Source organism: Actinoplanes sandaracinus (assembly GCF_030009775.1).
Classification (GTDB): Bacteria; Actinomycetota; Actinomycetes; order Mycobacteriales; family Micromonosporaceae; genus Actinoplanes; species Actinoplanes sandaracinus.
Genome location: NZ_JASCTH010000022.1, coordinates 55,465 through 112,695, shown reverse-complemented (window position 1 = coordinate 112,695; position 57,231 = coordinate 55,465). Strand labels below are relative to the sequence as shown.

General features: G+C 70.0%; 45 protein-coding genes, 1 tRNA gene and 1 pseudogene (2 of these 47 cut by a window edge). 23 read left to right on the top strand and 24 right to left on the bottom strand.

Features of this window, described 5'->3' with window-relative positions:
• On the top strand, positions 1–923 hold the 3' portion of the coding sequence (locus QLQ12_RS30275; RefSeq protein WP_282758985.1) for a hemolysin family protein. The gene continues 118 nt to the left of window position 1, outside the view; only the last 923 of its 1,041 coding nucleotides appear in the window; its start codon lies off the left edge, out of view; the stop codon is at positions 921–923.
• A 111-nt stretch (positions 924–1,034) separates the two neighbouring features.
• On the top strand, positions 1,035–2,057 hold the full coding sequence (locus tag QLQ12_RS30270) for a LamG domain-containing protein (RefSeq protein ID WP_282758983.1): 1,023 nt from the start codon (positions 1,035–1,037) through the stop codon (positions 2,055–2,057).
• Positions 2,058–2,119: 62 nt separating this feature from the next.
• Here QLQ12_RS30270 and QLQ12_RS30265 read toward each other — a convergent pair whose 3' ends face one another.
• A complete protein-coding gene (locus QLQ12_RS30265) occupies positions 2,120–3,325 on the bottom strand; it encodes a helix-turn-helix domain-containing protein (RefSeq protein ID WP_282758981.1) in 1,206 nt (401 codons plus the stop codon).
• Positions 3,326–3,488: 163 nt separating this feature from the next.
• Between QLQ12_RS30265 and QLQ12_RS30260 the strand changes: the two genes are divergently transcribed.
• Both QLQ12_RS30260 and QLQ12_RS30255 read left to right on the top strand, forming a co-directional pair.
• Entirely contained in the window at positions 3,489–4,385 is an 897-nt protein-coding gene (locus QLQ12_RS30260) for a hypothetical protein (RefSeq protein ID WP_282758980.1), read from the top strand.
• The gene (locus QLQ12_RS30255) at positions 4,345–5,820 is read left to right on the top strand and encodes a M4 family metallopeptidase (RefSeq protein ID WP_282758979.1); all 1,476 of its coding nucleotides are present in this window, start codon (positions 4,345–4,347) and stop codon (positions 5,818–5,820) included. Before QLQ12_RS30260 ends, QLQ12_RS30255 begins: the two co-directional genes overlap by 41 nt.
• Positions 5,821–7,711: 1,891 nt before the next feature.
• Here the strand turns inward: QLQ12_RS30255 and QLQ12_RS30250 are convergent.
• Positions 7,712–7,785, bottom strand: a tRNA-Gly gene (locus tag QLQ12_RS30250).
• Positions 7,786–7,901: 116 nt separating this feature from the next.
• Positions 7,902–8,405: a pyridoxamine 5'-phosphate oxidase family protein gene (locus QLQ12_RS30245; RefSeq protein ID WP_282758978.1), complete on the bottom strand. Its 504-nt coding sequence runs from the start codon at positions 8,403–8,405 to the stop codon at positions 7,902–7,904.
• A gap of 75 nt (positions 8,406–8,480) precedes the next feature.
• Here QLQ12_RS30245 and dcd point away from each other — a divergent pair, with 75 nt between their 5' ends.
• Positions 8,481–9,059, top strand: a complete 579-nt coding sequence (dcd, locus tag QLQ12_RS30240) for a dCTP deaminase (protein WP_282758976.1) — start codon at positions 8,481–8,483, stop codon at positions 9,057–9,059.
• Between the two features lie 53 nt (positions 9,060–9,112).
• On the opposite strand, the gene QLQ12_RS30235 is transcribed toward dcd, so the two are convergent.
• A complete protein-coding gene (locus QLQ12_RS30235) occupies positions 9,113–9,595 on the bottom strand; it encodes a YcxB family protein (protein WP_282758974.1) in 483 nt (160 codons plus the stop codon).
• Positions 9,596–9,694: 99 nt separating this feature from the next.
• Between QLQ12_RS30235 and QLQ12_RS30230 the strand changes: the two genes are divergently transcribed.
• Positions 9,695–9,976: a YciI family protein gene (locus tag QLQ12_RS30230; RefSeq protein ID WP_282759384.1), complete on the top strand. Its 282-nt coding sequence runs from the start codon at positions 9,695–9,697 to the stop codon at positions 9,974–9,976.
• A gap of 108 nt (positions 9,977–10,084) precedes the next feature.
• On the opposite strand, the gene QLQ12_RS30225 is transcribed toward QLQ12_RS30230, so the two are convergent.
• Positions 10,085–10,627, bottom strand: a complete 543-nt coding sequence (locus QLQ12_RS30225) for a phosphoribosyltransferase (RefSeq protein WP_282758972.1) — start codon at positions 10,625–10,627, stop codon at positions 10,085–10,087.
• A gap of 124 nt (positions 10,628–10,751) precedes the next feature.
• On the opposite strand from QLQ12_RS30225, the gene QLQ12_RS30220 reads away from it, so the two are divergent.
• The 3 genes from QLQ12_RS30220 (at position 10,752) to QLQ12_RS30210 (ending at position 16,812) form a co-directional block, all read left to right on the top strand.
• Complete coding sequence (locus QLQ12_RS30220) at positions 10,752–11,882, top strand: PP2C family protein-serine/threonine phosphatase (protein WP_282758970.1); 1,131 nt, start codon at positions 10,752–10,754, stop codon at positions 11,880–11,882.
• Between the two features lie 424 nt (positions 11,883–12,306).
• Positions 12,307–14,163, top strand: a complete 1,857-nt coding sequence (locus QLQ12_RS30215) for an acyl-CoA dehydrogenase (protein ID WP_282758969.1) — start codon at positions 12,307–12,309, stop codon at positions 14,161–14,163.
• A gap of 162 nt (positions 14,164–14,325) precedes the next feature.
• Positions 14,326–16,812: a S8 family serine peptidase gene (locus QLQ12_RS30210; protein ID WP_282758967.1), complete on the top strand. Its 2,487-nt coding sequence runs from the start codon at positions 14,326–14,328 to the stop codon at positions 16,810–16,812.
• Positions 16,813–16,818: 6 nt separating this feature from the next.
• Here QLQ12_RS30210 and QLQ12_RS30205 read toward each other — a convergent pair whose 3' ends face one another.
• Entirely contained in the window at positions 16,819–17,337 is a 519-nt protein-coding gene (locus tag QLQ12_RS30205) for a SixA phosphatase family protein (protein WP_282758966.1), read from the bottom strand.
• A 114-nt stretch (positions 17,338–17,451) separates the two neighbouring features.
• On the opposite strand from QLQ12_RS30205, the gene QLQ12_RS30200 reads away from it, so the two are divergent.
• Positions 17,452–17,724: a DUF6458 family protein gene (locus QLQ12_RS30200; protein ID WP_282758965.1), complete on the top strand. Its 273-nt coding sequence runs from the start codon at positions 17,452–17,454 to the stop codon at positions 17,722–17,724.
• 55 nt (positions 17,725–17,779) lie between these two features.
• On the opposite strand, the gene trhA is transcribed toward QLQ12_RS30200, so the two are convergent.
• A complete protein-coding gene (gene trhA, locus QLQ12_RS30195; protein WP_282758963.1) occupies positions 17,780–18,457 on the bottom strand; it encodes a PAQR family membrane homeostasis protein TrhA in 678 nt (225 codons plus the stop codon).
• 257 nt (positions 18,458–18,714) lie between these two features.
• Here trhA and QLQ12_RS30190 point away from each other — a divergent pair, with 257 nt between their 5' ends.
• A complete protein-coding gene (locus tag QLQ12_RS30190) occupies positions 18,715–19,458 on the top strand; it encodes a LamB/YcsF family protein (protein WP_282763985.1) in 744 nt (247 codons plus the stop codon).
• 1 nt (position 19,459) lies between these two features.
• On the opposite strand, the gene QLQ12_RS30185 is transcribed toward QLQ12_RS30190, so the two are convergent.
• From QLQ12_RS30185 to pdhA, 6 genes are all read right to left on the bottom strand, one after another.
• Positions 19,460–21,253, bottom strand: a complete 1,794-nt coding sequence (locus tag QLQ12_RS30185) for an NHL domain-containing thioredoxin family protein (RefSeq protein WP_282763974.1) — start codon at positions 21,251–21,253, stop codon at positions 19,460–19,462.
• 283 nt (positions 21,254–21,536) lie between these two features.
• Positions 21,537–25,214, bottom strand: a complete 3,678-nt coding sequence (locus QLQ12_RS30180; protein ID WP_282763972.1) for an LppU/SCO3897 family protein — start codon at positions 25,212–25,214, stop codon at positions 21,537–21,539.
• A gap of 499 nt (positions 25,215–25,713) precedes the next feature.
• Positions 25,714–25,854: a hypothetical protein gene (locus tag QLQ12_RS30175; protein WP_282763971.1), complete on the bottom strand. Its 141-nt coding sequence runs from the start codon at positions 25,852–25,854 to the stop codon at positions 25,714–25,716.
• Between the two features lie 199 nt (positions 25,855–26,053).
• The gene (locus tag QLQ12_RS30170; protein WP_282763984.1) at positions 26,054–27,556 is read right to left on the bottom strand and encodes a dihydrolipoamide acetyltransferase family protein; all 1,503 of its coding nucleotides are present in this window, start codon (positions 27,554–27,556) and stop codon (positions 26,054–26,056) included.
• Positions 27,557–27,561: 5 nt separating this feature from the next.
• Positions 27,562–28,548, bottom strand: a complete 987-nt coding sequence (locus QLQ12_RS30165) for an alpha-ketoacid dehydrogenase subunit beta (RefSeq protein WP_407651630.1) — start codon at positions 28,546–28,548, stop codon at positions 27,562–27,564.
• A complete protein-coding gene (gene pdhA / locus QLQ12_RS30160) occupies positions 28,548–29,687 on the bottom strand; it encodes a pyruvate dehydrogenase (acetyl-transferring) E1 component subunit alpha (protein WP_282763970.1) in 1,140 nt (379 codons plus the stop codon). The genes QLQ12_RS30165 and pdhA overlap by 1 nt, the downstream gene beginning before the upstream one ends.
• A gap of 1,355 nt (positions 29,688–31,042) precedes the next feature.
• On the opposite strand from pdhA, the gene QLQ12_RS30155 reads away from it, so the two are divergent.
• Entirely contained in the window at positions 31,043–31,306 is a 264-nt protein-coding gene (locus QLQ12_RS30155) for a hypothetical protein (protein ID WP_282763969.1), read from the top strand.
• 11 nt (positions 31,307–31,317) lie between these two features.
• Here the strand turns inward: QLQ12_RS30155 and QLQ12_RS30150 are convergent, their stop codons facing one another.
• From QLQ12_RS30150 to QLQ12_RS30140, 3 genes are read right to left on the bottom strand one after another with little or no spacing between them, the layout of a single operon-like run.
• A complete protein-coding gene (locus QLQ12_RS30150) occupies positions 31,318–32,520 on the bottom strand; it encodes a hypothetical protein (RefSeq protein WP_282763968.1) in 1,203 nt (400 codons plus the stop codon).
• Between the two features lie 33 nt (positions 32,521–32,553).
• Entirely contained in the window at positions 32,554–34,218 is a 1,665-nt protein-coding gene (locus QLQ12_RS30145; RefSeq protein WP_282763967.1) for a GTPase, read from the bottom strand.
• A complete protein-coding gene (locus QLQ12_RS30140; protein WP_407651629.1) occupies positions 34,215–36,098 on the bottom strand; it encodes an ABC transporter in 1,884 nt (627 codons plus the stop codon). The genes QLQ12_RS30145 and QLQ12_RS30140 overlap by 4 nt, the downstream gene beginning before the upstream one ends.
• Before the next feature lie 208 nt (positions 36,099–36,306).
• Here QLQ12_RS30140 and dnaK point away from each other — a divergent pair, with 208 nt between their 5' ends.
• From dnaK to QLQ12_RS30120, 4 genes are all read left to right on the top strand, one after another.
• Positions 36,307–38,160, top strand: coding sequence for a molecular chaperone DnaK (gene dnaK, locus QLQ12_RS30135; protein WP_282763965.1), 1,854 nt, complete (start codon positions 36,307–36,309; stop codon positions 38,158–38,160).
• Positions 38,157–38,774, top strand: a complete 618-nt coding sequence (gene grpE, locus QLQ12_RS30130) for a nucleotide exchange factor GrpE (protein ID WP_282763964.1) — start codon at positions 38,157–38,159, stop codon at positions 38,772–38,774. The genes dnaK and grpE overlap by 4 nt, the downstream gene beginning before the upstream one ends.
• A gap of 72 nt (positions 38,775–38,846) precedes the next feature.
• A complete protein-coding gene (gene dnaJ / locus QLQ12_RS30125) occupies positions 38,847–40,046 on the top strand; it encodes a molecular chaperone DnaJ (protein ID WP_282763963.1) in 1,200 nt (399 codons plus the stop codon).
• A 20-nt stretch (positions 40,047–40,066) separates the two neighbouring features.
• A complete protein-coding gene (locus QLQ12_RS30120) occupies positions 40,067–40,510 on the top strand; it encodes a heat shock protein transcriptional repressor HspR (RefSeq protein WP_282763962.1) in 444 nt (147 codons plus the stop codon).
• Positions 40,511–40,576: 66 nt separating this feature from the next.
• On the opposite strand, the gene QLQ12_RS30115 is transcribed toward QLQ12_RS30120, so the two are convergent.
• The 3 genes from QLQ12_RS30115 to QLQ12_RS30105 all read right to left on the bottom strand — a co-directional run bounded on the left by QLQ12_RS30115 (position 40,577) and on the right by QLQ12_RS30105 (position 42,922).
• Positions 40,577–41,023 (bottom strand): hypothetical protein, encoded by a 447-nt coding sequence (locus tag QLQ12_RS30115; RefSeq protein ID WP_282763961.1) that lies wholly within the window; start codon positions 41,021–41,023, stop codon positions 40,577–40,579.
• Between the two features lie 184 nt (positions 41,024–41,207).
• Positions 41,208–42,359 (bottom strand): cation:proton antiporter, encoded by a 1,152-nt coding sequence (locus QLQ12_RS30110; RefSeq protein ID WP_407651631.1) that lies wholly within the window; start codon positions 42,357–42,359, stop codon positions 41,208–41,210.
• A 65-nt stretch (positions 42,360–42,424) separates the two neighbouring features.
• Positions 42,425–42,922 (bottom strand): cation:proton antiporter regulatory subunit, encoded by a 498-nt coding sequence (locus tag QLQ12_RS30105; protein ID WP_282763959.1) that lies wholly within the window; start codon positions 42,920–42,922, stop codon positions 42,425–42,427.
• A gap of 181 nt (positions 42,923–43,103) precedes the next feature.
• Here QLQ12_RS30105 and clpB point away from each other — a divergent pair, with 181 nt between their 5' ends.
• The gene (gene clpB, locus QLQ12_RS30100) at positions 43,104–45,692 is read left to right on the top strand and encodes an ATP-dependent chaperone ClpB (RefSeq protein ID WP_282763958.1); all 2,589 of its coding nucleotides are present in this window, start codon (positions 43,104–43,106) and stop codon (positions 45,690–45,692) included.
• Positions 45,693–45,745: 53 nt separating this feature from the next.
• Here the strand turns inward: clpB and QLQ12_RS30095 are convergent, their stop codons facing one another.
• Entirely contained in the window at positions 45,746–45,922 is a 177-nt protein-coding gene (locus QLQ12_RS30095; RefSeq protein WP_282763956.1) for a hypothetical protein, read from the bottom strand.
• A gap of 348 nt (positions 45,923–46,270) precedes the next feature.
• Here QLQ12_RS30095 and QLQ12_RS30090 point away from each other — a divergent pair, with 348 nt between their 5' ends.
• From QLQ12_RS30090 to QLQ12_RS30075, 4 genes are all read left to right on the top strand, one after another.
• The gene (locus tag QLQ12_RS30090) at positions 46,271–47,395 is read left to right on the top strand and encodes a hypothetical protein (protein ID WP_282763955.1); all 1,125 of its coding nucleotides are present in this window, start codon (positions 46,271–46,273) and stop codon (positions 47,393–47,395) included.
• Between the two features lie 99 nt (positions 47,396–47,494).
• Positions 47,495–48,238, top strand: coding sequence for a hypothetical protein (locus QLQ12_RS30085; RefSeq protein ID WP_282763954.1), 744 nt, complete (start codon positions 47,495–47,497; stop codon positions 48,236–48,238).
• A 796-nt stretch (positions 48,239–49,034) separates the two neighbouring features.
• Positions 49,035–49,412 (top strand): ArsR/SmtB family transcription factor, encoded by a 378-nt coding sequence (locus QLQ12_RS30080; RefSeq protein WP_092549981.1) that lies wholly within the window; start codon positions 49,035–49,037, stop codon positions 49,410–49,412.
• 141 nt (positions 49,413–49,553) lie between these two features.
• Positions 49,554–50,228, top strand: coding sequence for a class II aldolase/adducin family protein (locus QLQ12_RS30075; RefSeq protein WP_282763953.1), 675 nt, complete (start codon positions 49,554–49,556; stop codon positions 50,226–50,228).
• A 287-nt stretch (positions 50,229–50,515) separates the two neighbouring features.
• Here the strand turns inward: QLQ12_RS30075 and QLQ12_RS30070 are convergent.
• The 4 genes and pseudogenes from QLQ12_RS30070 to QLQ12_RS30055 form a co-directional block, all read right to left on the bottom strand.
• Positions 50,516–51,298 (bottom strand): annotated as a pseudogene (locus tag QLQ12_RS30070) (DedA family protein); the annotation flags it as partial.
• A gap of 75 nt (positions 51,299–51,373) precedes the next feature.
• On the bottom strand, positions 51,374–53,872 hold the full coding sequence (locus QLQ12_RS30065; protein ID WP_282763950.1) for a polynucleotide kinase-phosphatase: 2,499 nt from the start codon (positions 53,870–53,872) through the stop codon (positions 51,374–51,376).
• On the bottom strand, positions 53,869–55,233 hold the full coding sequence (locus tag QLQ12_RS30060; RefSeq protein ID WP_282763949.1) for a 3' terminal RNA ribose 2'-O-methyltransferase Hen1: 1,365 nt from the start codon (positions 55,231–55,233) through the stop codon (positions 53,869–53,871). Before QLQ12_RS30060 ends, QLQ12_RS30065 begins: the two co-directional genes overlap by 4 nt.
• Before the next feature lie 50 nt (positions 55,234–55,283).
• A complete protein-coding gene (locus QLQ12_RS30055) occupies positions 55,284–55,439 on the bottom strand; it encodes a hypothetical protein (RefSeq protein ID WP_282763948.1) in 156 nt (51 codons plus the stop codon).
• Positions 55,440–55,666: 227 nt separating this feature from the next.
• Here QLQ12_RS30055 and fbaA point away from each other — a divergent pair, with 227 nt between their 5' ends.
• Together fbaA and QLQ12_RS30045 are read left to right on the top strand one after the other, a co-directional pair.
• Entirely contained in the window at positions 55,667–56,692 is a 1,026-nt protein-coding gene (gene fbaA / locus QLQ12_RS30050; protein WP_282763946.1) for a class II fructose-bisphosphate aldolase, read from the top strand.
• Positions 56,693–56,811: 119 nt separating this feature from the next.
• On the top strand, positions 56,812–57,231 hold the 5' portion of the coding sequence (locus QLQ12_RS30045; protein WP_282763945.1) for a hypothetical protein. 102 nt of this gene lie beyond the right edge of the window; 420 of the gene's 522 nt are visible here — the first part of the coding sequence; its start codon is at positions 56,812–56,814; its stop codon lies beyond the right edge, outside the window.

Here is a 57,231-nt window from a genome sequence, read left to right as displayed (position 1 = left end):
AGGCGGCGCGCTGGGCGCTCTCCGCGATGAGCCAGATCCCCCTGATGATCGCCGGAGCGCAGCTCGGCATCACGATCTGCACGCTGGTGCTCGGCGCGATCGCCGAACCCACCGTCGCGCATCTGCTGGAGGACCCGTTCCGTGCGGTCGGCCTGCCGGAGAACGCCGTACACCCGATCGCCTTCGTGCTCGCGCTGATGATCGTGACCTTCCTGCACACGGTGGTGGGCGAGATGGTGCCGAAGAACATCACCCTGGCCGGCCCGGAGAAGTCCGCGCTCATCCTCGGCCCGTTCATGCTGGCCTTCTGCAACGCCACCAAGCCGCTGCTCAACGCGATGCGCTGGGCGTCCAAGATGATCCTGAAGATCTGGAAGATCGAGACGACGGACGCGGTCAAGACCGTCTTCACCGCCGAGGAACTCGCCGGCATGGTCACCCAGGCCCGCAGCGAGGGCCTGCTCGGCTCCGAGCAGTACGCCCGCATCCACGCCGCCCTCGGCCTCAGCAGCCTGACCGCCGCGGACACGCTGCTGCCGTGGTCGCGGGTCACCACGGTGGCCGCCGACGTGTCCCCGGCGACGCTGGAGGCGGTGGCGACCCGCAGCGGCCGCTCACGGTTCCCGGTGGTCCAGCGCGACACCCGGCGGGTGCTGGGATTCGTGCACGTCAAAGACATCCTCGGGTACGGCGGAGCACAGCGCCGCCTGCCGATCCCGGCTGAGGTGATCCGGCCCCTGGCCGTGGTGCCGCCCGATCGGAGCCTCGCCGACCTGCTGCTCACCATGCGGCGGGACCGGCTGCACATCGTGCTGGTCAGCGACGGGCGGCGGCCCCTCGGCGTGATCACGCTGGACGACGTGCTGCACGCGGTGATCGGAGAACCGGCCGGGGCGGCACATCCGGTGTCACGGATACGGTGATCTGCGTTACCCCGGATCGGCTTCGGTGGTTCGGGCGAACCCTTTCGAGTGCTTTTGCCGCGAGCCGGTGCGCCGGACCATCACGCAGGTGGTAATCGGGACAATAGCCTCATGCTTCACACTCGACGGCGTGCCGTACCGATCGGCGCCCTGTCAGCGGCACTCGTCCTGGCCGGGGCCTCCCTCCTCGTCACCCACACCCCGTCCGTCGCCGGACCACCCGCCACGTCATCCGTCCGCAGTCAGACCCCGGCAGCCTCCTCCGGCCGGACCGCTTTCTCGCCGGGCCCCGCCCGTACCCCGCTCCCGCCCCTGTCCCTCCCAGGCTCCGCTTCGCCCGCGACCGTTCGGGGCACCCTTCCACCCGTCGCCCCGGGCGCGGGCAGGCCCGGAACCGTGCAGGCGGTGCCACCGGCCCGGCCCGGCTTCCTCAGCAATGTCAGCACCTTCTCGGCACCCCTCCCGCCTGGGCGGATCCGGGTCGCGGACGGGCCGTTCGCGGTGCACTACGACTTCAACGGCGGGGTAGGCCGGCCGATCTCCGATTCCCGGGGCGGACACGAGTTGCGGCCGCTCGGACAGAACGGGGGAGCGCTCCGGCTCGTACCCCAAGGGTCCGGTCTTGCCGTCGCCTATCCGGACCGCTGCACCCTGCCGCGGGAGTGGGCCTGCCCCCGGGCGATTCTCGAAGGCCTGCGCGACGACAGCCTCAACCCCGGCCGCCGCCCGCTGCGCTACGGCGCCTCCATCCGGATGACCCACGCCGACCTGGCCGACGGCGCCAACGTGCTGCAGAAGGGTTACTCGGTCGGTGGTGTCAGCCAGTACAAGCTCCAGGTCGACCACCGTCAGGGCCATCCGAGCTGCGTGATCGCCAGCCAGCGTGCGCACATCTACCGTGCCGAGCCCTGGGTCGACGTGGCCGACGGGACCTGGCACGACCTGGAATGCCGCCGCACCCCCACCCGCCTGATCATGCTGGTCGACGGCACCCCGCGCGCCTGGGTTCCGGTGCCGCCCCAGCTGACGATCGCCAACGCGGAACCACTTCGGGTCGGCGGCAAGGGGCCCGCCCCCGGCAACGACCAGTTCGCCGGCGCCATCGACGACGTCTTCATCGCCATCGGCGACTGACCGAGCCGCCGTCGGCGACTGACGAAGTCGCCGACGGCGATGAGCAATGCTTGCGGACCGCTTCAGTTGGCCTGCATGCGTTCGTAGAGGGCTCGCACCTCCGCGCCGCCGGCCTGCCGGCGGGACCGGTCCAGCAGCGTTCGGATGGTCTCCGCCAGCTCGGCCGACGTACGCACGTGCTGAGGGGCGATCCGCTCCGCGGTCAGCAGGAAACGGATCGCCTCACGATCCCGTCCGCCGATGCGGGTCAGAGCCCGGGCGGTGTCGGCGTAGTAGAAGACCTGCCGCACGCCGGCCGGGATAGCCGCCGGATCGGTACGCCGGGCGATCTCCACGACCCGGAGCGGGTCGCCGTCGTCGGCTTCGATGCTCATCCGCCAGATGTCCACGTTGGTGGGTCCGAAGAACATGCCCATCACGTTGGTCTCGCCGGTGCGGCGGGCCATCCGGGCCGCCTCGGTCAGCCAGTCCATGCTGTCGTCGAGTCGCTGCCGGCACCGGCTGGCCAGCGCGGCCACCAGATGCAGTGAGCCGAGCACCTCCGGTCCGCCGGGCCGGCTCAGGTGCCCGCTCAGGTCGTCCACCGCCCGCTCGGCGAGCGTCTGCCCCCGCTGGTAGGAACCGCAGGCGACGGCGGCCCTGGCCAGCGCGTACGCCGCATGCCCTCGAAGCACCGGGTCGCCGGTCGCGTCCGCCGCGTCGCGGCATCGCTCCGCGCCCAGCCAGGCGTCCGCGGGATGCCCGAGGCTGCGCAGCACCGTGGAGGCGATGTGGGTCGCGTCGCAGAGCAGCCGCAGCGCCTCGAGATGATCCGGTCCGGCCGTCTCGGTGTGCAGGTCGCGCAGCAGGTCCGGGAGCAGGCGGGCGGCGCCGGCGTAGTCGCACGCCTGATGCAGGGCGTCGGCCAGGGCGGCGCTCCGCCGCAGTTCGGACATCGACGGTGCGGGCCCGGCAGGTGGCTCGGTCAGGTCGATGTCGACCAGTGCCCGGCGCAGGCCGAGCACCCCGGCTCGGGCCGCCGCGGTCGCCCGGTCGGGGGCCGGAACCCCGGCGCCGGCCAGATCGGCCGGCGCGCATTCCAGCGCCCCGGCGATGCCCGCCAGCATGAATCGGTTGTCGGCTGTCTGCAGCCCCCGTTCGATACGACTCCAGGTGGCATGTGAGACACCGGCCCTGCTGGCGGCGTACCGGACGCTCCACCCGCGAAGCAGGCGGCGCGCACGGATCTGATCGCCGACCGCGGGGTCGGCGCTCCGTCGTAGGGTCATGCCGCCGACGTTAACGCCGCCTTCCGGCCGAGTGGTTCATCTCTGTACCACCGCGTGCGACCCGGTGGTGATCGGGTGTCCGGCACAACGATTTTGCCCCGTTTGGCTCGGTCTGGAATGGTGCGTCGTGCACTTGGCGGTATCAACACGGGGCAATATAGGAATGAGTCGAAGAAATTCGACGCGGTTGCGGCTGGCCGTCACCGGCGTCGCCACCGTCGTGACCGGCGCGGGTGTCGCGTTGGTCATTGCCGGGACGCACGGGCCCGGGACATCCGCGCAGGACTCCGCCGCTTGGAAGGCGGGAACGTCGTCGTCCGCCCGGCCCGCGGCGTCGTCATCCGCGGAGGTTCCCGGTACAGGTGCGACAACCGGCAGCGGACGCTCCCAGCCGGACCAGCCGGACCAGCCGAGCCCGGCGCAGGGCAGACCGAGCCCGAAGAAGGCGGCCACGCAGGCGAAGGAGATCGTCGTCGGTGACCGCGCGCTCGTGCGCGGTGTCGCGGCGGAGGATTACCAGTCGAGTTCCGCGCTGGTGGAGAAGGACGGCAGCCGGCACGTCCGCTTCGATCGCACCTACCGGGGGTTGGAGGTGCTCGGCGGTGACTTCATCGTGCACTCCGGCCCCGACGGCCGGCTCCGGGACACGACGCTGACTCAGAGCGCGACGATCTCGGTGTCGACCACACCCGACGTGACCGCGGCGAGAGCGGCCAAGGTGGCCGAGGCGAAGTTCACCGGCAAGGAGCCTCGGACCACCCCGACACTGGTCGTCGACGCCGGTGACGGCGCGCCGCGGCTGGCCTGGCGGGTGCTCGTCGAAGGGCTCGACGCGAGCGCGATGACCGTCGTGGTCGACGCGACGACCGGCGCCGTTCGCCGCGCCTACGACAACGAGCGCACGGAAGCCGGGAGCGGGCACGGCCAGCACTCCGGGAAGGTGTCGCGGAGCACCACCCGCCGTGCCGACGGCACGTTCGAGCTGATCGACCCCGACCGGGGCGGCAGCGAGGTCCGCGATGCCCGCGGCATGGACCTCGATCGACACGGTGGCGCATGAGATGGCGCACGGAATCACCTCCGCCACCGCGGACCTGATCTACGCCGGTGAGTCCGGCAGCCTCAACGAGGCGGCCAGCGACATCTTCGGCGCGCTTGTCGAGTTCCACGCCGACAACCCCGCCGACCCGCCGGACTACCTGCAGAGTGAGCAGCGGAACGGCGCCGACAAACCGCTGCGCTTCATGGATGACCCGGCCAAGGACGGCGAGTCGCTGTCGTGCTGGACGCCGGCGCTCAAGAGCCTGGACGTTCACCACGGCTCCGGCGTAGGGAACAAGTTCTTCTACACCCTCGCCGTGGGCAGCGGTAAGTCGAAGTGGGGCGACAGCCCGACGTGCGGCGGAGCCCCGGCGGTCACCGGCATCGGCAACGACAAAGCCGGCAAGATCTGGTACCGGGCTCTGACCACGTACATGGTGTCCTACACCAACTACTCCGCCGCCCGCGAGGCCACGCTGAAGGCCGCCGCCGATCTGTACGGCGCCGACAGCAGCGAGCGCAAGGCCGTGGACGCGGCATGGAAGGCTGTCGCCGTCGACGGATCCGATCCGGTCGCGACGGGCCCCCAGCCGACGGATCCCAAGCCCGGGACGCCGCCGCAGCGTCCCGCGATCGAACAGCTTCCCCCGGTGTACGGCGTGGCAGGCAAGCCGGTCACGTTCACCGTCAAGGCGTACGACCCGCAGGACGACCCGGTGACCTACAGCGCCACCGGACTGCCTGCCGGGCTGACGCTGGATCCCGCGACCGGCCGCGTCACAGGCGTGGTGGCCGAGCCGACGACGGCCGTTCCAGAGGTCACGGCCAAGGACCCGGCCGGGAACTCCGCCATGACAAAGCCATCGATCTACATCTTGCCGCCTCTGACGGTGAACAGCCCGGGGCAACGGATCGGAATCGTCGGATCGACGGAGTTCGTGAAGCTGAAAAGCAGCCACGACGAGGTCAAGTACACCGCCACGGGACTGCCACCCGGATTGACGCTCCGACCCGGGGAATCCTTCATCTCCGGGTCTCCCACCACCGCCGGTACCTCGACGGTGGTCGTCACCGCCACCGATCCGGCGGGGCAGCGTGCCTCGGTGACCTTCGAATGGCGGGTGTACGCCAAGGTCTCGGACATTCCGCGGCCGCCGCGCCCCTCGAGCGGGCCGAGCGCCTCCTCCAGCCCGTCCGCTCCGCCCGGTTCCGGGTCGAGTCCGAAACCCGCTGCTCCGTCGGCTTCCCGTTCGTCATCGGGGCCGGCTGCCGGAGGTCCGTCCACCTCGCCGGCAAGCTCGCCCGCCACCGAGCCGACAGCCGCGGCGGACGGCCCGCTGGCGTTGACCGGTGCGAATGTGGCCGGGCTCGCCGGCATCGGCGCACTCTTCGTCGTGGTGGGTGTGCTGCTGGTGACCGTGCGACGACGGCGATCCGAGGCTCCGCGGGCCTGACGGCTGCTGACGCGACCGGACAGTGGGCCACGCCGAGCGTGACCCGCTGTCCGGTGTCCGCACCTCCACGACAGCCCGGCAAGGTGATGACAGCGGGTTGCCGAGGGCGAGGGACCGGCCGTCGCGGTGAGCCGATGGCCGGGCCGATGGTCGAGCCCTTTTTCGGCATGGCCTAGAACGACGGAAGCCCTGGCGGGACATATGTCCTGACCAGGGCTTCCGTATGTGGAGCGGGTGACGGGAATCGAACACGCGCTGTCAGATTGGGAACCGTACAAGGCCCCTGGTGATCACCCTGGATCACAGCTCAGCGGGAGATCGAGTGGCCTGGAATGCCCTCAAGTAGCCCGCCGTAATGGCCCGTATCTTGGATGAGGGGCAGGCGGTCGGCGTGGCCAGGCGGGAGGCACTTTCTCCCGACTGCCCCACCGTTTACGCAGCTCAGGTCACATCGGGGGCACGGGGGGGGACAGGGCCAACTTCGGTATTTCGCTCGGGCGTCATTCCATAGTCATTATTCGATGACGGCGATTCGTTTGGTTGATGGCGAGATCGCTGTCCAGGAATCGGATCTGGGTCCGGGCGAACAGGTCGATGCCGGTCATGGCGAGTGGGAGCCAGGCTTGATTGATCGCGGACCGAGCTGGTCGCGGTCCGCATCGCTTCTCGGACCGGTTCGGTGGTCGCGGCGATACTGAATCGGATGTCGAGGTGCCTGTCGCACCCGCCCTGCTGCTGCCGCAGTCCGGCCAATACTTGGCTGAACGCGCTGGTCAAACCGGTCGCATCGGGCGAGTAGCCGGGTGCCGGCGGCGTGACCGACCAGCAAGTGCCTTCCGCGACGGGTTACCGGGGCTCTTAACAAGCCTATTTCTCCTGATCAGAAGGCATTCTGCATTTCCGGCCCCTTTTTAGGATAGCCCTTAATGAAAAGCCGAGGCTAGGGCGGAAAATTCACCTGACGCAACTATTAGATCCATGATATCTACTGGATCTCTCTGCGTGCAACCTATATATTGACACACCAATATTGGGAGTGAGATTGATCACATAGTGGAGTTGCTCAATGTGTGTACATCGGCATCACGAACTGTTAACGTCGATCTTGCTCGATTGATCGCGCTGATCAATCAAACACACGGGAGGAAACGAATGAAGCAGGCTATCACTCGTACGGCTATCGTCTCGATTCTAGGGACGATTGCCGTCGGTGTCGGTGCAACTCCTGCATTCGCGGCCACCACAGCCCCCAGCTGTATCGGGCGCACTATTCACAATGCTGACTCGGACACCAACCCCGTGGGAGTCACCCTCAAGAATAACTGCGGCTCCACTAAGAAGGTGCGAATCATTCTGGACTGGGGCACCGATTCACCGTGCATCACCCTTGCGGCAGGGGCCACGAAGACCTGGTACTCGCTGAGTGTCCTCGCGGACTACGACAAGACGGTCCTCTGCTGATCAGGAAAGATCGCCAGCTATAGGTGAAGTTGCGGTACGGGCTATTGCTCGTACCGCAACTTTATTTTGCGGCGATTGTCAAACCGTACGAGACCCCCTGGTGATCACCCTGGATCACAGTTCAGCGGGAGATCGAGTGGCCTGGAGCGACCTCAAGTAGCCTGCTGCATTAGCCCGCTAGTGGCTTGGATCTTGAATGAGGGGCACGCCAGCCGGGAGGCCGATCACGGGATCGCCGACGCGATGGACCGGGCGGTAATGGCGGCCCCGGCGCAAGCCGAGCAAGCGCAAAGGCGAAGTGGGTTGTCGATGGCGGCGAACGGCCCGCCGAGGCGGGCTAAGGCCCGTTAATGGCCCATCCCCGGTTCAGCATGGCCTAGAACGACGGAAGCCCTGGCGGGACATATGTCCTGACCAGGGCTTCCGTATGTGGAGCGGGTGACGGGAATCGAACCCGCGCTGTCAGCTTGGGAAGCTGATGTTCTGCCATTGAACTACACCCGCAAGCTGCTCCACTGTACCTGATTCTCCGTTGTGGTGAAGGCGCGGCCCCGGGATCTGTGGTGGTTGAGTGGCAGAGGTGGCGAGGCCGTTTCGCGGACGGTGGGTGGCTTCGCGGGTCAGCTGGCGACGGCGAGCGGGCGTAAGGGACGCGGGGCGTGCCAGGTCTGGGCGTAGGCCGGAAGAAACGGCGTGGCGGCCAGCGGCAGGGCGCCCGCCGGACCGTGCCGGCGGAGCATGGCGGTCTCGACCGTGAGCTCGAAGAGCCGCCAGTCGACGTCGGGTGAGGCGTGCAGGGTGCCGGCCAGGTGGGTGACGACCCGTGGGTCGCGGACGGGCAGGGCATGGCCGGTGAGGCAGGCCTCGTCGTCGTTGTCCTCGGGCGGGTAGGCGTGGAGGGCGTATCGCCCGTCGCGCTCCAGGTCGCGGCGTTTCGGCGAGTCGACGACGAAGCAATAGAGGCCGCCGTCGGTGAAGACCGGCGAGATGGGGTGGACCCGCGGGCCGCCGTCGGGACGGATGGTCGCCAGATAGCCCATGCCGGGCCCGTACTGCTGGAGGAGCGCTCGGATGCCGTCGGCGAGCGCCGGCTCGGCGACGGCGAAATCGGACCAGGAAGCCATGCGGCCATTCTATCGAACATACGTTCGACCCGGCCACCAAACACGCCGATCCGGGCAGGTCGGTATGGTGTTGCGATGCTGCTCTCCGACCGTGACCTGGTCTCCGAAATCAAGTCCGGAGGCTTCTCGCTGGAGCCCTTCGAGCCGTCGCTCATGCAGCCGTCCAGCATCGACGTGCGGTTGGACCGCTTCTTCCGGGTGTTCAACAACCACCTCTACACCCACATCGACCCGGCGGAGCAGCAGGACGACCTGACCGCGCCGGTCGAGGTGGAGGACGGTCAGCCGTTCGTGTTGCATCCGGGCGAGTTCGTCCTGGCGTCCACGCTAGAGGTGATCACTCTCGGACAGGATCTGGCCGCGCGGCTGGAGGGGAAGAGCAGCCTGGGCCGTCTCGGCCTGCTCACCCACTCGACCGCCGGCTTCATCGACCCGGGCTTCTCCGGGCACGTCACGCTGGAGCTCTCCAACGTGGCCAACCTGCCCATCAAGCTCTGGCCAGGGATGAAAATCGGTCAGCTGTGCATCTTCCGGCTGTCCAGCCCGGCCGAGCACCCCTACGGTTCCGCGGTCTACGGGTCGCGTTACCAGGGGCAGCGCGGTCCCACGGCGAGCCGCTCGGCACAGAACTTCCGCACCTGGTCCACCCACTGACCGACGTCGGCCGTACCCCGATCGAGTGTTCGGGCGTACCCCGACCGGGTCTTTCAGTGAGCCAATAGCCGGCGGACCCGGAGCCCGCCGGCCGAGGCCGCGCCGAGGACCTGTTCGATCTCGGCCGCGCTGAGCCCGGCTGTCGGCACGGGCAGGAAGCGGGCGCCTCGCATGCTGAAGAGCAACTGCCCGGACAACTGCTCGACGGACCGGAAGGCGCGCCAGGCGTACGCGTGCCGGCTCACCGCGTCGGAGCTGGCGACGCCGCCCTCGCTGATCTCGTAGGTGGTCAGGCGTGCGGCCCGCAGGCTCTGCGCGGTCCGGTTGAGCAGGACCACGGGAACCAGCACGGCGAGGGCCGCTCCGGTGGCCGTCAGCGCCGGGTCGAGGTCGCCGGTGGTGACCAGCAGAAGCACCGCGAGCAGCAGGAACGCCCATCCGGCAAGCCGGGCCGTCAGCACCGGCCGTCGCAGGCCGTGCCGGGCGGCGGCCGCGATCAGCGCCGGATCGGAAACCGCGGTGATCTGAATCTGCACCCCGGAAAGGTAGCTGTCACCAGGGCGAATCAGTACCAGCCGGACGGCCGAGGGCCGGGGTGGCACAGTCGGCGGATCTACGATGGCGGCGTGTATCTCATGATTTCGACCTACCTGAAGCCGCTCACCGAGGTGGACGCGGCGCGTGCGGACCACCTGGCCTTCATCGCCGACCTGGAGAAGGGCGGTTACGCGGTCACGGCCGGCCGGATCGACCCACCGACCGGGGGCATCATCCTGCTGGACGTCGACACCGAGGCGGAGGCGCAGGAGCTGATCGCCGCGGACCCGTACGTGCGGCAGGGCCTGGCCACCTACACCGCGACGGGCTGGCACCCGACCCGGGGCGCTCTCGCCGGATATCAGCGGACCCGCGACTGAGAAGCCGCCCGGCGCGCCCGGGAAACGCGGGCCTCCGTGCCGGTCAGGGGCCGGCCGCCGAAGGTCCGGTGGACGGCGTGGTCCACGTTGGTGAGCGCCGGGAGTGCCTTACGGGTCGAGGTCCATTCCGGTCAGCAGACTCCTGATGGCCAGCTCGGCGGAGATCGCGGGCGGGCACTCGTCGACGATCACCGCCACGCCCAGGTACCGCGTTCCGAGGAGTTCGCGCAGGCCGCGGGCCTGGGCGCCGGTGGCGGCCCAGTCGTCGACGACGAGAACGCGGTCGTCCGGCCCGACGAGGTCGCGCCGGATCCCGAGTCGCTGCACGTCGCCGCGGTGATCGGCGGGAACGTCGGCCCAGATCATCGGTTCGGCGATGGCCCGGCGGGCTCCGGCCCGGTACGCCTCGACGAACCCCACCCCGAGGGCCCGCGCCACCAGCGGTCCGACCATGAACCCGGTGACCTCGGGCGCGACCACCACGGTCGGCCGTTCCGCCTGGAAGAGGGCGGCCAGAGCCGGGCCGAGCCCGTCCAGGATCTTCGGGTCACGCCACCAGCCGGAGCGATCGCTCACCATGTAGTCATGGCTGGGGCCGAGGTCGGTCCAGCGGAAAGCCGAGCGGAGAAGGTCACGGAGATCGTCGGTCACGGGGACATCCTGTCACCGGCTGTCGCCCTTCTTTGGACCGACCGAATGACAACCAAAGCGACGGTGGGTCAGAACCTGCTCAGCCTAGGGGTCAAGTTGATGCCCGACGTCAGGTCGATCGGGCATGCTGTTCCGCGGAACCATGCGTACTTTCATGGCGGGACGACGCCCGCTGAGCCCAGGGAACCGCGCCGGCCTCGGCGCGGCCCTCGTGCTGCTCGCCGTCGTGTCCGCCGTGGAACTGGCCGACGGCCCCTCGGCGCACTTCGTCGGCCTGCTCGCGGCGGTTCCCTTCCTCGCCGCGGTCTTCGCGGTCTGGCAGCTGGTGCTCGGGGCGGGCGTGTTCACGACCGTGGTCGGGGCGGTCTTCGTCGGCGTGTCCGACCCTCAGCAGGGCATGGCCGGCCTGGTCAACCTGATGGGGATCGTGCTGGCGACCGGTGTGGCGGCCGCCGGGGCCACCGTCCGGGAGCGGCAGTCCGAGAAGATCGCCGAGCTGTTGCGCCTGGCGGCGGTAGCGCAGCAGGCGGTGCTGCGGCCGATCGGTCCGCAGGTGGGGGCCCTCGCGGTGGCCGGGCGGTACATCTCGGCGACGGCGGCGGCGGACATCGGCGGCGACCTGTACGAGGCTCTCAACACGCCGTACGGGGTGCGGATCATCATCGGGGACGTACGCGGGAAGGGCCTGGACGCGGTCCGGCTCGCGAGCATCGTGCTCGGGTCGTACCGGCATGTCGCGTACGAGCGAGCCGATCTGAAGTCGATCGTGCAGGACCTGGACCGGGCGGTGGCCCGCAGCGTCGGCGATGAGGACTTCGTGACCGCGGCCCTGGTCGAGGAGCGTGGCGGCACGCTCACCATCGTCAACTGTGGACATCCGGCGCCGTTGTTGCTGCGCCGTGGGCAGGTCATTCCGCTGGAGCCACCGGCGCCGGCCCCGCCGCTCGGGTTCATGCCGGAGGTGAAGGCGCGGGTGGAGCGGCTGGAGCCGGGCGACCGGCTGCTGTTGTTCACCGACGGCCTCGGCGAGGCCCGCCGGGAGGGTGAGTTCTTCCCGACGGCCGACCGGGCGTGGCGCCTGCTGGGCCATGGCACGGTCGGGGACGGTCTGGCGTCGTTGGAGACCGCTCTGACCGACTGGGTCTACGGGCGGCTCGAGGACGACATCGCGCTGGTACTGCTGGAGTACGCCGGCCCGGACGGCGGCACTGCCGTTCCGGTGCCGAGCTGGGAAGTCGGAGCTGCGGGCAGCTGACTCAGGCCGCGTGGTCCTCGGGTTCGGCCGGCGCGGCCGGTGAGGTCGGCGCCGGTCCCGGCGGAAGCGGATCGGGCTGCCGATGCCGCCCGACGTAGTTTCGTGGCTGGCTGGCCTGACGCGGCTCCGGAATCAGGCCCTTGAGCGTTGCGAACATGGCGTCCCCCTGTTCGTAGCTGTCTATCCGGTGAAACGAGCCGTCTCCGCGGGCGATACGTGGGACGCGTGTCGAAGTAGGCAAATGGCCGAACGGCTGTATCCGCTGCCACCTGATCGGCGACGTTTGGCCCACGAACCGACGGACAAGCCACCCCTACCGGTGAGTTCGACCGGAAACCCTGCCCGGGTTGTCGTTGGCTACCGATGAGTAATACAGTGGGGTTACTGACGGGTAACTCGCGTCCGGAGAGCGGGGCCAAGCACCATGACGCACTACAAGAGCAACCTTCGTGACCTCCAGTTCAACCTGTTTGAGGTGTTCGGAGCAGAGAAGGCGTTCGGCCAGGCGCCGTTCGACGAGATCGACGTGGAGACTGCCCGCGACATCCTCGCGGAGGTCAACCGGCTGGCTCGGGAGGATCTCGGGGCCAGCTACGTCGACAGTGACCGCAACCCTCCGGTCTTCGACCCCGCGACGCACACCGCGCCGCTGCCGGAGTCGTTCAAGAAGTCCTACGAGACGTTCATGGCTTCCGAGTTCTGGCGGCTCGACCTGCCGGCCGGCATCGGTGGCACCTCCGCTCCGCGGAGCTTCTACTGGGCCATCGCCGAGCAGATCCTGGGTGCCAACGCCCCCATCTGGATGTACGCGTCGGGTCCTGCCTTCGCCAACGTCATCTGGCACGAGGGCACCGAGGAGCAGAAGGAGTGGGCCAAGCTCTTCGTTGAGAAGCAGTGGGGCTCGACCATGGTCCTCACCGAGCCGGACGCCGGCTCGGACGTCGGCGCCGGCCGCGCCCGCGCCATCCCGCAGCCGGACGGCTCGTGGCACATCGAGGGCGTGAAGCGCTTCATCACCTCGGGTGAGCACGACCTGACCGACAACATCATCCACTACGTGCTGGCTCGCCCGGTGGGCGTCGAGGGCGTCGGCGGTCCGGGCACCAAGGGCCTCTCGCTCTTCATCGTGCCGAAGTACCACTTCGACCCGGCGACCGGCGAGCTCGGTGAGCGCAACGGCGTCTACGCCACCAACGTCGAGCACAAGATGGGCCTCAAGGTCTCGAACACGTGCGAGATGACCTTCGGCGAGCACGGCACCCCGGCCAAGGGCTGGCTGCTGGGTGAGCAGCACGAAGGCATCCGGCAGATGTTCATGATCATTGAGAACGCCCGGATGATGGTCGGCACCAAGGCGATCGCCACCCTGTCGACCGGCTACCTGAACGCGCTGGAGTACGCGAAGAACCGCGTACAGGGCGCCGACCTGGTGCAGAACGGCGACAAGGCGGCCCCGCGGGTCACCATCACCCATCACCCCGACGTGCGCCGGTCGCTGATGACCCAGAAGTCGTACGCCGAGGCGCTGCGTGCCCTGGTGATCTACACCGCGACCTGGCAGGACAAGATCGCGATCGCGGAGGCCGCCGGCGACGAGAAGGCCGCCAAGATCGCCAGCAAGATCAACGACTTCCTGCTTCCGCTGGTCAAGGGCGTCGGTTCCGAGCGGGCGTACGAGCTGCTGGGCGCCGAGTCGCTGCAGACCTTCGGTGGTTCCGGCTTCCTCCAGGACTACCCGCTGGAGCAGTACGTCCGGGACGCGAAGATCGACACCCTGTACGAGGGCACGACCGCGATCCAGAGCCTCGACCTGATCTTCCGCAAGATCGTCAAGGACAACGGCCGGGCGCTCGGCACCATCGCCGGCGAGATTCAGGGCTTCATCGAGAGTGAGGCCGGCAACGGCCAGCTCAAGGACGAGCGGCTCGCCCTCGGCAAGGCGCTCGGCGAGATGCAGAGCATCCTCGGCACCACGCTGGGCTGGCTCCAGGCCGTCCAGGGCGGTGAGTCCCGTGAGCTGTACAAGATCGGCCTGAGCTCTCGCCGGATCCTGCTCGCCCTCGGCGACGTGGTCCTCGCCTGGCTGCTGCTGCGCCAGGCCGAGGTGGCGCTCAACGCGCTGAACGGCGAGGTCTCCGAGCCGGACAAGAAGTTCTACACCGGCAAGGTGGCCGCGGCCCGGTTCTTCGTCCGCGAGATCCTGCCGCGGATCGGTGCCGACCGCCGGATCATCGAGAACACCACCCTCGACCTGATGGACCTGGACGAGGACGCGTTCTGATCTTCTGAAGCTTTTCCCACTCTCCTGAAAAAGACGTAGGCCGGCGGACAACGAAGTCCGCCGGCCTACGTCTTTTCGGCCATTTTCGACGCTACGCAACCGTACCGTCGTGCGTTATGATGATCATCATTTTTATGCTGATCACTGGCGCGGGGGCCATCGGTGCGCATCGTCTCCACATCTCTTGCCGCTCTTCTCCTGACCGGGCTCACCGCCGTTCCGGTGTCGGCCGCTGACACCACCACCCGCCTCGTCGTCGGGCTCACCGACAGCGCCGACCCGGCCGTCGTGGTGGCCGCGCTCGGCGGGCGAGCATCCGAGCCGCAGGCTGTGCCCGGATTGAAAGCGATCACCGTCACCGTGCCGACGGCCGAGCGGGCGGCCGCGCTCTCCACCCTGGCCGCCGACGCCTCGGTGCGGTACGCGGAGGCGGACGGCACCGTCGTCGCCGACGCCGACCCGGACGAGGCGTCGAACCGGCGATCCGGATGGAACAACCAGATCCCGTTCTCCTGGACCTGGAGCACCGGCAGCCCGTCGGTGACGGTGGCGGTCGTCGACAGCGGCGTCTCCCCGACCGACGACCTGAAAGGTCCCCGGCTGCTTCCCGGCCGCGACCTCGTGGACGGCGACGCCGACCCGGCCGACGACGACAACCACGGCACCATGGTGGCCAACACCATCGCGGCCCAGCACGGCAACGGGGCCGGCGGGACCGGCGTCTGCGGCAGGTGCTCGATCCTCCCGGTCCGGGTGCTGAGCCGGCAGTCCGGGATCGCGAAGGGATACACCTCGACCGTCGCGGCCGGCATCGTGTGGGCCGCCCAGCAGGATGCGCGGGTCATCAACCTGTCACTGAGCACGCCCACCCGCAGCCGCCTCCTCGAGGAGGCCGTGGAGACAGCGACTGCCGCCGGCTCCCTCGTCGTCGCCTCGGCCGGTGACGACTCCAGCCTCGCGCCGTACTATCCGGCGGCGATCGAATCGGTGCTGGCCGTGGGCTCGGCCGGAGCCGGCGGGCGCCCGGCGAACGCCTCCAACCGCAACGGCCACGAGTCCACCCCGTGGGTCGACATCGCGGCCGACCGGCACTACGAGGCACTGAACGCCCGGTCGCAGTCCCAGGTGATGCTCGGCACCTCGGTGTCGGCGGCCCTGGTGTCCGGTGTCGCGGCGCTCGGCCTCTCGGTGAAGCCGAATCTGGACGGCGCCGCCCTGCGTGCCGCGATTCTCGCCTCGGCGGGCCGGGGCGGCCGGATGGAGGCCGAGGACGCGCCGGTCCTCGACGCGGCCGGTCTGCTGCACGACCTGGGCGCCGCCGACGACGTCGCGCCGCAGATCACCTCCGTTTCCCCGGCCGACCAGCTGTTGCCGGGGCGGCAGTTCGCGGTGACTCCCAAGATCGTCGAGGATCATGCGATCCAGCGCTACGAGGTGGAGTCCGAAGGCCGGATCGTCCGGCGGAACCACATCTGGGAGAACTCGCTGGTGGTGACGCCGCCGGCGGACCGGAACGGGCCGCTCACCTACACCGTGCGGGTCTGGGACTACGCCGGGCAGATGGCCGAGCGCACCGCCACCGTGCAGGTCGACTCGACGCCGCCGACCGGAACGATCGACGCCCCGGCCCAGGGCATGGCCGTGCCTGCCGGGCCGGTCGACGTCGTCTTCACCTCCGCGACGGCCGAGAATCTGACCTTGGTGCGGGCCAACGACGTCGCGCTGACGCAGGACGGCCCGCGGCGCTGGATCGGGCGTATCACCCCGAACGGGCTCGGCCAGATCCACCTCAACGTGTTCGACGCAGCGGGCAACATGACCGACCTCAGCCGTACCGTCGTGGTGGACGATGTCGCACCCGGCGGCGTGATCGAGACGCCCTACGCCGGTGAGCGGATCCACGGGCCGGTGCGAGTCGTCTACACCGTGGCTACCACGGAGCAGATGCGCTCGGTGACGGCCAACGGGACGGCGATGACCCGGATCGGGTCGACTCGCTCGTGGGAGGCCACCATCGTGCCGCCCGCGACCGGCGACATCCGGGTGATCGCCGAGGACCTGGTCGGCAACCGGACCGAGCTGACCCACCAGGTCGTCGTCGACCTCGCCGGCCCGGTGGCGACCGCGATGAGCCCGGCGGACGCGGCACGGGTCCGCGGCACCTTCACCAGCACCCTGAGCGGCGTCAGTGACGTCTCCGGTGTAAGCAAGGCCGAGCTTTCGGTCAACGGCCTCTACGTCGGCACGGACACCACGGCGCCGTACGCGCTAGCGGTGCGGACCGGCACGTACAACGGCAACGTCGATCTTGCCTGGACACTGACGGACGGCTTCGGCAACACCCGGACCTACACCCGCCGGGTGACAGCGGACAACGCGGGGCCGGCGGTGTCGATCAGCAAGGGCCCGAGGAACAAGGCCCGGCTCAAGGGCACGACCAAGGTGTACGTGAAGGCCTCCGACGCCGGTGGTGTCGCCCGGGTCGAGTTGGTCGTGAACGGAAAGGTGGTGGCTCGGGACGTGAAGGCCGGTTACCTGCTGAGTTTCAACGCGTCGAAGCAGAAGCGGACGATGAAGGTGCTGGTCCGGGCGTACGACAAGCTCGGTAACGTGAAGTCCACGACCACCCGGACCTGGTACCGCAAGTAAGGTCTCTCAGCCGCGGGCGGTGTGCGAGCGGGTCAGGCGCATCGCCCCGGGCTGGGCCTCGGCCCACGGCTTCTCCCCGGTGTGGACGGCGATGCCGGAGGTCCGCATCTCCACCACCGTGCCGGAGTACTGGTCGTCGGGCAGCAGCAGAGCAGACACTTCGGACATCGTCGGGTTGTGGCCGACGACCAGGACCGTGCGAATATTGTCCGGCAGGGCCTGGAGCAGCGCGAACACCTCGCCACCGCGGCCCAGGTAGAGCGACTCCTCATAGTGGACCTCGGGCGCCGGGCGAGCCGACCGGCCCTGGAAGAGGGCGATCGCCGCGTTCTGCCACGTCTGCCGGGTGCGCTTCGCGGGGGAGCAGAGGACCAGGTCGGGGTGCAGGCGCTCGTCGGCGAGCCAGGCGCCGGCCGCGTCGGCGTCGGAGCCGCCCCGCTCGGTGAGGGCGCGGTCGAAGTCGTCGAAGTCGCCGGGCGTCTCGGCCTTGGCGTGGCGCAGCAGGATCAGCGTCCGCGTGGTCATCGGTACAGCTTGCCTGATTGGAACTTGAGGCGTGCGGGTAAACGCTCGATCGACGCATTCATCACGGTCGAGCGGGATCGCCCGGCCGGGCGGACATCCCCCGAGGAGGCTCCGATGGGCATCGGCGCAAGCATTTTCCTGCTCGCTCTGGGCGCGATCCTGGCGTTCGCCGTGGAGGCGGACATCAGTGGGCTCGACATCGGCGTGATCGGCTGGATCCTCATGCTGGCCGGACTCGCCGGCCTGGTCATCACGTTGGCGTTCTGGAGTAACCGTCGCCGCACCGTGGTGACCCGGACGCAGCAGCCGGCCACCGGGGCGGGTTACACGGAGTACCGCGAGGTTCGTCGCGACGACGTCCCGCCGCCCCCGCCGTCCTACTCCTGACGCACGAACGGCTCGGGCTTCGACGAAGCCCGAGCCGTTGTCGTCACGGTGCCGCCTAGGCGTACAGAGCGAAGTAGACAGCGATGTGGTGGCAGATCGCCGCCACCAGCGTGCACGCGTGGAAGAACTCGTGGTGCCCGAAGACGGTGGGCCACGGGTTGGGCCGGCGCAGCGCGTAGAAGACCGCGCCGACGGTGTAGATGACGCCGCCGACGGCGAGCAGGACCAGGCAGGTGACTCCGCCGACTTTCAGGACGTCCGGGACGATCGCGACGGCGACCCACCCGAGCGCGACGTAGAGCGGGGCGCCCACCCATCGCGGCAGGTGCGGCCAGATCACCTTGAGCGCGACACCGCCGAGCGCGCCGCCCCACACCAGGCTGAGCATGATGGCCTGCATCGCGTCGTCCAGCAGCAGGATGCAGAACGGCGTGTAGGTGCCGGCGATGAAGATGAAGATCATCGAATGGTCGGCCCGGCGCATGATCTGATAGCCGCGCTCGCTCCAGACGCGCCGGTGGTAGAGGGCGCTGGTGCCGAAGAGCCCACAGACGGTGATGCTGTAGAGCAAGCAGCTCAGGAACGGCGCGATGCCGGGCCGGCTCAACGCGATCGAGCTGAGCACGATGCCGCAGACCAGCGCGACGAAGAACGCGTACTGATGCAACCGGCCGCGGAGTCGCGGCTTGCCGAGGTCGGTCGGCTTCATCCGAAACGGGGCTGAGGTCGTCACGATCTCCAGGTTACGGCACCGTAGGTTACTGGTAGGTAGTGATGCCGGATACGGTTGCCGCTCGCGAGTGATTTCCGCATGAAGATACGACGGGCAAACGGTTGATCGTCCGTTTTGCCCGTATCGTACGGGGGAATTTATGGCACTCGCCCGGGTGTCTTCACGCTGCTCGGGTGGTGGCTACGCCGCTCGGATGGGTGCTTTTACGCCGCTCAAGTGGGTGCGCTCGGGGACTACCGTTGGCTTCCGTGAGTGCGATCGACCTGAACGCCGACCTCGGTGAGGGCTTCGGAGCCTGGCGCCTGGGTGACGACGACGCCTTGCTCAACGTGGTGACCTCGGCCAACGTGGCCTGCGGCTTCCATGCCGGCGACCCTTCGACGATGTACCGCGTGTGCCGGCTGGCCGTCGACAAGGGCGTGGCCGTCGGCGCTCAGGTCGGCTATCGGGACCTCGCCGGATTCGGCCGCCGCCGCATCGACTACGACCACGACGAGCTGCGAGACGACATTCTCTATCAGATCGGGGCGTTGGAGGCGTTCTGCAAGGTCGCCGGTGACCGTGTCCGCTATGTGAAGCCCCACGGCGCCCTATACAACACCGCCGCGGTCGACGAAGGCCAGGCCTCTGCGGTGGTGGCGGCCGTCCTGGCTTATGACCCGGCACTGCCGGTGCTCTGCCAGCCGGGATCGGTGCTGGCCCGGCACGCCGCGCAGAAGGGCCTGACCGTCGTCGGAGAGGGCTTCGCCGACCGCGGCTACCTTCCGGACGGTCGCCTGGTGCCGCGCTCGCGGCCGGACGCGCTGGTGCACGACCCGGACGAGGTGGTCACCCGGGTCCGGCGGATGGCCGTCGACGGCGCGGTGGTCGCCGTCGACGGCTCGGTCATCGCCTGCCCGGTCCGGTCGATCTGCCTGCACGGCGACACGCCCGGCGCCGTGGAACTGGCTCGTGCGGTGCGCGCCGGGCTGGAGTCCGAGGTGGACATCCAGTCCTTCTGATCTAGCCCGGCTGGTCCATACCGCGCAGGATCAGCGGCAGCCGGTTCGGGCCGGCCGGATCGATCACGACCGGTACACCCCAGTCCTGCCTGGTCAGATGGCAGGCGCCGAACTCGGCGTCGGCGTCGCACGTCGCCGCCTGCGCCACCACCTGAAGCACACCCTTGGGTACGGCAGGGTTCAGCACCAGGCGCCGGGACAGATCGGTGGTGGCGCCTTCGCCCTCCAGCAACAACTCGGCCGGGGACGCCGACACGGTGAGCCGCACCGGCGAGCCGAACTGCGAGTCCAGTTTCTGCCCCGGTGCGGGCGTGAAGATCACGTCGAGGGTGACCTCGCCCGGAGCCAGGTGCGACGGCGGGCGCTCGGTCTTGTGCCGCTCCCCGCTGACGGTCTTGACCACTCCGGGAGCGAGCCGGGTCAGCCGGTGTGCGGCCGACTCCACCACGATCACGGTCCCGTCAGCGGTCACGAGGACGTCGCTCGGCTCGGCCAGCCCGGAATCCACGGTGGACACCGCACCCGACGCCGGGTCGAACCGTCGCACCGCGCCGTTGTAGGTGTCCGCGACCAGCACAGACCCGTCGTCCAGAGTCGCCACCCCGAGCGGGTGCTGGAACAGCGCCTCTGCAGCCGGGCCATCCACGTGACCGAAATCGAACAGGCCCTGGCCGACCGCGGTGTGCATGACGCCGTCCTCGACGTACCGCAGCGCCGACGTCTCGCTGTCCGCGATCCAGAGCCGGCCGCCCGCCGCGGAGAGGCCCGACGGCTGGGCCATCCACACATCCGGAATTGGGCCGTCACGCAGCGCCTCGACCGTCGTGCCCGCGTAGACGCCGACCGTGCGCTTGATCGGGTCGAACCACCACAACTGGTGGATCCCGGCCATGGCGATGATGACCCGGTCGTCGAACCACGCCAGATCCCACGGCGACGACAGATCAGCGGCGAGCGCGTCATGAGCCCGGTCGTCGACCGTCGAACGCCACGGGCGTCCCGAACCGGCGATCAGAGTGACCTCGCCCGTCTCCGTGTTCAGCCCCCGCAACTGGTGGTTGACCGTGTCCGCGACGACCACGTCGTAACCGGCGATCGCGGCCACCGCGGGCGGCAACTTGACCAGGCCCTGCGGCTCACTGAACGGCTCACCGCGAGTTCCGCTGCCGAACCGGCGGACCAAGGTCTCCCCGTCTGCGGTCAACTCCACCACCGAGTGCCGGGCCGAATCCGAGACCAGCAGGTTGCCACCGGGCAGCTCGATCACCTTTCCCGGGAAGTGGAGCAGGCCCTCAGGGGCGGGCGGGGGCACATACGGCCCGTCACCGCGGTGCAGGGTGCCGCTCGCCTCATGCTTCACGATCAACTCGTCGATCAGCCGGGACAGGCCCTCGGCATGGCCCTCGCCGGCCATCGAGGCCACCAGGTAGCCCTCCGGATCGACCACGGCCAGAGTCGGCCACGCCTTTGCGGCGTACTGCTGCCACAGGTGCATGTCGCCGTCGTCGACGACCGGGTGGTGCACGCCGTACCGCTCCACGGCCGCGGCCAGCGCCACCGGGTCCCGCTCGTGCTCGAACTTCGGCGAGTGCACGCCGATCACGACGAGGGCGTCGCCGTAACGCTCCTCCAGCGGCCGGAGCTCATCCAGGACATGCAGGCAATTAATGCAGCAGAAGGTCCAGAAATCCAATATTAGGATTTTTCCGCGCAGATCGGCCAGAGTGAGGGCCTTACCGCCGGTATTGAGCCAACCGCGACCCTTGAGTTCGGGCGCACGAACGCGAAATTCCATGCCACCCATGGTGCCGTACCGAGTTGCGTGGCTTTCCTGCCGGCTCCGCGTCGTTCCACGGCAAAACGCCTCGTCACCGGGGGACGAGGCGGGCGATTTCCCGCCGGTCGGCAACCCTGCGGGCGGCGAGAAGTCACTCGCCTCGTTCCCGAACGGGGTGCGGTAGCTCCGTGACCATGAACGAGCCACGTGGCCGTCCCTGACCGGGGCGGTTGATCCCTCGCGGTCCCGCACGACGAACGGCCCCGCTCAAAGAGCGGGGCCGTTCGGCAGAGCGCTGGGGTCAGCCGTTCTTCTTCAGACAGAGGACCTCGTTACCGCTGTCCTTCGGGACGACGATGTACGGCTGGGTCGCGTCGCCGCACTGGTCCTTGGCCTTCACGATCGAGGTCACCTCGAAGGTGTTCGGTTCCCCGCAGGCCGTGACCACGGGTTTGCTGCCCTCGCGCTTGACGCACTGACCCTGCGAGACCTTGAACTCGTCGTCCCCCGAGATCAGGTAGACCAGGCCGAACACCAGGCTGAGCAGCAGCGCCGCACCGAGCACGACGGCCAGAGCCACCGGAACCGTGCGGATGTGGATCTTCGCCGACGGGGGCGGTGCGGGCGGCTCCGACTTGAACTGCTCGAACTTGCCCTGATCGTCACCCGGACCAGGCCAGCTCGTGGTGTCCTCGGGGCCGGGCGGGGTCACCGTGGCACGGGCCGCCGGGCTGTTCGGGTACATCCCACCGCCGGGCTGCTCGCCGGGCATCGGCGGCAACGCGGGCGGCGGCACGTACGGCGAGTTGCCGCGACCGGAGACGTCCGTGGTGTGCTCGTTGTACTGGTCCGGCAGCGTTCCGGGACCGCCACCGCGACCGGCGACGTCCATGGTGAACTCGCCGTAGGGCGGACCGGACGGGTCGCCGGGAGCACCGAACGGCGGCGGGAACTGCGGCGAACCCGGCGCGGCCGGACCGCCGGCGCCTGGTAACTGCGGCGAACCCGGCATCGAGGCCGAACCTGGGAACGGCGGGCCGCTCGGAGCGCCGTTACCGGGGAACGGCGGGCCGCTCGGAGTGCCGTTGTCCGGGAACTGCGGGGAACCCGGCATCGCGAACGGCGATCCGCCACCCGGCGGCGTCTCCGGCGGAGTCACTCGTGCACTGGCCGTCGCCCGGGCGGTCGCCCGCGCCGGCGATTGCGGAGCGACCCCGGGAGTGCCGGGAACCTCGCCGGCCGGAGGCTGGAAACGATCATCGTCACGCGATGCGCCCGAGAACGGGGTGGAGCCGAAAGCGGAGGCCATACCCTCGCCGCGATCGGGCGTGAAACCACCCGACGGCGACTCGTCGTCGGACTGCGGGCCTCCGGGGAACGACGTCATGCCGCCGGGACCGCCACGATCGTCGGCGCCACGCTGCGGAAGACCGAATCCACCGGACGGGTTTTCCCCCGATGGGGGGAATCCGGAGCCGGCCTCGCCTCGCCTCGGCAGGCCGAAACCGCCGGACGGACTCTCGTCCTGCTGCGGCTGTCCGCCGAACTGGCCGCCGAACGGCGAGGTCGGAGCCGGTGCGAAACCGCCGGACGGGCTGTCACCCTGATGCGGGAACCCGCTCGACGGGGCGGTGCCGTACGGCGACGAGGCATTGTCATCCCGCGGGAATCCGCCAGGCTGGCTGGTGCCGTAGGGAGAGTCCGAAGCTCCGTCGCTCTGCGGGAATCCGCCAGGCTGGCTGGTGCCGTAGGGAGAGTCCGAAGCTCCGTCGCTCTGCGGGAATCCGCCAGGCTGGCTGGTGCCGTACGGCGAGCCCGAAGCTCCGTCGCTCTGCGGGAATCCGCCGGACTGGCTGGTGCCGTACGGCGAGCCCGAAGCTCTGTCACCCTGCGGGAATCCGTCGGGTTGCCCGGGACTGAACGGCGCCGCCGAGCCGTGGTCGCCCTGTTCGGGCCGGTTGCCGAACGGGGACGGCGAGGCGTAGTCGTTCTGCTCCGGCTGGCTGCCGAACGGCGCTGCCGAGCCGTGGTCGCCCTGTTCGGGCCGGTTGCCGAATGAGGACGGCGAGGCGTAGTCGTTCTGCTCCGGCTGGCTGCCGAACGGCGCTGCCGAGCCGTGGTCGCCCTGCTGCGGCAGTCCGCCGAACGGTGACGTCGGCGCCGGCGCGAATCCGCTGGGCGGTGAGGGCGGCGCCGGAGGTGAGAAGCCGCCGGACGGCGATGCCGGACCGCCCTCGCCCCGCTGGGGCAGACCGCTGGGCTGGCCGGCGGAGAACGACGTGCCGAAGCCGCCGGAGGCTGCCTCGTCGGAGCGTGCCGAACCCTCTTCCGGCTCCTCGTGGGCCGGCGTGGCCGCCGGACGGCCGTAGACCCGGGCCTGCGGCGGCGCAGAGGCCTGCGGCAGGTCGGCGGCTTCGGGCGGGGTGACGCGAACGCCGGGCACCGACGCGCTGGCTGTCACCGGCCGTGCCGAACCGACCGCGGGTTTCGCGACCGGGTCACGCGGCTGGGGAACCGAGGACGGAGCTTCCTGTTGTTCCACTGACGGCACCGATCCCTGTGATTCGGGTCCGCCGAGCGGGCCACGCGGCTCAAGCCCGCCGAGCGGATCGCGGGAGCCGAAACCGCCAAGCGGGTCACGCGCGTCGGGAGCACCGTGCGTGCCGGGCGAGTCGAGACCGCCGAACGAGTCACGCGAGTCGGGACCACCGAGGCCCGGCGTGTCGCCCGGGGCCGGCGTGGACGGCGGCAGCGCGCCACCGGAGGACAGCGCCGCACCGGGCACGCGCTGCGGATAGCCGGAGGGCGTGGACGGCTCGTCGGAGGCCTTCGCCGCGGGCGGGAACGATCCCGCGCCGAACGGCTGCTGGCCGCGGACCGGCAGGCCGGGTCCGGGCTGGGCGCCCGACGAACTGTCGGCGGCCGGGCCGGCCGGGGCGCGCAGCGGGAAGCCGCCGCCCTCGCCCCGACGGGACGGGAAGGTGTTGCTGGCCGCGGGCGGAGGGCCCTGGTCGGCGGGAGAATCGGTGGTGCGGGCGTTCTCCCGCATCCAGCTGTTCTGCGCCGGGCCGGCGGAGAAGGCGGCCGAGGACGTGCCCTGGCCGGAGAACCCACCCGGGGCGGCCGAGGACGTGCCGGAGCCGCCGGAGAACCCGCCCGGAGCGGCGTTGAACGCGCCCGGGGCAGAGCTGTCGGGCAGGTCGGAGAGGCTGGCGCCGGGAACCCGGACCGGCTGGTCGCCGAAGGCGGAGAACGAGCGGCCGAGGCCACCGTCCTCGGGTGCGGTGGCGCCGGGGGTACGGGTCGGCAGGCCGCTCGGGCTGAGGTTCGCGCTCACCGGGTTGTCCGGGGCGGCGGGAGCCGGCGGTGGCGCCGCGGCCGAGGCGGCCTGGCGGCTGGGTGGCGGCGGGAATCCGGCCGGTCCGAACGGCGACGGCGCGGCCGGGTCGGAGGTGGCCGGAGCGGTTGGTTCGGCCGGGAAGCCGGGCGGGGCCCAGGCCGGCTGCGCGGGCGCGGCGTCGAACGGGCCGGGTGCCGGCACGGACGCGGCGCCGGAGGGCTGGACGGAGCCGTAGGGCGGTGGTGGGGTGCCGGGCTGGCCATACTCCGGCGAGGAGACCGGGCCGTAGGGCGATGCCGTGCCGGCGGTCTCGGGTGCGACCGAACCATACGGCGAGGCGTTGCCACGCTGCGGAAGGTCGCCTTCGGTCTGTGGCGCACGAGCCGAGCCGTACGGCGTGCCGGCGGGGTTGGAGCCCGCGCCGAAAGTGGAGACGGCGGGCACGACGAACGGTGAGCCCCCGCCAGGAGTGGCGGCCGGGGGTGGACCGTACGAGTTGGGGAAGCCCTCTGCGGGGGACTGGGCCGATGCCCGGCCCGCGATCCGCTGTGCGTCGGGGTCGTGCGGGAACCCGCCCGACGTGGGTCCGCCCGACGTGGCCTCGGCCGGCTGACCGGCGTGCTGCCCCTCGGACGTCATACGCGCCTCCTCATCGATGCGACCGTGCCAGCTTTGCACGGACGCGGCCCCGTCGGCGTTCTTCCGCCTGAGGGCCGTGCCAGCTTTCCGGCCTGGCCGTGCTGGGGCCGGGACGCCTGTCGCCGTCTCTGCCCCGGTCACCCGCGCCGACCGGCCGTGCCGGGTTGGGGACCGTGCCCACGGTACCGGGCGGGCGCGGCGGGAGGAATCCCGGTGTACGTCCCACGGGGGCTTCCTGCCGATCTTCGAGAGTGGGTCATGACACGAAGAGGTGGCTTACAGCACGCACAGCGCGGGTGGCGACACGAAGAGGTGGCTTGCGACACGCAGAGGGTGGGGTGCGACACGAGGACGGGCGCGCCGTGACACGCGGAGAGGGCGTGCGGCGACACGGGACGTCCGGGTCTCGGCACGAAAAAGTTGTGGCACGAAAAAGCCCGCCCGAATGATCGGGCGGGCTTTACGTCGTTGTGGCGACCCTGAATGCGGGTCGCGGACCTCAGTTGGTCCAGCGCCGCTGGGTGATGACGGCGATCTCGTCGCGCATGGCCTGGGTGGGCGCCGCCGCGATGGCGCGCTCGATGGCCCGGTTCTGACGACTGATCATCCGCTGGTGACGAATGCGGTCGATCAAGTTCATGGCAGTGCTCACTTCCCCGGCGGTGACCGGTATCGCTATGACGAGCGTCGCCGGACCGCTTGTGGCGGACTCCCTCGGCGCGCGTCCCGTTGTCTGCTCAAGTATCCGCCGACAACGGGACACTGCCAAGGAATTAGAGGGTGAGCTGGGTCATCTACCTAAGGATCGAAAGTCCGTCACCGAGCGGGGCCGAACGACCTTAGGTCCAGCTGAGCATCGCCGCCTCCGGGTCCTCAAGGAAGGTGCCCACATCACGCAGGAACCGCGAGCCCAGCTCGCCGTCGATGATCCGGTGATCGAAGGAGAGCCCCAGAGTCGTGACCTGGCGCACCTTGATCTTGCCCTTGTGCACCCACGGCGTCGGCCGGATCGCTCCGAACGCCAGGATCGCCGACTCGCCGGGAGGCAGGATTGGCGTGCCGGTGTCGATGCCGAACACGCCCACGTTCGTGATCGAGAGCGTGCCGCCGGTCATGTCCGACGGCGGGGTCTTCCCGGACTTTGCCGTCAGCACCAGTGTGTTCAGCGCCTCGGCCAGTTCCCGCAGAGTGAGGCGGCCGGCGTCCTTGACGTTCGGGACGATCAGCCCACGCTGGGTGGCGGCGGCGATGCCGAGGTTCACGTAGTCCTTGACCACGATCTCGCCGGTCGACCCGGACCAGGTGGAGTTGACCATCGGGTTCCGCTTGACCGCGAGCAGCACCGCCTTCGCCACCAGCAGCAACGGCGAGATCCGCGTCTCGGCGAACTCGGGCCGGGCCTTCAGCTTCTCCAGGACCTTCATCGACCGGGTCACGTCCACCGTCAGGAACTCGGTGACGTGCGGCGCGGTGAACGCCGACGCGACCATGTTCTCGGCTGTCAGCTTCCGCACCCCCTTGACCGGGATGCGCTGCTCGCGGGACCCGTCGAGGACCGTGGTGGCCGGGGTCCGCTCAACGGTCACGGTCTGTGCGGTGCCTTCGGCGGCAAGACCTTCGGCAGCCCGTTGTACGTCCTCACGCGTCACCGACCCCATCGGGCCGGTCCCGGTGATCGCCGCGAGGTCGACGCCGAGGTCCCGGGCCAGTTTCCGAACCGGGGGCTTGGCCAGGACCGGGCCCGTCCGCCCGGCGGGCGCCGGGGAGAGGAGAGCGGGCTCCGGAGAGGCGAGGACCGGCTCCGGGGAGACCGGGGCCGGCGGCGCGACGGGCTGGGCCACGGGCGCCGGGACCACTGCCACGGGTGCGGCCGGGCTTCCGGCGGCAGCCGCCGGAGGCGGGGTCGGCGTGGCCGCGGTCGGGGACGCGGACGGCGTACCGATGCGTGCCCGTCGTTTGGCGGTGGTGGTCTTCGGGCCGTAACCGACGAGGATCGCCGTGCGCCCGCCGGGGGCCGGGCCGCCGATGAGGCCGGCCTCGGGGTCGGCGGACGTGCCGTCGCCGGGGGTGTCGGAAGGGCCGGCCGGGCCCGCGGAGGGGTCGGTGTCGATCGCGATGATCGGCATGCCGACCTCGACCACCGTGCCGGCCTCGTGGAAGATCCGGGTGACGACGCCGCCCCACTTCGCGGGGATCTCGACGGCCGCCTTCGCGGTCTCCACCTCGACGATCGGCTGGTTCAGCTCGATCGTGTCGCCGACCTTGACCAGCCAGGCCAGGATCTCGCCCTCGGTGAGTCCTTCGCCGAGGTCGGGCAGGTTGAATTCCTTGATCCGGGACATCGGGGTCACCAGCCGAACGAACGGTCGACGGTGTCCAGCACCCGGTCGAGATCGGGGAGGTACTCCTCCTCCACGCGGGCCGCCGGGTACGGGATGTCGTAGCCGGTCACCCGCAGCACCGGCGCCTCCAGCGAGTAGAAGCACTCCTCGGTGATCCGGGCGGCCAGTTCGGAGCCCATGCCCAGGTTGCCCGGGGCCTCGTGGACGACGACCGCGCGACCGGTCCGCCGGACCGACTCGAAGATCACCGGGTAGTCGACGGGGGAGAGCGTGCGCAGGTCGATGACCTCGAGTTCGCGGCCGTCCTCGGCGGCGGCCGTGGCGGCGTCGAGCGCCACCCGCACCATCGGGCCGTAGGCCAGCAGTGTGGCGTCCGACCCCGGCCGGGCCACCCGTGCCGCGTGCAGCGGGAAAGCGCCGCTCAGCGGCGCGCTGAGATCGACCTCCCCCTTCTCCCAGTAACGCCGCTTCGGCTCGAAGAAGACCACCGGGTCGTCCGAGGCGATCGCCTGCTGGATCATGCTGAACGCGTCCGCCGGGTTCGAGCAGGTCACGACCTTGAGACCGGGAGTGTGCGCGAAGTACGCCTCCGGGGACTCGGAGTGGTGCTCGACCGCGCCGATGCCGCCGCCGTAGGGGATCCGGATGACGATCGGCAGCCGGACCTTGCCCTTGGAGCGGTAGTGCATCTTCGCCACCTGGGCGACGATCTGGTTGTACGCGGGGAACACGAACCCGTCGAACTGGATCTCGCAGACCGGCCGGAACCCGCGGATGGCCAGGCCGACCGCGGTGCCGACGATGCCGGCCTCGGCCAGCGGGGTGTCGATGACCCGGTTCTCGCCGAAGTCCTTCTGCAGTGCGTCGGTGATCCGGAAGACGCCGCCGAGCTTGCCGACGTCCTCGCCCATGATGACGACCTTGGGGTCGTTCTCCATGGCGCGGCGCAGGCCGTGGTTGAGGGCCTTGCCCAGGGTGATGATCTCGGACATCAGTGCCCACTCCCCTCGAAGGAGGCCTGGTACTCGATGAACGCCTTGCGCTGCGCGTCGATCTCGGGCGACCCGTTCGGATAGACGTTGTCGAAGAGTGTCACCGGTTGTGGATCAGGCATCGCCAGCACCCGTTCACGCAGGGCGAGGGCCTGCTTGTTGGCGTCTTCGTCGACCTCGGTGAAGAAGTCCTTCTTGGCGACCTTCTGCTTGGTGAGGAACGCCTTGAGGCGGCTGATCGGGTCCTTGGCCTTCCACGCCTCGACCTCACCGGCGTTGCGGTAGCGGGTGGGGTCGTCGGAGCTGGTGTGCGCGCCCATCCGGTACGTGTACGCCTCGATCAGCGTCGGGCCCTGACCGTTGCGCGCGTTGTCCAGCGCGGCCCGGGTCACCGCGTATGTCGCCAGCACGTCGTTGCCGTCCACCCGGATGCCGGGGAAGCCGTAGCCACCGGCGCGCTGGTAGAGCGGGACGCGGGTCTGCCGCTCCAGGGGCTCGGAGATCGCGTACTGGTTGTTCTGGCAGAAGAAGACGATCGGGGCGTTGAAGACACCCGACCACACGAACGACTCGTTGACCTCGCCCTGGCTGGTCGCGCCGTCGCCGAAGTAGGCGATCACGGCCTCGCCGTCGGGGGAGCCGGTCTTGCCGTCCATGGTGACGCCCATGGCGTAGCCGGTCGCGTGCAGCGTCTGCGAGCCGATCACGATCGTGTAGGTGTTGAACTTGAACTCGTTCGGGTCCCAGCCGCCCTGGTCGACGCCGCGGAACAGGCCGAACGGCATGATCGGGTCGATCCCGCGGCAGTAGAGGACGCCGTGCTCCCGGTAGGTCGGGAAGGCCATGTCCTGTGACCGCAGCGCCCGGCCGGAGCCGACCTGAGCCGCTTCCTGCCCGAGCAGGCTCGCCCAGATGCCCAGCTCACCCTGCCGCTGCAGGGCGGTCGCCTCGGTGTCGAGACGGCGGACGGTGACCAGATCCCGGTAGAGACCGCGGTATTCCTCGTCGGTGAAGTCGACAGAGTACGTCGCCCCGTCAGCGGTGGTGACGCTGTCGATGCGTTCTCCGTCGGGGGTCAGCAGTTGGACGAAGCCGCCGGCCGGGATGTCCGACCCGGGCACGCTCTCGCCTTTCGCCATCCGTGTCTCCTGTTTCCTCGTTGCGCCCGCGGCGGGTGTCTCCCGGCCACGCGGCTGTCCTCTGGGAGCCGCGCCTGGCCCGGGTGGGGGTTGCCGCGCGGCATGCTCCGGCGCCTGCCGGGACGGACCGTCGTGGCCCCGCTTGGTGGCGAGACGACAGCGGCGGTGCCATCGCCCCCATCCTGACAGAGAGAGTGACCCTCATTACAGCCCGCGTGGATCACGAATCCAGATTTCTTGCTGCATATCGTCGAGGGCATTTGTCCTATTAGCAACTTTTGTTCGGTCACTTTGTACGTATGGCCCTTGCGTGACCGCTGCCGAATGCGACATGCGTCGTTCATCCCCAATGACCGGGACTGATGCAAGTTGATCTTTTCTTGTGGGGGGACTCTCGCGTGCCGCACCTGCCCGACGACTTCGCGCCACCGCCCAAGGTGCTGCGCAAGCGCCTGAACGGGGTGTACCGCGAGGACCTGGGCTTCTCCGGCCCGACTCGGCGCTATGTGCTGACCGTCGCCCTGCTCGTCGGGCTGGCCTCGGTGCCGACCCTCGCCGTCCTCAGCACCGGGTCCGGCCAGATCACCGGAGACGACCGGTCCGGGGCGATGGAAGTGCCGTTCCTCCCTCCCCCCGCTGCCGGGCCGGTGCTGCCGACACCGAGCCGGGCGGCACCGGTTTCCCCGCCCTCACCGTCCGCTTCTGATCAGGGGTACGGGTCTCGCACGCGTACCAGGCCCGGCTTCCCCCGGGGAGTCCGCCCGGCCGATCCGCCCCGGGACCGGGGGGAGCCGCCGCGTTCCGGGGCTTCGCGTTCCGCCGCGCCGCGCTCGAAGCCGCAGTCCGTGCCCCGAGTCAAGCCCGCCCGGCCGAAGCCGAGCCGCTTTCCCGTCGTGCCGGGTCTGCCGGCCGTCCCGGAGGAGGGCAGGATCCCGAACCCGGTGCTGCCGAGTGACTTTCCGGCCGTTCCCGGCCTGCCGGCGGTTCCCGGGGAACCCAGCCGGTCTGGAAATGATCGGCCAAACCACGACTCTCCACCCGATGAGCCGGATGACGCGGGCCGGCGCGGCCCGGATTCTCATGATCCCGATCGGCGCGATTCCCGATCGGATGATCTCAATAAGCGCGACAATTCGGATAAGCGGAATAGGCCGGGTGATCCCGTACCGCCCGACCACCGACGCAAACGCACCTGTGAGAACGCCGCCGCCCCGCCCGAGCGACCCGGCCGGCGGCATCCGGACCGCGCCGCCACGGCGCCGCGCCCGGCCGGTGACCCGCCCCGGCGCCATGCCCGTCCCAGCGTCCCAGACAGCCGGTCCCCGGACCGGTCCCGATCCAGCCGGAGGTCAGCGGTGACCGATCGCCCTTACAACATCCGCCCGTCCCGCATCCTGGAGCAGAGTTACGCGGGCGGCAACCTCAACGCCGTCCGGCGCCTGCTCACCGACTCCAACTCCGACGAGACCCGGCTCGCGAACCGCCCCTATCGCGGTTCACACCGGGCGGAGCACACCAATCACCCCGACGAGGGCGGCGCCGCGCGCGACCGCAGTTCCCGGGTGGGCCGTCACCACGCCGGCCACCGGGCCGACGACCGTTACATCAACCGCCGCTGACCCTGGGACGGTCAGTCGTCACGGTTGGCTTCCAGCCAGGCGTCGATCGCCGCCGTGTCGCTGGGGTCGACGCCCTCGGCGATGAGCTGCGCCACCGCCGCCGTCGCCGGACTGCGCCGCTCCCCGCTCGTGTAGAGCCGGGCGAACTCCGGAATCAGCTCCTCCACCGCGGTCTCGGTCTCCCGGACGGCGGCCTCCGGCAGCCCGCGGTGCACGGTCGCATAGGCCGACCAGGCCCGCACCACCCGTGGCAGCATGGCCGCGTCGTCCAGATCGAGGACGGCCCGGCGATGCACCCAGTCGAGCAGGAACAGGCCGGCCACGGCGGGACTCCAGCGCAGCGGCTCACTCCCCGGCAGGCTCGCCGCGTGGTCGAGGAGCAGGCTCACACAGAAGTCCATCGACGCGGCCTCGGGCGTGGCGGCCGTGCCGGTGGGCAGGTCGAAGCGGGCCGCCTCGGGAGAGGCCAGGAAGTCGCGGATCAGGTCGTTGTCGTTCGACCCGATCGGCTCGGTGAGCGGCGGCGTGGTCACCGACGGAAGCAGGGCGAGCCGGGCCGACGCCAGCGCCCGGTCGGTGGCGAGGGAACCGTCCGCCGGCAACTCGCCGAGCTCGTCGGTGACCTGCAGGTGCCGGGCCACCTCGTCGCGCAGGCGGCCCGGGTCCTCGCTGCGGAACCAGGTCAGCTCGTCGGCGGCGCAGATCTCCCGCACCTGGGCGAGCAGGGTCCCGGCGTCGGTGGCGACGAAGACATCCTTGGTGATGCCGATGTTGTGGTCGACGAGGGCCACCACGGCGTGGTCCGGACCGCCGCCGGAGCTGTCCTCATAGGCGAACGTGACCAGGTAGGACGTCTGGTCGCCGTACACGTCGCCGTACGCCCAACAGCCGGTCGGCCGGACCCGGCCGAGCTGGGCGCCCCAGGACGGCGCCTGCTTGTCGTGGCCCACCCGGGCCGCGCCGTCGGCGTCGGGCACCAGAGCGGCGAAGACCTCGCGGATGGTGGCGGTGGCCGCGGTGGCGGGGCGGGTGGTCGCGGTCAGGAACCGGCCCACGAAGTCGCGCACCGCCTCGGCCCGGTCGTCGGTGGCCACCGAATAGACACTGCCGAGCAGCGCGGTGCCGAGCATCTCGGCATCGAGCGCGCAGCCCAGTTTCGTGACGTCACGGGCCGCGTGCAGCACGGCGTCGTACACGGTCCGGGGTGCGGGCATGCCGCGAGCCTACGCCCGCGGCCCCCACCGGAACTACTCCGAGCGCACGACGCTGAGCGCTTCCCTCGCCTGGGCGTACGCATTGAGCACCTCACGCACCGGCGCGACCACGTGCCCGCGCCCGACCTCGGTGATCGCCGTACGGAGCCGCTGCTCGGCTCGCCGGCCGGCCCGGCGCGCGCCGGCCTCGATGATCGGCCGCAGCACCAGCCACAGCAGGATCCCCCCGAGCAGACCGATGAGCAGGAGCAGCGTCGGCAGCGGAACGGCGCCCACCGCGGGCCCGTCGATCTCGGGCAGGCCGAGAGCGGCCAGCGCGTAGCCGACGATCAGCCAGCCGAGCCCGGCGGCCGCGGTGGCCAGCAGCACCCACTGCACGACACCGACCGCCCGCCACCAGACCGGCGGCTTCTCCAGGCCCAGGTCGGTCTGCGCGACGGCCCGGTCGAGCGCGTCCGGCAGGTCGGCCGTCCGAGACCGGGCGGCGCTGTTCAGCGCCGGTGCCCAGACCTCCGGGAGCGGGGCGGCGGCGCGTGCCGCGACCGCCCGGACCGAGAGGCCCACCGCCGACTTCTGCGCGGCGTCGGCCTCCGGCACGGAGGTACGGGGCACGACGTCCGTGGACACCGAATCGGTCTTGACCGGCTCCGCCAGGTGCAGCCGGCGCAGCGGGTCGGGCCGCAGCCTCCGCAGCCCCCGCACGAGCGGCCAGCCGGTCGCCGCCGCGGCCCGGTGCCGGTACGCCCCGGCGGTGGAGTCGGCCACGCCGGGCACCCCGGCCGAGGCCGCGAGCGCGTCGCACAGTTGCCGCACGGTCGCCCGGTCGACCTCGTCCTCGGCGGCCGGCGGCCCGATCATGGCGCCGAGCTCCTCGCCGACCGCGTCCAGGTCGGCGGCGAGCCGGCGCAGGGCGGCCTGCCGGTTCGCCACCGTGTTCTCCAGCGCCGACCGCAGTTCGCTCAGCATGCCCGGCTGCTTGGCCGAGGTGGCGATCACCGGTGTCCCGGTGAGGCCGTCCTCCTCCAGGAGCCTGGCCAGGTCGGCCAGCACTACTTCGGTGTCGCCGGGGCTGAGCCGGTCGGCCTGGTTGAGCACCACGATCGTGACGCCCGCGTGCGAGCTGAACTGGGAGAGATAGGCCTGGTGCAGGACCCGGTCGCCGTACTTCTGCGGGTCGACCACCCAGACGATCTGGTCGACCAGGCCGAGCAGCCGGTCCACCTCGAGCTGATGGGCGCGCTCGATCGAGTCGAAGTCGGGCAGGTCGAGCAGGACCAGCCCGCGCAGGGCGGCCTCGTCGTCGCCGTCCAGCGCGCTCTCCCGGACGAACCGCTGCCGGGGCAGCACGCCGACCCAGTCGAGCAGCCGGTTCGCCGGCTCCAGCGGCCCCCAGACCACGGCGTGCGCGGTGCCGGTGGTCGGGCGGCGCACCCCGACGGGCGACAGCTTGAACCGGGCCAGCGCGTTGAACAGGCTGGACTTGCCGCTGCCGGTGCTGCCGGCGAGCGCCACCACGGTGTGGTCGAGCGAGAGGGTCAGACGGCCGCTGGCTCGTTCCACCACGGTGTGGGCGGCGACCAGCTCACCGTCCGGCAGGTAGGGATCGACGATCCGCAGGAACCGGGACAGCGCCTCCAGCCGGCGTGTCAGGGCGTCCGCGTCGACCTCGTCGTTCCGCACGTTCTGCACCAAGTTCATGACCCGGACCCGGTCAAAGCGAGTTCCTTCCTGGCGTTCTCCACCTCGGCGGCGGCCTGGCGCAGCAGCGTGCCATGCGTCGTCTCGGTGCGTACCGCCGAGGTGCGTTCGGTGTACCGGGCGGCCTCGGTGGCGAGCAGTTTCTCGACCCGTTCCATCAGTTCGGTGCGGGCGCGGGCGGCGAGGGTGCGGATGGCCTGGTCGCCGAAGATGGCTTCGAGCACCTTCTGTGCGGCGACCGCGCTGCCGGCGCCGGCGGCGACCTCCAGGCCGGTGGGGATGAACGCGGTCGTGGTGAATACCGCGATCATGACAGCGAGGCCGGCCCCGTTCACCGCGTAGGCGGCGCCGCGAGCCACCGCGCGCTTGTCCGACGCCTCGGTGCGGACCAGATCGAGGACGAACTGCTGCCAGTCACGGACCAGGCGGTCGGCGCGCTCCGGCAGATCGGCGGAGGCGCGTTGCAGGCCGGGTTCCAGCAGGGCGGCCCCGGCGGGGTGGGCCTGCCAGGCGGCGTAGGCCTGCTCGGCCGCGTCGGCCGCGACCCCGCGCAGCAGGGTGACCAACTGGGACTCCAGCGCCACCCGCAGGCTCTGCCCGGAGGTGGTCCGCCCGGTGAGGGCCGCGACGAGCCGGTCGCGCAGGTGACCGACCCGGGACTCGAGATTGCGCACGAGGTCGCCGGTGCCCACATATTCCTGCCAGCGGGCCAGCACCTCCCCGCGGAGCAGCCGGCCGTCGCGCAGGCCCTCCTCGGTGGTGCGCTGCGCGCCGCGGTAGGCGGCTTCGACCCGCTCGTCCAGGGCGCGTGCCGTCCGGAGCTGGTCCTCGGCGGCCTCGGCCAGCCCGTTGAGGGCGGGGGCGAGGGCGCTGAGCGCGCCGTCGAGGGTCTGCCGGACCACCGTGCCGCGGGCGTTGGCGTCACCGGCGAGCTGGGCGAACCAGATCCGCATCGGCCCGATCGCCGAGTCGGGAAGCAGGCCGCGCTGGTCCAGGTCGGTTTCCGGCAGCACGAACAGCGGCGCCGAGCCCAGCTCGTTGGCGGTGAGCATCTCGCCCAGGTGGGCGGCGATCTCGGCGGCGGCGTCGAGCGGCACCCGGTCCAGCACCAGGGCGATCACGGTGCCACGCAGCCGGGCGGTGGTGAGCAGTTCCCAGGGGACGGCGTCGGCGTACCGCGCGGCGGTGGTGACGAACAGCCAGAGGTCCGCCGCGGCCAGGAGCTGGGAGGCGAGTCTGCGGTTCTGGTCGACCACCGAGTCGACGTCCGGGGCGTCCAGCAGGGCCAGCCCGGGACCGATGCTGGGCGTGGCCACCACCTGCAGGGCGTGGGGAGCGTCACTCGACTCCCCGGTGCGGGTGAGCCCGGGCAGCAGGCCACCCCGGCCGAACCACGGCACGTCGTCGGGGTGGGTCACCAGGACCGGGGACCTGGTGGTCGGCCGGAGCACGCCGGCGGTGCTCACCGGGGCCTGGACCAGGCTGTTGACCAGGGTCGACTTGCCAGCGCCGGTGGAGCCGCCGACGACCACCAGCAGGGGCGCGTCGAGCCGGGCCAGGCGTGGGAGCAGGTAGTCGTCGAGCTGCGCCGTCAGGGCCGAGCCGACCCGCCGGGCCTCGTCCGCGGAAGGTAGGACCAGGGGGTACGAGACCGCGCCGAGCGCTGCCCGTAGCCGGGTCAGTGCCGTCGTCAGGCGTCGCACTGCGGGGGGAGCTTCGACCGGTTCCGGACGGTTTCCGTGGTTTTCCGGACGGATCTGGCTCGCCCCCGTACGCTCTGTTGGGCCGCCTGCGGCCCCGCTGACCTGGTTCTTCTCATCCGATGGGGCGGGGACGGCGGAAAGGGCCGACGGACCGACCGCGTCTCCGTGCGTCGTCACGGGTAAAGCGTGCACGATCTATGCATCCAGGACAACGGGTACCGGTATGCCGTGACCTGACAGGTATGTGTCGGAGGCCCTCGTAGGCGCCGACTTGCGCCTCCGGGGCTCAACTTCGATTTGACGATGTGCGGAGCCGTGGCATCATTGAGTCGGTTCCACTCAACCTTCGTACGCGAAACCTAGCTGTGAAAAGCGAGGAACACCCATGGCACGTGCGGTCGGCATCGACCTCGGCACCACGAACTCCTGCGTCAGCGTTCTGGAAGGAGGCGAGCCCACCGTCATCGCCAACGCGGAGGGCTCCCGGACGACTCCGTCGATCGTCGCCTTCGCCCGTAACGGTGAGGTGCTCGTCGGTGAGGTCGCCAAGCGTCAGGCGGTGACGAACCCCGACCGGACCATTCGCTCCGTGAAGCGGGAGATCGGCACCAACTGGTCGATGGACATCGACGGAAAGCAGTACACCCCGCAGGAGATCTCCGCGCGGGTGCTGATGAAACTCAAGCGCGACGCCGAGGCGTACCTGGGCGAGCAGATCACCGACGCGGTCATCACCGTCCCGGCGTACTTCAACGACGCGCAGCGCACCGCCACCAAGGAGGCGGGCGAGATCGCGGGCCTCAACGTCCTGCGGATCGTGAACGAGCCCACCGCCGCGGCCCTGGCGTACGGGCTGGACAAGGGCACCAAGGAGCAGACCGTCCTGGTCTTCGACCTCGGTGGCGGCACCTTCGACGTCTCCCTGCTCGAGCTGGGCGACGGCGTCATCGAGGTGAAGTCGACCTCCGGTGACAACCACCTGGGCGGCGACGACTGGGACCAGCGGATCATCGACCACCTGGTCAAGACCTTCCGCGGCGAGCACGGCATCGACCTCTCCCAGGACAAGATGGCCCTGCAGCGTCTGCGTGAGGCGGCCGAGAAGGCCAAGATCGAGCTGTCCGCGGCGACCACCACCAGCATCAACCTGCCCTACATCACCGCCGGCGCCAACGGCCCGCTGCACCTGGACACGTCGCTCTCCCGCGCCGAGTTCCAGCGCATGACGCAGGACCTGCTGGACCGCTGCAAGGGCCCGTTCGAGTCCGCGATCCGGGACGCCGACGTCAAGCTCTCCGACATCGACCACGTCATTCTGGTCGGCGGCTCGACCCGGATGCCGGCCGTCACCGAGCTGGTCAACAGCCTGATCGGCCGCGAGCCGAACAAGGGCGTCAACCCGGACGAGGTCGTGGCCGTCGGTGCCGCGCTGCAGGCCGGTGTGCTCAAGGGTGAGGTCAAGGACGTTCTGCTCCTCGACGTGACCCCGCTGTCCCTGGGCATCGAGACCAAGGGCGGCATCATGCACAAGCTGGTGGAGCGCAACACCACCATCCCGGCGCACCGCTCCGAGGTCTACACCACGGCCGACGACAACCAGCCGTCCGTGCTGATCCAGGTCTACCAGGGCGAGCGCGAGATGGCGGCGGGCAACAAGAAGCTCGGCACCTTCGAGCTCAGCGGCATCGCCCCGGCGCCCCGTGGCGTCCCGCAGATCGAGGTCTCCTTCGACATCGACGCGAACGGCATCGTGCACGTGTCCGCGAAGGACCTGGGCACGGGCAAGGAGCAGAAGATGACGATCACCGGCGGCTCGGCGCTGCCGAAGGACGACATCGAGCGCATGATGCGCGACGCCCAGGACCACGCGGACGACGACAAGAAGCGCCGCGAGGACGCGGAGACCCGCAACCTGGCCGAGCAGCTCCAGTGGCAGACCGAGAAGTTCCTGGCGGAGAGCGGCGACAAGCTGCCCGACGACAGCAAGAACAAGATCAGCGAGGCCCTGGGCGAGCTGCGTGGCGCGCTCGGCGGCAACGACATCGAGAAGATCAAGTCGGCGCACGAGCGGCTGTCCCAGGTCTCTCAGGAGGCCGGCTCGCTGCTCTACTCGCAGGGCGAGGCTCCGCAGGCCGCCGCCGGCGGTGCTCCGGGCGGTGCCCCGGGCGGCGCGACCGGTCCGGCGGCCGGTGGTGACGACGTGGTCGACGCCGAGATCGTGGAGGACGACAAGAAGTGAGTGCCAAGGACGACGAGAACGACGGTCCGGCGGCCGAGCGGGAAGTCATCCAGGGCGAGATCGACTCGACGGCTGAGGACTTCCCCGGAGAGGAGTCGGCGCAGAAGCCGGCCGGCGCGCACCGCGCGCCCGATGAGGAGGACGAGATCCCGGTGGCCGAGGACACCAAGCCCGGCCTCGGCGCCGAGTTGGAGGCGCTGCGGAGCGAGCTCGATGAGCGGACCCACGACCTCCAGCGAGTGACCGCCGAGTACGCGAACTATCGCAAGCGGGTCGACCGTGACCGGGGCGCGGCGGCCGAGCAGACCACCGGCAAGGTGCTCACCGACCTGCTTCCGGTCCTGGACGACATCGACCGGGCCCGCGAACACGGTGACCTGGTCGGGCCGTTCGCCTCGGTGGCCGAGCAGCTCACCGCGGTGACCGGCAAGCTGGGCCTGGTGGCCTTCGGGGAGAAGGGCGATCCCTTCGACCCGAACCGTCACGAGGCGGTCGCGCACCAGACGTCCGCGGACGTCGCCGAGCCGACCTGTGTCGAGGTGATGCGCCGGGGCTACACACTGGGCGAGCGGCTGCTGCGCCCGGCGTTGGTCGCGGTCGCCGATCCGGAGTGAATTCAGTGACTACGTCCCGCCCGCCGGTCCTCCGGCGGGCGGGACGTCGCCAAGTCGAGGAGGTGGACTGACATGAGCTCGAAGGACTGGCTCGAGAAGGACTTCTACGCCGTGCTCGGCGTGAACCGGTCCGCCTCCCCCGACGAGATCAAGAAGGCGTACCGGAAGCTCGCCCGCGATCTGCACCCCGACCGGAACCCCGGTAACAAGGAGGCCGAGGAGAAGTTCAAGGCCGCCTCCGAGGCGTACGACGTGCTCGCCGACGACAAGAAGCGCAAAGAGTATGACGAGATGCGCTCGCTGTTCGGTTCCGGCGCGTTCCGGCGCGGGGCCCGCCCCGGCGGGGGTACGCAATTCGACCCGTCGGACCTGTTCGGCGGTTTCTCCGGCGCGGCCGGCGGCGCGGGCGCCGACCGGCGGTTCGGTGGCACCGGCTTCTCCGACATCTTCAGTTCGATCTTCTCCGGCGGCCAGGCGGGCGGCGCCCCCGGGCCGGCGGCACGGCGCGGGCCGCAGCGTGGGCGCGACGTGGAGACCGAGGTGACCCTCGACTTCGCTCAGGCGGTTCGGGGGACGACCCTGCCGCTGACCTTGCGGACGCCGGGGGCCTGTGACACCTGCCGGGGCAGCGGGGCCAAGCCGGGCACCACGCCGCGGTCGTGTGCCAAGTGCCACGGCACCGGTCTGATCTCCAGCAACCAGGGTTCGTTCAGCTTTTCCGAGCCCTGCCGGGACTGTCAGGGTTCGGGCAGCGTCGTGGACGAGAAGTGCCCGGAGTGCCGGGGCACGGGCGGGGTCACCAAGACCCGCACGATCAACGTCCGGTTCCCGGCGGGCGTGGCCGACGGCCAGCGGATCCGGCTCAGCGGCCGGGGCGAGCCGGGCGATCGCGGCGGTCCGGCCGGCGACCTGTACGTGCAGGTCAAGGTGCGGCCCGACGACCTGTTCGGCCGCAGCGGCGACGATCTGACGCTGACCGTGCCGATCACCATCGCCGAGGCGGTTCTCGGCACCGACCTGAAGGTGCCCACCCTGGACGGCCCGGTCACGCTGCGGGTGCCGCCGGGCACTCCGGCGGGCCGGAAACTGCGGGCGCGCGGCAAGGGTGTGGTCCGCAAGGAGGGTCAGGCCGGTGACCTGATCGTCACGGTCGACGTGCAGATTCCGCCCGGGGTGACCGGCGAGGCCCGGGACGCTCTGGAGAAATTCGCCAAGCTCACCCCGCCGCCGGCGCGGGACCGGATCGATGCCCGTCTGCGCCGGGCCGGTTAGACCCTCTCGGGAGGTGGCACATGTATGAAGAGATCAGCATCTCGATGGAACAGGCCTCCGAAGCGAAGGTTTTGATCATTTCGGTGGCGGCCCGGCTGGCCGGGATGCACCCACAGACCCTCCGGCAGTACGACCGGCTCGGGCTGGTTCAGCCCGGCCGGGCCGGCGGTGGTGGCCGGCGGTACAGCGAACGGGACGTGGCGCTGCTGCGTGAGGTGCAGAAACTCAGCCAGGAGGAAGGCGTCAACCTGGCCGGCATCAAGCGCATCATCGGCCTGGAGCAGTTGGTCGGCGACCTTCAGCACCGGGTTGCCGAATTGGAACAGCAACTGGACTCGGCGTACGCCCGGATCGCCCAGATGGAGGCGATGAGCAACCCGTACACGGGTCGCGATCTGGTCCGTCAGGAGAGCCATTCGACGGCGCTGGTCGTCTGGCGACCGCGCCGCTCCCCGGACAAATAGTAGCGGCGGCCCCCGCGAAGGGGCCGCCGCTACTGCATGTAGTGACCGCCTGAATACTCTGCGTACTCAGCGGCGGTTGAAGAGGCCCAGCCGGCGCGGATAGCGCACCAGGCCGCCCTCCATCCAGTCGTGATGGTCGAAGAGTTCGGGCCGGGTCATCAGGACCCGGCAGTTGTGCGCCCAGATCTGCATCGGCTCGTCGCCGACCTCTTCCGCGCGCTCGACGAACTTCTTGAGCCGGCGCTTGCGCTGCCCGCTCGCGTTCTGCCGCAGACCGTCCGCGGCGTAGATGTACATGCAGTGCTGCGCGAACCGCCTGGCCGGGCACTGCCGGTCCATGGCGAGTTCGAACAGCGTAGGGCCGAGCACGTCGCCGGAGATCAGAAGATCCCAGTCGCGTGGCATCGAATGCAAGGGAACCGAATTCGGGCTGTACGCCCAGGCCTGCATCTCGTCAGGACGAGGATCGACAGGGTTCCCGAAACCGAGGAATGTAGCTTCACGCACGCTCACGCCGCCGCCTCACTCAACCGTTCGCGTTACGGCAAGCGTTACCCGCTGGCCATAGTGGCGAACGTCCCAATACTCAGAGTCGTCGCCGCGCAACGGTAGCGTGCGGAGTCCGCCTGCGGAAGTGTCAAGGCTTCACATTCAGATACTGGACAGTAACTTTGGGCTCTTCCCAGGGAGGCGCAGGTCACTCCGGGGATGGCAGCGGTTTCTGAGCCTCCCGCTGAGCCGCCATCCGCTTGCGGATCAGCTCCTTGAACCAGGGGTAGTCCGGCAGGCGCGCCAGCATCGGCCCGGTCACCACGGTGATCAACACGTAGGCGGTGGCCAGGGGAGCGAGCCGGGAGTCCACCCCGTACGCCACCGCGAGCCCGGCGATGACCACGGAGAACTCACCGCGCGGCATCAGGGCCAGCCCGGTCCGGATCCGGCCGGGCAGCGCGATGCCGGCCCGGCGGGCCGCCAGGTAACCGGTCAGCACCTTGGTCAGCATGGTCAGCACGGCGAGGCCGAACGCCGGAAGCAGCACCGGCGGCATGTCGGCCGGATTGGTGGAGAGCCCGAAGAAGACGAAGAAGACCGCGGCGAAGAGGTCCCGCAGCGGCGACAGCATCTGGGTGGCGTGGTGCGCGACCGGCCCGGAGAGCGCGATGCCGACCAGGAACGCGCCCACCGCCTCGGAGACCTTCAGCTCGCCGGCCACCCCGGCGATGAACAGCGTCATTCCGAAGACGCTGAGCAACAGGGCCTCGGGATCCTTCACCGACATGAAACGGCTGATCTCTCCGCCGTACCGGATGGCCACGACGAGGACCGCGACCACCGTGACCACCGCGACGCTCAGCGTGCTCAGGCCGTTGGCCAGGCCGAGGCCGGCCAACACGGCGGTGATCAGCGGCAGGTAGAAGGCCATCGCCAGGTCCTCGATGACCAGCACCGAGAGGATCACCGGGGTCTCCCGGTTGCCGACCCGGCCCAGGTCGCCGAGTACCTTGGCGATCACGCCCGAGGAGGAGACCCAGGTGATGCCGGCCAGCACCAGGGCGGCTTCCCACCCCCAGCCGAGCAGGAACGCGAAAGCGGCGCCGGGCAGGGCGTTGAGCAGCATGTCGATCAGGCCGGCCGGAGCCGCCGAGCGCAGGTTGCCGACGAGCTCGTCGGCCGAGTACTCCAGGCCCAGCATCACCAGCAGCAGGACCACGCCGATCTGGGCGCCGATCGCGGTGAACTCCTCGCTGGCCGAGAGCGACACCAGACCGCCCTGGCCGAAGGCGAGCCCGGCCAGCAGATAGAGCGGGATCGGCGAGAGGCCGAAGCGACGACCCAGCCGGCCGAGCATCCCGAGACAGAACAGGAGCGCGCCGACCTCGATGAGGAGGATCGTCGTGTGGTGCTGCACGGCGGTCAGCCGTCGTGGTCGCCGGCCAGGATGGCGGTGACCCCGTCCAGGCCGTGCCGGGTCCCGACCGCCACCACCACGTCGTTCGCCTCGAAACGGAACTCCGGTCCGGGCGAGGCGATCACCTCGCGGTCGCGGAGCACGGCCACGATGGAGGCGCTGGTGCGACTGCGTGCCCGGGTGTCGCCCAGATGCCGGCCCACGAACGGGGAACCGGCGGGCAGCGCGATCTGCTCGGTGAGCAGTCCGGCCGCCTGCTGTCGCAGGCCGGCGAGCTGGCCCAGCATGAGGGAGGCGCCGAGCACGTCGGCCAGGGCCTCGGCCTCGTCGTCGGTGAGAGGGATCGAGGCCAGGCTCGAGTCGGGATCGTCCACGTCGTACAGCACCAGGTCGCGGCGGCCGTTGCGGTGTGACACCACCCCGACCGTCCGGCCCGAGGAGGTCACCAGGTCATGGCGGACGCCGATTCCCGGCAGCGGAGTCTGTTCCACCCGTACGCGCACGATCTCTACGTTAAACCCCAGGGCGCGAGGGTGCTCACGAACCGGACGAGGCAGCCGTGCCGGTGACAGGTGTGCGCTCGGTCGTCCCGGGCCCGGCCGGGATGGTGCGCACGGCTCGCCTGGGCGCGCTAAAGTTGAGCGCGCTACGCTCAAGTCTGTTGGGTTGGCTGCAGGGGAGCTCATGAACACCGAACGCTTGACCACCAAGAGCCGCGAAGTGATCACCTCCGCGGTCGCCGATGCCGGCCGCCGCGGACATGCCACGGTCGAGCCGTGGCACATGCTTCAGGCGTTGCTCGACATCGGCGGGTCCACCGCCACCGCGCTGCTGCGCGCGGTCGGTGCCAATCCGGCCGACATTCGCCGGGCCGCCGTGCGCGCCATCGAGCAACTGCCGTCCGCACGCGGGGCGAGCACCGTCGAGCCCAGCCTGTCCCGCGAGTTCGTGAACGCGATCGGCTCGGCCGACCTGATCGCCAAACCGCTCGGCGACGAATACGTGTCCACCGAGCACCTGCTCGCCGGCCTGGCCCGGGTGGGTGGCGCGGTGTCGGCCGCCCTCAAGGACGCCGGCGCCACCGAGGAGGCGCTGGTCAGCGCGTTCCCCCAGGTTCGCGGGGGCGAGCGGCGGGTCACCACGGCCGATCCCGAGCAGACCTACAAGGCGCTGGAGAAATACAGCGTCGACCTGACCGCGCTGGCCCGCGACGGCAAGATCGACCCGGTGATCGGGCGGGACGCCGAGATCCGCCGGGTCGTGCAGGTGCTCTCCCGGCGCACCAAGAACAACCCGGTGCTGATCGGGGAGCCGGGTGTCGGCAAGACCGCGATCGTCGAGGGCCTGGCCCAGCGCATCGTCGCCGGCGACGTGCCCGAGACGCTGCGTGACAAGAAGCTCGTCTCGCTCGACCTCGGCGCCATGGTCGCCGGCGCGCAATACCGCGGCCAGTTCGAGGAGCGCCTGAAGAGCGTCCTGGAGGAGATTCGCAGCTCGAACGGCCAGGTCGTCACCTTCCTCGACGAACTGCACACGGTCGTCGGCGCGGGCAAGGGCGAAGGCTCGATGGACGCCGGCAACATGCTCAAGCCGATGCTGGCCCGCGGCGAGCTGCGCATGGTCGGCGCCACCACGCTCGACGAGTACCGCGAACACATCGAGAAGGACCCGGCACTCGAGCGCCGGTTCCAGCCGGTGGTCGTCGGTGAGCCGACCGTCGAGGACACCATCGGCATCCTGCGCGGTCTCAAGGGCCGTTACGAGGCTCACCACCGGGTGCAGATCACCGACGCGGCGCTGGTCGCGGCCGCGAGCCTGTCCGACCGCTACATCAGCGACCGGTTCCTTCCCGACAAGGCGATCGACCTGATCGACGAAGCGGCCTCCCGGCTGCGCATGGAGATCGACTCCCGCCCGGTCGAGCTCGACCAGCTCCAGCGCCAGGTCGACCGCATGCGGGTGGAGCGGCTCGCTCTGGAGAAGGAGACCGACCCGGCCTCGATGGCCCGCCTGGAGCGGCTGGTCGCCGACCTGGCCGACCGGGAAGAGGAGTTGACCGCCCTCACCGCCCGCTGGGAGCGCGAGCGCGGCGGCCTGAACCGGGTCGGTGAGTTGAAGAAGGAGCTCGACGAGGCCCGGGCCGCGCAGGAGCGCGCCCAGCGTGACGGCGAGCTGCTCGAGGCCTCCCGTCTGCTCTACGAGGTGATCCCCACTCTGGAGCGGGAGATCCGGGCCGCCTCCGAGTCCGAGGAGGAGACCGCCGAGCCGCCGATGGTCAAGGAGGACGTCGGCGCCGACGACATCGCCGAGGTCGTCTCCGCGTGGACCGGCATCCCGGCCGGCCGGATGATGGAGGGCGAGACCGCCAAGCTGCTCCGCATCGAGGAGTCGCTCTCGGCCAAGGTGATCGGCCAGCACGAGGCGGTGGCCGCGGTCGCGGGGGCGGTCCGCCGGGCCCGCGCCGGGATCGCCGACCCGGACCGTCCGACCGGCAGCTTCCTCTTCCTCGGCCCCACCGGTGTCGGCAAGACCGAGCTGGCGAAGGCCCTGGCCGGGTTCCTCTTCGACGACGAGCGGGCGATGGTCCGCATCGACATGAGTGAGTACGGCGAGAAGCACTCGGTGGCCCGGCTCGTCGGCGCCCCGCCCGGCTACGTCGGCTACGAGGAGGGTGGCCAGCTCACCGAGGCGGTGCGGCGCCGGCCGTACAGCGTGGTGCTGCTGGACGAGGTGGAGAAGGCCCACCCCGACGTCTTCGACCTGCTGCTGCAGGTGCTCGACGACGGCCGCCTCACCGACGGCCAGGGACGCACGGTCGACTTCCGCAACGCCATCCTGGTCCTGACCTCGAACCTGGGGTCGGCGAACTCCGACTTCACGATGAGCGACGAGGAGCGCCACGACGAGGTGCTGGCGGCGGTCCGGGCGCACTTCAAGCCCGAGTTCCTCAACCGGCTCGACGACATCGTGGTGTTCCACGCCCTCACCAAGAACGATCTGACCGCGATCGTCGACATCCAGCTGTCCCGGCTCCGCGGCCGGCTCGCCGAGCGGCGCCTCGATCTCGTGGTGGCGCCCGCCGCGGTGGAGTGGCTGGGCGAGCACGGGTACGACCCGATCTACGGCGCTCGGCCCCTGCGCCGGCTGATCCAGTCCTCGATCGGTGACCTCCTGGCGAAGGCGCTGCTGAGCGGTGAGATCAGGGACGGTGACACCGTGCTGGCCGACCTGAGCGACGCCAAGGACGGTCTGTCGATCCGCCGCGCTCTCTGAGCAGTGCTTCCGGCAGAAAACGAAGGGCCCCGGAGATCCGGGGCCCTGTCGCTTTACTTGAGCGCCTCCCGTTGCCGGTAGGCCTGTGTCATCAACACGTCCGTGATGGCGTGTTCGCCGTCCGCGGACCAGATGCGGATGCCGTCGCGATGAAGTTGGTACCGGACGTCGGTGAATCTCGTCCGGGTGTCGTCATGGTGAACGACGTCCAGGGTGTCGGCGTGGGGCATGGGACTCACCGGTCCTTGTCAGGTCTGGGGCGGCCGCGGTGTGGTCACGCGGCCCGCGCGATCGGAAGGGCGCCGTCAGCCGGTCTGCCTCAGCCCCGGAGGTGTGTGCGCGGGGCGGGCGACTCGTGCGGGCACGGCGTGCCCCTGGAGCCTGCTGCTTCCAGGTGGACGCCACGGCATCGAAGTCTAGGGGGCTCTGTCCAGGGGTGTCGCCCCACGAACGAGCGACGTGATGCGGTCGTGTGGGGCCATCGTTGCCTGATGTTGCCACATCGTCGCCGACAGTGAAGCGTGGTCGCGGGATATGGCCCCCGGCGGATACCGTGAATTGATCTATAGGAGGGCACCGTGACCACACCGACATATCCGGTCCCGAATCCGGCGGCCCCGAGTCGCCCGGTGACGGTGACCGTCTCATCGAGTCTGCTGTATCTCGTCGTCGCCCTGCAGGCCCTGAGCGCCGTCCTGGCGCTGACGATGATGGGCACCGTCGCCGCGGCCTACCAGGACGTCCTCGGGCAGGACCCGCAGGTCCCCGACACGGGCGCGTTCATCCGGGTGATGCTGGTCCTCACCGCGATCCTCTATCTGGTGATCGCGGTCGGCCTCTCCGTCCTGGCGTTCTTCAACAACAAGGGCAAGAACGCGTCGAGGATCGTCACCTGGGTCTTCGCCGGCCTCGGTCTCTGCTGCAACGCGATCGGGCTGGGCGGTTCGGTGTCCAGCACCGCGATGAGCGGGACCGGGCAGGGCGGGTTCAACCAGCGCCAGGTCGAGCAGCAGGTCGCGTCGGCGATGCCCGGGTGGTACGAGGGGGTCGGCTTGGCGATCACCGTGCTGACCGTGCTCGCGTTGCTGGCGGCGATCATCCTGCTCGCTCTGCCGGCGTCGAACGCGTACTTCCGCGGGCCCGCCCAGTGGAACGCGGGACTGCCCTTCCAGCCGTACCCGGGTCAGCCCGGATACCCGGCTCAGCCCGGATACCCCGGATACCCGGGACAACCCGGCTACCCGGCCCAGCCGGGCTTCTACGCCCAGCCGGGTTATCCGCAGCAGCCCTACGCCCAGCCGGGCTACCCGCAGCAGCCTTACGCCCAGCCTGGTTACCCGCCGCCGCCCGCGGCGCCGGGTTCGCCCAGCCACTTCGGAACCCCTCAGCAGTACGGCAGGCCGGGTGAGCCGGCGCCGGGCCTGCCGCCGTACCCGGGGCAGGCCGGTACGCCCACGCCGGGCGGCCAGCCGGGACCGGACCCGTGGTCGGCGCCGCCGTCCTCGGAGCCCAGCTACGACCCGTGGGCTTCGCCGCCGTCCGCGCCCTCGGCCGGTGACCAGCCGTCAGTGCCCTCGTCAGGTGACCAGCCGTCCACCGGAAGCCAGCCGCCTGGCGGATCCGCCGCTGGCGATGAGAACGATGATCGCGGCAGTGACCAGGGCGGAGACCCGCCGAAGCGGTCCCCCTCCGACCCGGCCTGATCGCTTTCGGACCGGTCCGCCCCTCGGGGTGGGCCGGTCCGGCCACTTCCCGGCTACGCACGCGATAGGTTCTTGCCAGCCGAACCCGCAGGAGCATCGATGTCGTACGCCGCTCAGCCGCCACCTGTCGCCGTGCCTCCGGTCGCCCGCCGGCCCGTCGCCGTCAGCACGGCGGTCGCCCTGCTCTGGGCCATGGCGGTGGCCGGCCTGACCTATGCGGCAGGCATGGCCGCGGTCACTCCCGGCGTGGTCGGCCGCCTGCGGGACGCCGCACCCGGCTCCGACACGGTGGACAACTTCGTCACCGTGCTGTGGCTGGTCGCCGCCTTGGCTCTGGTGCTGGGTGTGTTGTTCGTCGCCTTCTTCGCGGTTCTCGGCATCGCGCTGCGCAAGGGCAGCCGGCTGGCTCGTGGGATCGCCCTCGGGGTGTGCGTGTTCGGAGTGCTGACCGGCTGCGGAACGCTCGCCATCCTCGCTGCTCAGCGGGCTGGAGAGGCCGAGCCGGGGACGTTGAGCGCAGCGCTGAACGCCGCCTACCCGAGCGGCTGGATCGTGCTGAACGTCGCGGTGGCCGCCGCCCAGGTGGTGGCCTATTTGGTGGTGGGGGCGCTGCTGCTGGCGGCCCCGCGTGGGTTCTTCGGTGGAACGGCCGAGCCGGCCGCCGCCCTGCCGGGTTTTGTGCCGCCCGGCCAATTGGTTGCACAGCCGCCGGAGTGGGCATCCCCACAAACGAAATCTTTTGTTACTGGCGGGTCCGAACCCGATCAGTTCTCAGATCAGCCCACTCCGCCGAAGTCGGCGGCGAGCCCGGAACACGAGTACTGGTCACGACCGAACGAGTGAGCGGTTCCGTATCGACGACTGTGGGTCACTCGAACGGGTACGGTCCGTTTCTGTGGCTGTCACTCGATCGGCTGTCCGGATAGATCGTGACCGGCCGGACGGTGGGTGTTTTCGCCCGTACGGACAAACTGATTTGGTCGGTTCACAGACTCTTCACAGCGCAGCCACCAGGTGATCCTGAAGGCAGCGCGGGTACCGTACTGGCGTTACCTGCTTTGAGCAGCGTCTATGGTCCGGGGAAGGGTCGAGGCCGGTTGCACGTTCGGTAAACCTTGTTTACAGAAGTAACCAAAGTCACGGGTCAATAGTTCGGTTCCGCCCTGCCGGGGCGAAAGATTCCGGTTTTCGTAGAGCCAGTACGCTCGATGTCATGAGAGCACGGCACGACCTGGGTAAATTCATCACTGAATTGTCCGTCGCGCAGCGTGGTGTCGTGCTTTCATCGGGTCGTGGGGTGTGTGGCGAACTAGTGATCGCGCAGTGTGGCGTGTTGGTCTCGGCGCGTTCCGTGTCGAGGCATCGTCGGGGGACCGGTGCGCCAAACAAACGACGAATTGACAATGTGGCCGGCCTCACTCCGAGGGCGGGGATCGAGACCTCGACACGGATGGGTAGCGACCAGATGGCGGCTGGAGCGTTGCAGGAGGCAGAGACCGAAGTCGTCGTTGCACGAACGGTGGAGCCGGGCGAAGGTGTCCGGTCGGCCGTATCGGCGATCGATGTCGGCCTTACGGCCTGAAAATCAGCCGGTTCGTTCCTGCTGACATGCAGGAGAATCGATGCAGTTGGTGGAAGGATGGAGATCGTGGGAACTGCGTTGGCGGAAATGACCATGCCTCAGATCTCGCCGCTTGCCGGTGAGCCTATTGAACGCGCTGACGCTGAGCGCCTGGCGGGAGTGCTCAAGGCGCTCGCCGACCCGGCTCGGCTACGGCTGTTGAGCCTCATTCAGTCTGCGACGGACGGTGAGGCGTGCGTCTGTGACCTGACGGCTCCTCTGGGCCTGTCGCAGCCGACCGTGAGTCACCACCTGCGGATCCTTACGGAGGCGGGTCTGCTGGAGCGGGAGAAGCGGGGTGTGTGGGCCTACTACCGGCTCGTGCCGTCCGCTATCGCGACCATTGCGGACCTGTTGACTCCGCCGCGGAAGCGGGCCACCAAGAAGGCCCGCTGACTTCGGCGGATCAGCGGGTCGCCGCGACGGCTCGCTGATCGAGGCCCACTGGGTAATGCCTGGCGTCACTGACTATGGGGGCGTGACGCCAGGCCGAGGACCCCGGCCCACGGACGGGCCGGCGGACCTGAGGAGGAACGGGTGAACTACGTCCCCGGTGACCTGCGTGACCAGCTCGCGCACGTGGGTTACGACGTGGTGCAGGCGGGCCTCGTGTGTGGATCGGGCGGCAATCTGTCCGCTCGCATTCCCGACGAGGACGCCATCTGGATCACCGCGAGTGGAACCTGGCTGGAGCGGCTCAGCCGGAAGGATTTCGCGCCGGTGCGGATCTCCGACGGGGCCCCGGCCATCGTCGGCACCCTCCCGCCGCCGCGGATCGAGCCGACCAGCGAGCTGGCTCTGCACCTCGCTCTCTACCGGGCCCGGCCGGACGTCAACGCGGTGGTGCATCTCCATCCGCAGACAGCGCTTCTGCTGGACGCCCTGGGCGAGCACATCCGGATCGTGACGACCGATCACGCTTACTACCTGCGGCGGGTTTCGACCGTGCCGTTCCGGCTGCCGGGCAGCACCGAGCTGGCCGCCCTGACCGCCGCGATGGCCGCCGACGGCACCGACTGCCTGGTGCTCAGCCAGCACGGGTGCGTGGTGGTGGGCGACTCCGTCGAGCTGGCTCACAAGCGGGCCCGCAACCTGGAGGAGGCCGCCATGCTCACCTATCGAGCCCTGACGGCCGGGCGGCTGGAGAACCTGCGGGAGTGCCCGGAGGAGTTCCTGGACCGGCTCGCCGGCTCCGCTGCCGTCACGGTGTGACAAGACCACGCAGGACCCGCTAGACCACGGAAAAGGCCGGCCCCGAGATCGGGTACCGGCCTTTTCCGTGTCTTACGGAGCCCAGGGTGGTCGGGGCAACGTCAGCCGCGGGGCCACTGCTGCTGGTCGTTGTACGGCGGGGGCTGCTGGCCGGGCTGCTGCGGCGGGTACAGCGGCTGCTGCTGGGCCGGGTAGCCCTGCGGCGTCGGCTGGTAGCCCTGCTGCGGGTAGGCCGGCTGCTGCGGCTCCTGGTGCTCGTTGTGGTGCTGGTTGTGGTGCGGGTGGTCGAAGTGCTCGTGGTATTCCTCACGGGCGGCGTCGGCGATGCCGGCGACACTGGCCGCGGCGACCATGCCGATGGCCTCCACCGGCTCCGGGCCCTTGTGCAGGCCGCTCTTCTTGGCCTTCCGCTCCCGCAGGATCTCGATGAAGATCGGCAGTACCGAGATCAGGACGATGAGCACGACCACCGGCAGGATGTAGCGGTCGATCTTCTCGCCGATGGCGTCGTAGATCTGCTGGGCCAGCAGGTAGCCGACGAGCAGGATGCCGTCGGTCCAGAGGATCGCGCCGACCACGTTCCAGATGAAGAACTGGCGGGCCGGCATGCCCAGGGTGCCGGCGACCGGGTTGAGGAAGGTCCGGACGATCGGAATGAACCGCGCCAGCACCACGGCCTTGGCGGGGCCGAACTTCTCGAAGTAGTACTCGGCCTTCTCGACGTACTCCTTCTTGAAGAGCTTCGAGTCGGGCTTGTCGAACATCCGGCGGCCGTACCGGGCGCCGAGCCAGTGCCCCAGCTGTGCGCCGATGATGGCGCAGAGCGGGGCACCGATCAGCAGGCCGACGATCGACATGCGGGCGCCGTCGCCGAAGATCGAGTCGGCGACCGGGGAGGCTCCCACGCCCGCCAGGAACAGCAGGGAATCCCCAGGGAAGAAGAAGCCGGCCAGCAGGCCGGTCTCCGCGAAGAGGATGGCCAAGACGCCCGGCAACCCGAAGTTCTGCAACAGGTCCTTCGGGTCCAACGGGTTCAGGGCTAGCTGCTCGGTGAGCGCATGGATGTCCACGAGGAGCCAGGGTACCGGCCTATCGGGGGCCGCAACCTGTACACATCCTGTGCACTCCGAGCAGTAACCCGCTGGTCACAGTCGGGGGTCGACCGGTTCCGACTCCGCCGCCAGGATCGCGAAGACCAATTCGTGCACCCGCCAGGCCGGAGCGTTCTCTGCCAGCCGGTCCAGCGCCGCCAGGCCGAGCCCGTGCTCCCGCAGCGCCAGCGACCGCTTGCGGCCCAGATTGCGCTGGCGCAGCCGGTCCAGCTGCTCCGGGCGCGTGTACTCCGGTCCGTAGATGATCCGCAGGTACTCCCGGCCCCGGCATTTCACGCCGGGCTGCACGAGACGGCCCTTCACGTCCGTCGCGGCGAGCCCGGCCCACGGCTTGACCACCATGCCCTCGCCGCCGGCCGCGGTCATGGTCAGCCACCACTCGGTGGCCGCGGCCTCCGCTGCCGGGTCGGCCAGGTCCACGATCATCCGCCGGGTCGGCGTGAAGAGCTCCGGGTCTGCCGCGACCAGCCGGTCGGCCAGCGCCAGATGCCAGTCATGATTCTTTTTTGCGTACGAAACGCCGGCGCCGGCCAGGAACGCGAACGGGGCCAGCGTGACCCCGGTCAGGCCGTCCGTCGGCTTCACGTAGGCCCGGTACGCCGCCGAGTAGGCGTCGATCTCGGTCGCCCGCAGGTCGAGACGGTCGCGCAGCGCACCGACGTCGAGCCCGCGCTCGGCCGCCTTCTCCAGCACCGAGAGAGCCGCGGGCAGAGCCGCCCGGCCGGCCGCGCCCACGACGGCGAAGTGGTCCCGGATCAGGCTGCCGGCCTTGGCCGACCAGGGCAGCAACTCGGCGTCGATGAGCAGCCAGCCGGTCTCCAGCTCGGCGAAGAGCGGGGTGACCGCGGCACGGACCCGGGCGAGCAGCGGCTCGTCGAGCTCGGGGCCGAAGAACGGCCGGCCGGTCCGGGTCCAGATCGCGTCCCCGGAGCCCGAGGCGGACACCCGCACCACGGCACGGGACCCCATGTGCTTCTCCTCGCACACCACCCGGTCCACCCCGGCCGTCCGCAGATCGGCGAAGGCGGACGACGGGTGTTCCAGGTAGCCGTCCACGGCGGAGCTGGTGCACGGCGCCATCGTGGGCGGGAGCCAGACCAGGGATTCCGGGTCGACGGCGAACCGGCCCATCACCTCCAGGGCGGCGGCCGCGTTCTCGGCGGGGACGGTCGTTCGCCCGTACCCGTAATCGATGTGCTTCCGCCCGGTGACGTCGGCGATGTCCAAGCCCTGATCCGGCCGGGTGGAGACTGGGATCAGCGGCCGCACCGGCGCGTAGTACTCCTTCGCCGCCGGGACCGCGACCAGCTCGCGTGACGGCCAGCGCAGCGCGGTGAGCGCTCCGCCGAAGACGCAGCCGGTGTCCAGGCAGATGGTGTTGTTGATCCACTCCGGTACCGGAGTGGGCACGTGGCCGTAGACGACAGCGGCCGAACCGCGGTACTCCCGGGCCCACGGGTAGCGCACCGGCAGGCCGTACTCGTCGGTCTCGCCGGTGGTCTCGCCGTAGAGCGCGAAGCTGCGCACCCGGCCGGAGGCCCGCCCGTGGTAGGCCTCCTTGAGGCCGGCGTGCGCCACCACCAGCTTGCCGTCGTCGAGCACGTAGTGGCTGACCAGGCCGTCGATGAAGGTCCGCACCTCGGCGACGAAGGAGGGGTCTTCGGCGTCGAGCTGTTCCAGAGTCTCCGGCAGGCCGTGGGTGAGCTGCACGTTGCGCCCGTTCAGCTTGCGGGCCAGCTTCTGCTCGTGGTTGCCCGGCACGCAGATCGCGTGCCCGGCCGCCACCATGCCCATGACCAGGCGCAGCACGCCCGGCGAGTCCGGTCCGCGGTCGACCAGGTCACCGACGAAGACCGCCTTGCGGCCCTCCTCGGAGTGGACGGCGTCCACCGGGCGGCCGTGCTCGTCGCGGATCAGCTCCCACTCCAGCTTGGTGAGCAGGGACTCCAGCTCGGCCCGGCACCCGTGCACGTCACCGATGATGTCGAACGGCCCGTGCTCGGTCTTGAGGTCGTTGAACAGCTTCTCGTAGCGGATCTCGGCCGCCGCGATCTCGTCCACCCCGCGCAGCACATGGATCTTGCGGAAGCCCTCCTTGGCCAGCTGGCCCAGGGAGCGCCGCAGGTCACGGTGCATCCGGGTGAGGACCTGGCGACCGAATGTGCGGTCCTCGCGGTCCTGCGTGCGCTCCCAGGCCAGCGACTCGGGCACGTCCAGCACGATCGCGACCGGCAGCACGTCGTGCTCGCGGGCCACCTTGACCAGGCCGGCCCGGGCGTGTGACTGCAGGTTGGTGGCGTCGACGACGGTGAGCCGGCCGGCCGCGAGCCGCTTGCCGGCCACGTAGTGCAGCACCTCGAAGGCGTCACCGGAGGCCGACTGGTCGTTCTCGTCGTCGGCGACGAGGCCGCGGAAGAAGTCCGAGGAGAGCACCTGGGTCGGCTTCCAGTGCTTCCGGGCGAAGGTCGACTTGCCGGAACCGGAGATGCCGACCAGGGCCACGAGCGACAGCTCGGGAACGTCGATGATCATGCGGTCACCTCGGTCTTGATCGTGAAGAGGGCGAGCTGGGTGGGGGCGCCGGTCTCCGGGTGCGATTCGCCGACGCCGCGGATGGTGACCGTGTAGCCGTACTCGGCCGCGACCCGATCGGCCCAGGCGGCGAACTCAGCACGGGTCCACTCGAAGCGATGGTCCGAGTGACGCATCCCGGTGAGGCCCTCGTAGTGCACGTTGTATTCGACGTTCGGCGTGGTCACGATGACGGCCCCGGGCTTCGCGTGGCCGAACACGGCCGTCTCCAGCGCGGGCAGGCGGGGCAGGTCGACGTGTTCGATGACCTCCATCAGCACCGCCGCGTCGAACCCGCGCAGCCGGTCGTCACGGTAGGTGAGCGCGGTCTGGATCAGCCGGACCCGATCCTTCTGCCGCTCTGGCAGCCGGTCCAGCCGCAGCCTGCGGGCGGCCTGCTCCAGCGTGCGGGTGGCCACGTCGGCGCCGACGATCTCGGTGAAGTCGCGGTTCTTGAGCAGCGCGGCGAGCAGGGCGCCGCCGCCGCAGCCGAGGTCGAGCACCCGGGACGCCCGCACCTCCGCCAGAGCCGCCAGGACCGCGTCCCGGCGCTGCTCGGCCAGCGGAGCGCGACGGGCCACCGGCAGCTCGGCCTCCTCCTCGGTGACCGGCTGGTCGGACTCCAGCAGCTCCAGCGCGGTGGTGGCCAGGGCCCGGCGGTGGGCCAGGTACCGGCGGGCGATCAGCACCTTCTCCGGGTGGCCGGCGAGCCAGCCCTCACCGGAGCGCAGCAGTTTCTCGATCTCGTCCGGGGCGACCCAGTAGTGCTTCCCGTCGTCCAGGACCGGGAGCAGCACGTACAGGTGATTGAGCGCGTCGGCGACCCGGAGCTCTCCGGTGAGCAGCAGATCGACATAGCGGCTGTCACCGCCGATCTCCGGCTCGAACATGATCGGCGTCGCGGTCACCGCCCAGCCGAGCGGCGCGAAGAGGCGGGTCACCAGGTCGACGGTGCCGCGCAGAACCGGCACCCGCACCTCCAGCGGGAGCGCGACCTCGGCCAGTTCGGGGCGGTCCTTCGAAGCGCCGCGCAGAGCGCTGCGGAAGACCTTCGCCAGCGCGCTGGACAGCAGGCTGGAGGCGGCGTACGGGCGGTCGTTGACGTACTGGCTCAGCTCGAAGGCGTCCTTCTGTGCCCGGAGCCGCTGCGGGTCCACGTCCAGCAGCAGGGCCGCGGTGCAGCGGTCCTCCTCCGCCTCGGGGTAGAGGACGTACGCCGTGCCGGTGGGGACGTCGAAGGAATGCACCTTGCCGGGGTGCTTGACCAACAGGTAGCCCAGATCGGTGGCGGGCCGGTGGGTGGTCGTCAGAGTGAGCAGCACCCGTCGATCGTGTCAGGGGCCGCCGGGGCGGGCGATCCTATTTCGCCTATTCAGCGGTAGTCGTCGTCGTACTCGACGATCCGGTCCTGTTCCGGGGTGTCGTCGTTCTCGCCGGCGTCGTCCTGCCCGGGAACCGCCGTCGTCGCCTGCTCCGCGGCGTCGGCCTCGGGCGTCTCCAGGTCGATCTCGTCCATCGGGCGTGTCATCCTCGGCTCCCTTCGTCTCCCCGCTGTCCTTCGTTCCATGGTGCGACTTCCCGGTCGCGATGCCGCACAAACAGCATGCGCCGGATTTGTGCCGATCGGAGGCCGGCATGGGGTGCAGATTTCGGGGCAGTTTCCGTTACGCACCGCAACTGCGGAATACTGCCTGCTGGAGGACAGCGCGGTCCTGCCCTCTGCTGCCGTGTGTCAAAGAGCTAGGAGCGCACCCGATGCCTATCGCTTCTCCCGAGGTCTACGCCGAGATGATCGATCGCGCCAAGTCCGGCGCGTTCGCTTACCCGGCGATCAACGTGACGTCCTCGCAGACCCTCAACGCGGCCCTTCAGGGCTTCGCCGAGGCCGGCAGCGACGGCATCATCCAGATCTCCACGGGTGGCGCCGAGTACGTCTCGGGCCCGACCATCAAGAACAAGGTCACCGGCGCCGTGGCGCTGGCCGAGTTCGCCACCGAGGTCGCGAAGCACTACCCGATCAACATCGCGCTGCACACCGACCACTGCCCGAAGAACCACCTCGACTCCTTCGTGCGCCCGCTGATCGACATCTCGGCCGAGCGTGTGGCCCGGGGTCAGGCGCCGCTGTTCCAGTCGCACATGTGGGACGGCTCGGCCGTGCCGCTGGACGAGAACCTCCAGATCGCCGAGGAGCTGCTGGCCAAGACCGCGGCTGCCAAGATCATCCTGGAGATCGAGGTCGGCGTCGTCGGTGGCGAGGAGGACGGCGTCTCCGCCGCGATCGACGACAAGCTCTACTCCACCATCGAGGACGGCCTGGCCACCGCCGCCGCTCTGGGCCTGGGTGAGAAGGGCCGCTACCTGACCGCCCTCACCTTCGGCAACGTGCACGGCGTCTACAAGCCGGGCAACGTCAAGCTGCGCCCGGAGATCCTCAAGGAGATCCAGGACGCGATCGGCGCCAAGTACGGCAAGGACAAGCCGCTCGACCTGGTCTTCCACGGCGGTTCCGGCTCGCTCCTGTCGGAGATCCACGGCGCCCTGGACTTCGGTGTGGTCAAGATGAACATCGACACCGACACGCAGTACGCGTTCACCCGCCCGGTGGTCGACCACATCTTCAAGAACTACGACGGTGTGCTCAAGGTGGACGGTGAGGTCGGCAACAAGAAGGCCTACGACCCGCGCGCCTGGGGCAAGCTCGCCGAGAACGGCCTCGCCAAGCGGGTCGTCGAGGCCTGCGAGCACCTCCGCTCGACCGGTACCTCCCTCGGTAAGTAACACGCGAAGGAAGTACTAGAACGGCCACGGCCGGTCCCCGTCGGTGGGGACCGGCCGTTTTGTCTTGCAGGGTCACACAGAGACATGGGTACCATCGACCGATCAAGATCGGCAGGGCGGTGGGCGTGCTCGGAATCGAGGGCTGGAAACCCGAATGGCATCACGATGCCGAAGCCCTCGCCGCCACCCATCGACACATGTTCGTGCGGCTCATCGGGAGAAGACTGCGATCAAGCCATCTGCTGTGGGATGTCGCTCAGCGTGGTTGGTTCGCTGACGGTCCGGTGATCCTCGACTTCGGACTGAGTCGGCTGGAGATCACTCACCGTAAATTCGATGAGTGTGCGATCACCTGGGACCAGATCGACATGTCGGTTCCACTGGACTGGTACGAGCATTTCGACTGGCGCTCCGACCCGCACGCCGCGCTGCGCCGGGCCCGGGGCCGGCCGCTCCGGGCGGTCAACATCATCGAGCGGACCACCTCGGCCGACTGGCGGCCCCGGGTGCTGCACGCCGTCGAACTGCTCTTCGAGGGC

What these genes read in the sequence shown, in the direction of transcription:
- QLQ12_RS30220 (WP_282758970.1), top strand. Translation starts at nt 10,752, where the DNA reads ATGCTGTTCCGCGGAACCATGCGTACTTTCATGGCGGGACGACGCCCG.
- QLQ12_RS30145 (WP_282763967.1), bottom strand. Translation starts at nt 34,218, where the DNA reads ATGAACTTGGTGCAGAACGTGCGGAACGACGAGGTCGACGCGGACGCC.
- clpB (WP_282763958.1), top strand. Translation starts at nt 43,104, where the DNA reads ATGAACACCGAACGCTTGACCACCAAGAGCCGCGAAGTGATCACCTCC.
- QLQ12_RS30245 (WP_282758978.1), bottom strand. Translation starts at nt 8,405, where the DNA reads ATGGCTTCCTGGTCCGATTTCGCCGTCGCCGAGCCGGCGCTCGCCGAC.
- QLQ12_RS30065 (WP_282763950.1), bottom strand. Translation starts at nt 53,872, where the DNA reads ATGATCATCGACGTTCCCGAGCTGTCGCTCGTGGCCCTGGTCGGCATC.
- QLQ12_RS30120 (WP_282763962.1), top strand. Translation starts at nt 40,067, where the DNA reads ATGTATGAAGAGATCAGCATCTCGATGGAACAGGCCTCCGAAGCGAAG.
- QLQ12_RS30175 (WP_282763971.1), bottom strand. Translation starts at nt 25,854, where the DNA reads ATGAACTTGATCGACCGCATTCGTCACCAGCGGATGATCAGTCGTCAG.
- QLQ12_RS30095 (WP_282763956.1), bottom strand. Translation starts at nt 45,922, where the DNA reads ATGCCCCACGCCGACACCCTGGACGTCGTTCACCATGACGACACCCGG.
- QLQ12_RS30230 (WP_282759384.1), top strand. Translation starts at nt 9,695, where the DNA reads ATGATTTCGACCTACCTGAAGCCGCTCACCGAGGTGGACGCGGCGCGT.
- QLQ12_RS30080 (WP_092549981.1), top strand. Translation starts at nt 49,035, where the DNA reads ATGGAGATCGTGGGAACTGCGTTGGCGGAAATGACCATGCCTCAGATC.
- QLQ12_RS30165 (WP_407651630.1), bottom strand. Translation starts at nt 28,548, where the DNA reads ATGTCCGAGATCATCACCCTGGGCAAGGCCCTCAACCACGGCCTGCGC.
- QLQ12_RS30255 (WP_282758979.1), top strand. Translation starts at nt 4,345, where the DNA reads ATGCCCGCGGCATGGACCTCGATCGACACGGTGGCGCATGAGATGGCG.
- QLQ12_RS30085 (WP_282763954.1), top strand. Translation starts at nt 47,495, where the DNA reads ATGTCGTACGCCGCTCAGCCGCCACCTGTCGCCGTGCCTCCGGTCGCC.
- QLQ12_RS30110 (WP_407651631.1), bottom strand. Translation starts at nt 42,359, where the DNA reads ATGCTCGGCCGGCTGGGTCGTCGCTTCGGCCTCTCGCCGATCCCGCTC.
- dcd (WP_282758976.1), top strand. Translation starts at nt 8,481, where the DNA reads ATGCTGCTCTCCGACCGTGACCTGGTCTCCGAAATCAAGTCCGGAGGC.
- QLQ12_RS30185 (WP_282763974.1), bottom strand. Translation starts at nt 21,253, where the DNA reads ATGGAATTTCGCGTTCGTGCGCCCGAACTCAAGGGTCGCGGTTGGCTC.
- pdhA (WP_282763970.1), bottom strand. Translation starts at nt 29,687, where the DNA reads ATGGCGAAAGGCGAGAGCGTGCCCGGGTCGGACATCCCGGCCGGCGGC.
- QLQ12_RS30200 (WP_282758965.1), top strand. Translation starts at nt 17,452, where the DNA reads ATGGGCATCGGCGCAAGCATTTTCCTGCTCGCTCTGGGCGCGATCCTG.
- QLQ12_RS30170 (WP_282763984.1), bottom strand. Translation starts at nt 27,556, where the DNA reads ATGTCCCGGATCAAGGAATTCAACCTGCCCGACCTCGGCGAAGGACTC.
- dnaK (WP_282763965.1), top strand. Translation starts at nt 36,307, where the DNA reads ATGGCACGTGCGGTCGGCATCGACCTCGGCACCACGAACTCCTGCGTC.
- QLQ12_RS30205 (WP_282758966.1), bottom strand. Translation starts at nt 17,337, where the DNA reads ATGACCACGCGGACGCTGATCCTGCTGCGCCACGCCAAGGCCGAGACG.
- QLQ12_RS30180 (WP_282763972.1), bottom strand. Translation starts at nt 25,214, where the DNA reads ATGACGTCCGAGGGGCAGCACGCCGGTCAGCCGGCCGAGGCCACGTCG.
- QLQ12_RS30265 (WP_282758981.1), bottom strand. Translation starts at nt 3,325, where the DNA reads ATGACCCTACGACGGAGCGCCGACCCCGCGGTCGGCGATCAGATCCGT.
- QLQ12_RS30260 (WP_282758980.1), top strand. Translation starts at nt 3,489, where the DNA reads ATGAGTCGAAGAAATTCGACGCGGTTGCGGCTGGCCGTCACCGGCGTC.
- fbaA (WP_282763946.1), top strand. Translation starts at nt 55,667, where the DNA reads ATGCCTATCGCTTCTCCCGAGGTCTACGCCGAGATGATCGATCGCGCC.
- QLQ12_RS30150 (WP_282763968.1), bottom strand. Translation starts at nt 32,520, where the DNA reads ATGCCCGCACCCCGGACCGTGTACGACGCCGTGCTGCACGCGGCCCGT.
- QLQ12_RS30215 (WP_282758969.1), top strand. Translation starts at nt 12,307, where the DNA reads ATGACGCACTACAAGAGCAACCTTCGTGACCTCCAGTTCAACCTGTTT.
- QLQ12_RS30270 (WP_282758983.1), top strand. Translation starts at nt 1,035, where the DNA reads ATGCTTCACACTCGACGGCGTGCCGTACCGATCGGCGCCCTGTCAGCG.
- dnaJ (WP_282763963.1), top strand. Translation starts at nt 38,847, where the DNA reads ATGAGCTCGAAGGACTGGCTCGAGAAGGACTTCTACGCCGTGCTCGGC.
- QLQ12_RS30055 (WP_282763948.1), bottom strand. Translation starts at nt 55,439, where the DNA reads ATGACACGCCCGATGGACGAGATCGACCTGGAGACGCCCGAGGCCGAC.